Consider the following 56,300-nt stretch of genomic DNA (forward strand, 5'->3'; position numbering starts at 1 on the left):
TTGGGCGGCAACATCGGCGGCAGCAGTGTCATGTCGGCCTCAGAAGTTCTTGCGCAGGTCCATGCCCGCGTACAGCGGCGCGACCTGCTCGTAGCCGTTGAACATCAGCGTCTTGCGCTTGGGCGCGAACAGGCCGCCGAAGCCGCCTTTGTCCTCGCCGATGCGGCGTTCAGTGGCTTGGCTCCAGCGCGGGTGATCCACGGTCGGGTTCACGTTGGAATAGAAGCCATATTCGTTCGCCGCAGCAAGGTTCCAGCTCGTCGGCGGCTGCTTGTCGACAAAGCGGATCTTGACGATGGACTTTGCGCTCTTGAAGCCGTACTTCCACGGCACGATCACGCGCACGGGCGCACCGTTCTGATTTGGCAGCACCTGGCCGTAGAGCCCGAAGGTGAGCAGTGCCAAAGGATGCATCGCCTCGTCCAGGCGCAGGCCTTCGCTATACGGCCACTCCAGGACGGGGCTGCTGATTCCAGGCATCTGCCGCTTGTCGGCCAGCGAGATGAACTGGATGTACTTGGCGCTACCCTGAGGCTCCACACGCTTGATCAACTCGGCCAGCGGAAAGCCCACCCAGGGAATCACCATCGACCAGCCCTCGACGCAACGCAAGCGATAGACGCGCTCTTCCATCGGCGCGAGCTTCATCAGGTCGTCCAGGTCGTAGGTTTTGGGTGTCTTCACCAAGCCCTCCACGCTGACTTGCCACGGATGCGGGCGCAGCGTGCTGGCATAGCGCGCCGGGTCGGCCTTGTCGGTGCCGAACTCGTAGAAGTTGTTGTACGTGGTGACTTGGTCGTACGGGGTGGCTTTCTCCACGGTCGTGTACGCGGGATTCGGCTTGCCGGCCAACTTGGCTAGCGACGGGTTGGCGGCAAAGGCCTCGCGCGACGCCCAGGGCGTCAGCGTTGCGCCGGCAGCGCCCAAGGCGGCAGCGGCCAAAAAGCGGCGGCGCTGCTCGAAGATGTGCTGCGGTGTGATCTCGCTGGCGGGAATGTCGTCGCCACGCAGCCAGCGGTCAGTCTTGATCAACATGATTCGTGGTCCTCGTTGTGCGGGAACGCTGTCCCATGTGCGTTGGTCGTGCCCGCGCCGCCAACCTGACAAAGCGCGGAAAAAAATATCGCGTTAATCCTTGCGGGACGCTGGCCCGGTGAATTCGCTGTACTGCCGATAGACCACCTGGGCCACTTCCAGCAACTGCGGGCGCGCCAGCGGGCCGGCGACGGCAAACCCGAGGCCGCGATCGGCCCAGTAGAACGCCATCGGTGGCGGGTGATCCACAGCAGGATGAATCGCCTGCAGCACGCGGTTGTCCGGGGCGAGCGTCTCCAGCCGGAAGCCCGTATCGCGGTTGTTCGGCATGCGCCGCAACTGCACGGAGATACGCGTGCCGCCCGGCCCCTCGTACATCAGCATGGCCGTAGGTGCATCAGCCACCACCGTCTGGCGCCCGCCGATGAGCCGGTAGCCGAGCGACGTCAGGTCGGGAACGCGCAACTGTGCATCGAGCCGCCGCGACAACCATGTGACGAGATGCGCCTCTTCATCAGCCGGCACTTCCACCATGTGTTTCGACTCGGGAGAAAAGACGACGTGCGATACGAGTGCATCGTTGGCGAAACGCTGCATGGGCATGGTGCGCTCGACGGCACCTCGGCTCAGCCAACCGGCACCCGAGCCAATGGCTAGGCACGCGACGCCCAGCGCCACCACGCTCCAGCCGCGCATCGCGCCAAAACCGGTGGCCATGGGGCGACGTGCGGCGGCGAGTATCTCCGCCGGAATACGACGCTGCGGCACCGGTTCGTTGAGCAGCGGGTCGAGCGCTTGGTGCAATTGAGCGTCCGCCTTGCGCCAGCCGGCGACCTCGGCGGCGGCACCCGGGTGCGCAGCAAGATAGGCCTCTACGGCAGCGCGGCGCGCCGCGGGCAACCGGCCGTCGGCATAGGCGTGAAGTTCGTCGATATGAATGGAATTGGAGGACATGGCGAGCCTCACTTCACGCGGTGCAGCGATGCGCTGCTGCCGTCGCCAGATGCCGCAGGTGCACGCGATGCTTCGGGCGAACCGTCGAGCGCCACACGCATCCGCTCACGCGCCCGCGACAGCCGCGACATCACCGTGCCCACCGGCACGCCCAGCACGTCGGCGGCTTCCTTGTAGGCAAACTGCTCCAAGCCCACCAGCAGCAGTACAGCGCGTTGATCTTCGGGAAGCGTCGCCAGCGCACGCAGCAGATCACGGCGCAAGCCGGGATCGTCGTCGACGGGAATCTCGGGGGGTGAGTCGCTCAGCTCGATCCGATCGGGCCGGCGCACGGCGTTCAGGTGCAGCCGATGCATGATGGTGAGCAGCCAGGCAAACAACCCGTCGCCCTCGCCCTTCGCCCCGATCTGCCCGATCGGACCAAGCCGGGGCCGCAGCTGGAAGCGCCAGCGGTAACGCCAGGCGCGTTCCAGCGTGTCCTGGACAAGATCGTCAGCACGACTGGCGTCACGCATCAGGCCGCGCGCGTGTCGGCGCAGGCGTGGTGTGAGCGCAATCAGCCGGCTGGCCAGGTCGGACATAGGGACGCGAACGACGGCGGCGCGCTTACGGCTTGGCGACGTGCCAAACGTTCATGAAGCCGTCTCCGGTCTGGTCGCCCGGCATCTTGTCCTTGCTCCAGAGGTAGAGCGGCTTGCCGCGATAGGCCCACTGTTTCTTGCCGTCGTCTCGCGTGATGATGGTGTAGTCGCCGGACGGCTTGTCAGCGTCATTGGCTGCCAGCGGCGGCCAGTTCTCGGCGCACTTGCCGTTGCAGGCGCTCTTGCCAGCCATAGCGTCACGGTCGAACGTGTAAAGCGCCATGCCGTGCTCATCTGTGAGCGTGCCATTGGTCACCTTGACGGCCGACGGTGCGGACGACGCGCCCATGCCCATGCCGCTGCAGCCTGCCAAACCGAATGCGGCAAGCAGCGCGGCGCCGGCCAACGCGGCGCGCGGGTTGAACAACTTCAGGGAAGCTGCAGACTGGCTCATCTTGTTCTCCTTGGATGGAGAGGCGCGCCGATCGCGCCCTCACTGAGCAGTAAACACGCTAGGCGCGTCTTTATTCCAGTCTGCCGAGAATTTTTTGTGACTTGCGGCTTACAGTTCGCCGTAGCTGTGCAGGCCCGAAAGGAACATGTTCACGCCCAGGAAGGCGAACGTCGTCACCAACAGGCCAATCAGCGCCCACCAGGCTGCCATGCGACCGCGCAGCCCTTTCATCAGGCGCATGTGCAGCCACGCGGCGTAGTTCAGCCAAACGATCAGCGCCCAGGTTTCCTTCGGGTCCCAGCTCCAGTAGCCGCCCCAGGCGTCAGCTGCCCACAGCGCACCGAGAATCGTGGCGATGGTGAAGAACGCAAAGCCCACGGTGATGGCCTTGTACATCACGTCGTCCAGCACTTCGAGCGACGGGAGGCGATCGGCCAGCACGCCGCGCTCCTTCAGCAGATAAGCCGCACCGACCATGGCCGACAACGCGAACGTGCCGTAACCGATGAAATTGGCCGGTACGTGGATTTTCATCCACCAGCTCTGCAGTGCCGGCACCAGCGGCTGGATCTCCTGCGCGCTGCGCGACACCGTGTACCACAGCAGAAAGCCCACCGCCGCCGACACCACCAGCATCACGAACGGCCCCAGCGCGCGCGTCTTGTAACGCTGCTCGTAGTACAGATAGAAGAGCGAGGTGATCAGCGTAAAGAGGATGAACACCTCATACAGATTCGAGATAGGGATGTGGCCAATGTCTGCGCCCACCAGATACGACTCGTACCACCGCACCAGCATGCCGGTCAGGCCGAGCACCACGGCTGCCCAGCACAGCTTGCTGCCGATCGATCCACCCGCCTCCCAGCGCAGCAGAAAACCCGTCCAGAAAAACAGCGTGGACAGGAAGATCAGCGCGCTCATCCACAGGATGGCCGACTGGCTGGCAAGGAAATACTTGAGGAAGAAGGCGTGCTCGGCCCGGGCGAGATCCGGGCCATTGGCGCCGGCGTATTGCGAGATACCGAACAGCGCCAACACGGCGATGCCAATCATCAACACGCGCACCGGCTTCCACGTCCAGCCCAGCCATGCGAAGGCGGGCACGGCGGCGACGAGAATGCCGCGCTCGTAGCCATCCATATAAGCGCCATAGCGGGAGAAGGCATAACCAGCCCCGGCCGCCAGCATTGCAGCAAACAGCCAGTCAAACCAGCCTAGGCGACGGAAATACGATGGGCGTTGCAGCGCGCCCAGATCGGCGCTCGCCATGGTCGTTTGGGGATTGCTCGCTTCCATCACCGGCTCACTTCGTTGGTTTGGGGTCGACGCTCGCTGCACCGGCGGCATCGGGGGCGCTCGGGGCTCCTGCCGCGGCGCGAATATCGTGCTTGAGGCGCTCGAACTCGCGGTCAAAGTCGAGCGTGCGGCGCATGGTCGACATGGCTGTGAGCACATGTGCGCCGGAGACGCTTTCGTTGGCCTGACCGGATTGCGGCCGGATCCACAGCCACCAGCGGCGCTCTCGCACGTAAAACATCGAGAACACGCCCAGCACCAGCAGCAACGACCCAAGATACACGATGTTTTTGCCCGGCGCACGTGTGAGCTGGAACACGCTGGCCTGCACTTGCTGGAAGTCGGTCAGCTGCAGATACACCGGTGCACCGTAGAAGGCATTGTCCGACAGCGCGTTGATGGCGCTCTGCAACCACTGACTGCTGGCGGCATCCACGATGGGGGCCGGTTGGCCGTCCTGCGCGCGGGCCAGTTGCCACAGCTCCCACATCGAGCTGTTGATGATCTTCATCAGCACATCGGCGGCCTTCTCGCGCTCGCCTTCGGGCACCGATTTCTGCAGGAAGGTGGCGACTGCGGCAAAGCCGCCCTGCGCACCCGCGGAGCCGTCCTTTACATCGGCAGCGCCAGCAAAGAGGTCGAGCGCGCGACGGGCGCTTTCCATCAACTGGTTGCGCAGTTCCGCACGCTGCTCGCCGGGCATGGAGAGCAGCGCAAACCGGCGCGCCGCTTCGCCCCGCATCGCCGGATTTTGCAGCGCAGCGCGCAGGCGCATCCAGTCGCGAACGGTGCCTTGTGCGTCCGCAGGAATGCGCAGGTAGCGGAACGGCTCGTCGGGCTGTGAACGCATGCCGGCCAGGAACACCGATTGCCCGTCCAGCGTGACGGGCAGCATGTAGTTGCTGAATTCGTGCGCCTGCCCGTTGGCGTCGCGCAGCTTGTACTGGACCGAGGGGCCGACGTTGCGCAGGTCGCGGTCGCGCGTCATCTTGGTCACGTTGCCAAGCTCCGCGCGCAGACCACTTTCCGCACCGCCCTTCTTGCCGACGCCGCGAGCGTCCTGCTTGCCCGAGGCGTCTGTCACCGTTTCGACATTCATCAGGCGGAAGTCGGAGAACTCGACCGTGTAATCGCCGCCTTTGCCGGTGAGCTTGGAGCTTTCGCCCACGACGCCCGACATGTCGAACGTCTTGGCGTTATCACCTTGCATCGGGAAGCCGGTCAGCTTGAGTTTCGAGCCGCCATCTTCAAAGCTCGACTGGTAGATCGCCACGCCGTCATACACGAACGGTTTGTTCACCTCCACGCGCGCAGCGGTCTGCTTGCCGGTACGACGGTCGGTCACGACGATGTCGCTTGCGAACAGCTTTGGCATGCCGGTCGAATAATGCTCAACGGTGAACTTCTTGAGCGTGATCATGAACGGCAAGTCCTGGATCAGCGCGCCGTCGGCGATGTTCAGGATCGCCGTGCTGACCGTCGACCCTTCCGGCACGAATGCATTACCGCGGAAGCCCGGATTCGATGTCGAGAGCCGATGCTCCGACCCAATGTCGCTGATGACCGCATTGCCCTTGATGGGCGATTTGCCGCCAAACCACATCTGCGCGCGGATCATCATGTCGCCGTCCAGCAGCCCGCCAATGCAGATCACGACGATGGCCGTGTGCGCCAGGATGTAGCCGATCTTGTTACCCGCCCCCGCCTTTGCTGTGATGAGCGTCGAACCACCATCGCGCGCGAACGCCTTGATCTGGAAACCGCGGTTCTGGGCGAGTGCGGCCAGGCGTGCGGTCACGGTTGCGGTGTCGACGGTGGAATCAAATTCGTCGCGGTGGTGGAACGCGCGCAGGCTGCCTTCGCGCACGTTCTCGCGCCAGGCGCGCATGTCGGCCAGCATCTTGGGCGCATTGCGCACGATGCACAGCGAGGTCGACACCACCAGGAACGCCAAGATCAGCAAAAACCACCAGGCGCTATAGACCGTGGGCAGCGTCAGAGAACGGAACACATCGGCCCAGAACGGCCCGAACTGGTTGACGTAGTTCGGGTACGGATCGTTCTGCTTGAGCACCGTGCCGATCACGCTGGCAATCGCGATCACCGTCAGGAGGCTGATCGCAAAGCGCATCGACGACAGCAACTCGACCGCCTCGCGCAGCGCGCGACGGCGGGAACGAATCTGGACGCCGGAAGTGGAGACCGAAGACATGCTGGGAGACAACCTGTTCAAAAACGAAAACAGGGTGGCGATGCCAGGCGCATTGCCACCCTGTTCTTCTTGTTGATTGTGCGACCGTCACATGACGGCCGGGTGCGGCAGATTAGCGCAGGCCAGCAATGTAGTCGGCCACCGCCTTGATCTGCTGGGCCGTCATGCGACCGGCCAGGTCGTGCATCTGTACGCTGTTCTTGCGAGTGCCGCTTTGGAAGGCAACCAATTGCGCTTCAGTGTATTCAGAGAACTGACCAGCGATACGCGGATATTGCGCCGGGATGCCAGCACCCGTCGGGCCGTGACAACCTGCGCATGCTGCGATACCGCGCTTGGCGTCACCGCCGCGATACAGCTTCTGGCCCAGCTCGATGGTGTCCTTGCTCTTGGCCGAGCCCGGCTTCCAAGCCGCTTGCTTGCCCAGGTAGGCGCCAATGTCCTTCATGTCCTGATCCGACAGGGCGCCGGCGTACAGCGACATGACCGGCTGGTTACGGTCGGTCTTGGCCTTGAAATCCTTGAGCTGCTTTTCGATGTATTCGGCGTGCTGGCCAGCCAGCTTCGGGTTGACGTTCATGGCGCTGTTGCCGCCAGCGCCGTGACAACTGGTACACGCGGGCACGCCATTGGCGGGCACACCGGTGTTGAAGATCGTTTCGCCGCGCGCGGCGTCGGCCTTGGCGACTTTTTGCTCTTCGGCATGGGCCATGGAGAAGACCGATGCCAGGGACAGCGCTGCGACAGCAAAAACGTTCGCGATGCGGTTCATTCGCACACCTTGTTTAGATTGTTTTCGAATGCTGCGTGCGCCGCCCATGCGGGACCCTGCGGCGCCGGGCGCCCCCTTCTCCTCGTGCCGGATCAGCGCATGAAAACGGACCGGCCCGGGTCTCGGGGCGGTCCTGCGACGGATCTGGTGGGGACGTCCGTAAACCGGCGTATTGTACAATAACACCTCTGCAATGCGACCTCGCGGCGCAGCAACCACGCAGTTCTGAACTGCAGTTTACAGGTACTGCCGCGCATGTCGCTCCTGCATCAAGCCCGTTTCTTCATCACCGTCAATCATCTGCGTGATTTACCGGCGACCGCCGTGCCGGAAGTCGCGTTTGCGGGCCGCTCCAACGCAGGCAAGTCCACCGCAATCAACATTCTGTGCAATCAGAAGCGGCTGGCGTTTTCCAGCAAGACGCCCGGCCGCACCCAGCACATCAACTATTTCTCGGTGATGCCCGCCAAGGCGGAAGACCCGCTCGGCTTCCTGGTCGACCTGCCTGGTTACGGCTATGCCGAAGCCCCGGGCGAGACTAAATCGCACTGGGTTCACCTGCTGGGCGACTACGTCAAGGCGCGCCAGCAACTCGCGGGGCTCGTCATCATGATGGATGCGCGCCGTCCGTTTACCGACCTCGATTGCCAGATGGTCGAGTGGTTCCTGCCGACGGGCAAGCCTATCCATGTGCTGCTCACGAAAGCAGACAAGCTGACCAACAACGATGCCTCGCGCGCGCTCATGGCGGCACGCAAGGTGCTGGCCGATTACCGCGCGCAGATCGACGGCGATGTGTCGCTCACGGTGCAGTTGTTCTCCAGCCTGAAGCGTCGCGGCATCGAAGAGGCGCAGCGAATTGTCGCAGGCTGGCTGTGCCTGCCGGAGGCGCTGGAGCCCGAGCCGCAACCCGAGCAGGCAAAAAAAACCCCGTCGCCAAACGCGCAACGGGGGTAACGACCCCATCGAGCCATCGATGGGAACCCGCGTCAGGGAGGAGCCGCGGGGGACGCTGCATCAGCGTCGCTGGCGCATTGTCCGTGCATAGGATGGATAATCGCGACAAAGGTTTCGAAACTTCACAGTGTGTTCTTAGGGTCTGCTGAAATGATCGCGAGCTTCCCCGACCATCGTCCGCGCCGCATGCGCCGCGACGATTTCTCCCGCCGCATGATGCGCGAATCGCGCCTCACTCCCGACGACCTGATCTATCCCGTCTTCATCCTCGAAGGCACCAATGTGCGCCAGGCTGTGCCGTCGATGCCCGGTGTCGAGCGTGTGTCGATCGATGTATTGCTGAGCGTGGCCGAGCAGTGCGTGCAGCTTGGCGTTCCGGTGCTGGCACTGTTTCCCGTTATCGAACCCTCGCTCAAAACGCCGGATGGTATTGAGGCGACCAATGCCGAGGGCTTGATCCCGCGTGCGGTAAAGGCGCTCAAGGCGCGCTTCCCGGAATTGGGCATCCTGACCGATGTGGCGCTCGATCCGTATACGAGCCATGGCCAGGACGGTGTGCTCGACGCAAACGGCTACGTGCTCAACGAAGAGACGGTGGATATCCTGATGCGCCAGGCCCTGGTGCAAGCCGAGGCTGGCGTGGACATCGTCGCACCGTCGGACATGATGGACGGCCGCATCGGTGCGATCCGCCTGGCGCTGGAGAATGACGACCACATCCACACGCGCATCATGGCCTACGCGGCGAAATATGCTTCGGCGTTCTACGGCCCGTTCCGTGATGCAGTGGGCTCGGCAGCCAATCTGGGCAAAGGCAACAAGATGACTTACCAGATGGACCCGGCCAACTCGGACGAAGCGCTGCGCGAAGTGGCGCTCGACATCGCCGAGGGCGCCGACATGGTGATGGTCAAGCCCGGCATGCCGTATCTCGACATCGTTCGCCGCGTGAAGGACGAGTTTCGCTTTCCGACCTACGTCTATCAGGTCAGTGGGGAATACGCGATGCTGAAAGCCGCCGCGCAGAACGGCTGGCTGGATCACGACAAGGTCGTGCTGGAATCGCTGCTGGCATTCAAGCGCGCCGGCGCGAACGGCATCCTGACGTATTTCGCGCTGGACGCCGCTCGCCTGCTGCGCGCGTAATCAGGCCGTCGGCTTGACTGCCTGCGTCGTGCCGATCGCGCGGCGCAGGCTTTCCAGGAAGGTGTCGGCGCGCTCAAAACCAATCACACGCGCTTTCAGTTCGCGACCCTGCGTATCGAAGAAGATCGTGCCGGGCGGGCCGAACAAACCAAAGCGCTTAAGCAGCGCTTGGTCATCCGCGTTGTTGGCCGTCACGTCGGCCTGCAGCAACACCACATCCGCCAGCGCTTTCCGCACCCGTGCATCGGTAAAGGTCAGGCGCTCCATCTCTTTGCAGCTGACGCACCAGTCGGCGTAGAAATCGAGCATCACCGCACGACCCGAAGCGCTCGCGTTGCGCACCTCGGTATCGAGTTCGGCGATGCTCTTCACGCGCTTGAATGTCACGCCGTGTGCCTCGGCTTGCACGGACGTGCCCGCCGATGCGCGAATCAGTCCGCCCAGCGGTTGCAGCGGATCGCGTCCCCCAGCGGCGACGCCAACCAGTTGCGCCGCACCCGCCAGCGCGAACAACACACCGGCGGCCTTGCCCAAACGCTGCACGTTGCCAGCGCCATCCGGCAGCGAATCGAATGTCCGCAGAAACACCGCCGCACCGATCAGCAACCCACCCCAAGCGACCATTACCGCCCACACTGGCAACACCGGCTGCACGATCCAAAGCGCCACAGCCAGCAGGATGAAACCGAACACCGCCTTGGTGACGATCAGCCAGTGACCAGCGCGCGGCAGCAGGTTGCCCGCCCCCACACCCACAAGCACGAGCGGCACGCCCATGCCGATCGACATCGCAAACAACGCCATGCCGCCGATCGCGGCGTTGCCGGTCTGCGCGATATAGGCCAGCGCGCCCGCCAATGCCGGCGTCACACACGGCGACACAATCAACGCCGACAGCGCACCCATCAGGACGGCTCCCACAATCTCGCCGCCGCCATGCTTGCTGGAAGCTTTTGTGAGGTGATCGCGCCAAGCTGCTGGTAACTGGAGTTCGTACAGGCCGAACATCGACAGCGACAGCGCCACCATCAATACAGCAAACGCGCCCAGCACCCATGCGTTCTGCAACGCGGCTTGCAAGCCTTGCCCCGCCAAGCCGGCTGCCACACCCACGGCGGTATAGACGACTGCCATACCGAGCACGTATGCGCCCGACACGATGGCTGCGCGCGAACGCGTCGCGTGCTCGCCAACCACGATCGCCGACAGGATCGGCAGCATCGGAAGCACGCACGGCGTGAAGGTCAGCAGCAGCCCGAGGCCAAAGAACAACGCCGCAATCGCTCCCAGATTGCCGCTGCCGAGCGTGCTGGCGATACGGCCGAGGGCGTCGCCGGAGCTGGCGTCGTTACCGCCTGAGGTCGGCTCGCCGGGCGACGCCGCAGCGGACTCCACCATAAACCGGCTCTTCATGGGCGGATAGCACAGGCCCTGATCAGCACACCCTTGGGAGGTGACGATCAGCGTGAATGGTGCCGCGGCGTTCTGCGCCTTTACACGGAATGTGACGTCATGCCGATAGGTCTCGACATCCTTATTGAAGGTTTCGTCGAACTTGACCTTGCCTGCCGGCATGTCAGGCGGCATGAGCTTGACGGTTGCCGGATCCGCTACCACCGCGAAGCGCTCGCGATACATGTAGTAGCCGTCGGCAATGGCGAACTTGACTTCGACAGTCTGGCCGTCGATTTGCGTGGCGGAGAAGCGGAATGCCTGCTCGGGTGGCAGGAAATCGTCAGCAGCACGCGTGAGCATGGGCAGCGTCGCCACTGCGACGAACAGCATCACCATCTGCACCACACGCCGCACTGACACAAACGAAGAGAAGGTCATATCAACGGCAATCGAACATCAATTGGAAGGCAAGCGCGTTTCGTCGGCTACCCAGGCAAGATACGCCGGCAAGCCCATGGCCACCGGCAGCGCGACGATCTCTGGGACCTCGTATGGATGCGCCTTGCGGAGCGCGGCTTCGAGCGCAGGGTAAGCAGCCCGCGTGGTCTTGATCAGCAACGGAATCTCGGCGGCATGCTCGATCGCGCCATTCCACCAATACGTCGATGCACAAGCCGGCAAACGATTGACGCACGCCGCTGCGCGAGATTCCAGCACGACCGTGGTTACGCGATCCGCGCTTTCTGCATCGGGTAGGTTGGTCAGTACCAGCAGCACTTCAGTTCCGGCGGACATAGAGACTCCAACGATGCGCGCTGACAGCCAGAACACCGAAAGCGGGCAACAAAAAAGCCAGGATGCGAATCCTGGCTTCATTGTAATGCGCGCGGCTGCACGCATTCTGGGGCTTGGCCAGCGCGACGCCATGTCGCACCGGCAAACCTGGGCTGACCTTACTCGGCAGCGCCGTCGACTTCCACAGCCTCGGCAACTTCCGGACGGTCGAGCAGTTCGACCAGTGCCATCGGCGCATTGTCGCCCTGGCGGAAGCCGAACTTCAGGATACGGGTGTAGCCGCCCGGACGGGTCGCGAAACGCGGGCCCAGTTCGTTGAAGAGCTTGGTAACCATATCGCGGTCGCGCAGGCGGGCAAAGGCCAGACGGCGGTTGGCAACGGTGTCCTTCTTGGCCAGCGTGATCAGCGGCTCAACAACCTTGCGCAGTTCCTTGGCCTTCGGCAGGGTGGTCTTGATCAGCTCGTGCTGCAGCAGCGAGTTGGACATGTTGCGCAGCATCGCGAGACGGTGCGACGAGGTGCGGTTCAGTTTCCGCAAACCATGACGGTGACGCATGATGATTCCTTCTTAAGAGTGTTTGACCAGCTCTTCTATCGCCGCTGCGTAAACAACGCAGCTTGGCGCGGGCCGGTAGCCTTAACAATAAGCCACCCAAACAGCGATGGCGGGAAAACCGGCCGATGCGCGGGCACCGGCCGACAATTGCAACTTACTTCTCGAGACCTGCCGGCGGCCAGTTCTCGAGCTTCATGCCGAGCGTCAGGCCACGCGATGCGAGGACTTCTTTGATCTCGTTGAGCGACTTGCGACCCAGGTTCGGGGTCTTGAGCAGTTCGTTCTCTGTACGCTGGATCAGGTCGCCGATGTAATAGATGTTTTCGGCCTTCAGGCAGTTGGCCGAACGCACCGTCAGCTCCAGATCGTCGACCGGGCGCAGCAGGATCGGATCGATCTGCGGTGCGCGGGCGGCAGCGGCCTCAGCGGCGCTCTCGGTACCTTCCAGCGCGGCGAACACCGACAGCTGATCAACCAGGATGCGAGCCGACTGGCGGATCGCTTCTTCCGGCGAGATCACACCGTTGGTCTCGATGTTCATCACCAGCTTGTCGAGGTCGGTACGCTGTTCCACACGCGCAGACTCAACCGCATACGACACACGGCGCACCGGTGCGAAAGAGGCGTCCAGCACGATGCGGCCGATGACCTTGCTCGACTCATCGCCAAACTTGCGCACGTTACCCGGCACATAGCCGCGGCCTTGCTCGACCTTCAACTGCAGATCCAGCTTGCCACCAGCCGACAGGTTAGCGATCACGTGACCCGGATTGATGATCTCGACATCGTGCGGCAGCTCGATATCAGCGGCGGTCACCACACCCTCGCCTTCCTTGCGCAGCGACACCGTGACTTCATCACGGTTGTGCAGCTTGAACACCACGCCCTTCAGGTTCAGCAGCAGGTTGACGACGTCTTCCTGCACGCCGTCGATGGTGGAATATTCGTGGACGACCCCAGCGATCGTGACTTCGGTCGGGGCATAGCCGACCATCGACGACAGCAGCACGCGGCGCAGCGCGTTACCGAGCGTGTGGCCGTAGCCGCGCTCGAACGGTTCCATGACGACCTTCGCGTGATGATCGCCAAGCGGCTCAACCGCAATAATTTTGGGCTTCAGGAGTGCTGTTTGCATTAGGTTGTCCTATTTCAATACCCTCGGCTCGTTACACCGATAAGGCTGACGGATTGGACTGGAAAGGTTCCATCGCGAACATTGCGACGGAAGACGCACATGCCGCAACCATGTTGCGGCACGTAACGATTCGGATTGGCTCTGCGCCTGAGTACTGCAGGCGAGCGAACACAATGTCGTTGACGATGAGCGTCCCCAGAAGGCGCACGAGCCCGCACCTTGCAGTACGGGCGTCGTCATTAACGCGAATACAGTTCGACGATCAGGCTTTCGTTGATGTCGCCGGCGATATCCGCGCGATCCGGGGCTTGCTTGAAGGTGCCTTCCATCTTCTTGGCATCGACCGCAACCCAGATCGGGAAACCGGTCTGCTCAGCCAGCGACAGCGATTCGGCAATACGCACTTGCTTCTTCGACTTTTCGCGGATGGCAATCACGTCGCCCGACTTCACCTGAGCCGAGGGCACGTTCAGAGCTTGACCGTTCACCAGGATCGCCTTGTGCGACACCAGCTGACGCGCTTCTGCGCGGGTCGAGCCGAAGCCCATGCGGTAGACGACGTTGTCCAGGCGCGATTCCAGCAGTTGCAGCAGGGTTTCACCCGTGTTGCCCTTGCGGCGGTCGGCTTCAGCGAAGTAACGGCGGAATTGACGCTCCAGCACGCCGTAGATGCGCTTGACCTTCTGCTTTTCACGCAGCTGGTTGCCGTAGTCGGAGGTGCGAGCGCCGGAAGTGCGGCCATGCTGACCAGGCTTGCTGTCCAGCTTGCACTTGTCGGCGAGCGAGCGGCGTGCGCTCTTCAGGAAAAGGTCAGTACCTTCGCGGCGAGACAGTTTCGCCTTGGGACCGGTATAGCGTGCCACGTTATGTTCCTTCGTTATCAGTCATCCGTGGCGCGCGGCCTCGGATGGTCCGCCTGCTCAGTCCCATCAACAGGACTGCGGCGAACAGTGGGCTTATGAAAAGACGAAACCCGCCTTCCGGGAAATCCGGAAGACAGGCAAGCGGGCAAGTATAGCACCCGCAGACCGACCTCGCCAGCAACTGGCGCGGTCGGTCGAATCACTTAGATACGACGACGCTTCGGCGGACGGCAACCGTTGTGCGGCACCGGCGTCACGTCTTCGATCAACTGGATCTTGATACCCAGGTTGTTCAGAGCACGCACAGCCGATTCACGACCCGGGCCCGGGCCCTTGATGCGCACTTCCAGGTTCTTGATGCCTTGGTCCTGCGCCACGCGGCCGGCACTCTCAGCAGCTACCTGAGCGGCGAACGGGGTCGACTTACGCGAGCCCTTGAAGCCTTGGCCACCCGACGTCGCCCACGACAGAGCATTGCCCTGACGGTCGGTGATCGTGATGATCGTGTTGTTGAACGACGCGTGAACGTGCGCGATGCCGTCGGCGACGTTCTTGCGAACCTTCTTGCGCGCGCGCTGGGCGGCGGTATTCGCTGCTTTTGCCATAGTTCCTATCCTTTACCCGACGGATTACTTCTTGAGCGCGACGCCGGCCTTACGCGGACCCTTCCGGGTACGAGCATTGGTGCGGGTACGCTGACCACGCATCGGCAGGCCCTTGCGATGGCGCACGCCACGGTAGCAGCCCAAATCCATCAGGCGCTTGATGTTCATCGTCGTTTCACGGCGCAGATCGCCTTCGACGAGGAACTTCTCGATTTCCTTACGCAGCGCGTCCTGGTCCGGATCCGTCAGGTCCTTGACCTTCTTGTCGGTCGGGATGCCAGTAGCCTCGCAAATCTTTTGAGCGCGCGAGCGGCCGATACCGTAGATCGCCGTCAGGCCAATCACGGTATGTTTGTGGTTGGGGATGTTGACCCCTGCGATACGTGCCATTCGTCAATCCTCTTTGCGAAATTAGCCTTGGCGCTGCTTATGACGCGGGTCCGACGAGCAGATCACACGCACCACGCCCTTGCGCTTGATGATTTTGCAGTTGCGGCAAATGCGCTTAACAGAAGCCAGCACTTTCATGATTTTCCTCTTCCTTCAATTCCAGTCCGCTCACTTCGCCCGGAATACGATGCGCGCGCGGGACAGATCATACGGGGTCAATTCGACCGTCACCTTGTCCCCGGGCAAGATACGGATGTAATGCATACGCATCTTGCCGGAAATATGGCCTAACACTACGTGGCCGTTCTCTAGCTTGACGCGAAACGTTGCGTTGGGGAGGTTTTCCAGCACCTCGCCCTGCATCTGGATCACGTCATCTTTAGCCATGTCCCTTCAGGTTCGTGCGATCACTCCTAGCGGAGCGTCAGGTTTCCCTTGAAATTCGCCTTCTTCATCAAAGACTCGTACTGCTGAGACATCACGTAGGACTGCACTTGCGCCATGAAGTCCATCGTGACAACCACGATGATCAACAGGGATGTCCCACCGAAGTAGAACGGCACATTCCAGCGCAGCACCAAGAACTCCGGCAACAGACACACCAGCGTGATGTAGATCGCACCCGCCAGGGTCAAACGCACCAGAATCTTGTCGATATACCGCGTGGTTTGCTCGCCCGGACGGATGCCCGGAATGAACGCCCCACTCTTCTTCAGGTTATCCGCCACTTCGCGGCTGTTATAGACCAGCGCGGTGTAGAAGAAACAGAAGAAGATGATCGCCGCCGCATACAGCAGGATGTACACCGGCTGACCAGGCGACAGCGTCGCTGCCAGATCCTTGACGACCCGTGCGACCGGATTCGTCGAGTTACCGGCTGTAAACCAGCCCGCGATCGTGGCCGGGAACAGAATGATCGACGATGCAAAGATCGGCGGAATCACCCCAGCCATATTCAACTTCAGCGGCAGATGCGACGACTGCCCACCATAAATCTTGTTACCAACTTGCCGCTTGGCGTAGTTGACGAGGATCTTGCGCTGGCCGCGTTCAATGAACACAACCACAAACGTCACCGCACCGATAATCGCCACCACCAGGATCGCTGAGAAGATTCCCATCGAACCCGTACGCACCAGCTCGAACAACCCGCCGATCGCGTTGGGGAGTCCTGCTGCAATCCCGCCAAAAATGATGATCGAGATCCCGTTGCCCAGACCACGCTCGGTGATCTGCTCACCCAGCCACATCAGGAACATCGTGCCCGTCACCAGCGTAATCACTGCGGTGGCCCGAAACATCAGACCCGGGTCCAACACCAGACCCGGCTGTGCTTCGAGCGCCACTGCAATCCCCAGCGCCTGAAACGTTGCCAGGACGACCGTACCGTAGCGCGTGTACTGCGTAATCTTGCGCTGGCCGGCTTGGCCTTCCTTCTTCAACGATTCCAGCTGCGGCAGCACGATCGTCAGCAGTTGCATGATGATCGACGCCGAGATGTACGGCATGATCCCCAGCGCAAACACCGTGAAACGCGACAGCGCGCCGCCGGAGAACAGGTTGAACATCCCGAGGATGCCGCCCGACTGCCGTTGGAAAAGCTGCGCCAGTTGATCCGGATCGATACCGGGCACAGGAATGTGCGCGCCGATCCGGTACACCAGCAATGCCAGAACCAGGAACACCAGCCGACGGCGAAGATCGCCGTACTTGGCCGTGTTCTTGGCCTGGGCCATCACATTAGGTTTCGCCGTGGCCAAACGGATGCTCCGTCAGTGTGAAACAGCAGGCTATTAGGCCAGCGAGCCACCAGCTGCTTCGATTGCAGCTTTCGCTCCAGCCGTCGCGCCGATGCCTTTCAGGGTCACCTTCTTGTCGATTTCGCCCGACAGGATCACCTTGGCGCTCTTGACCATCTCGCCAACGAGGCCGGCTTGCTTGAGGGACAGCAGATCGATTTCCTCGATCGGCAGGCCCGCCAGGTCGCCCAGACGCACTTCAGCGGTGAATTCCTTGGTCAGCGAGGTGAAACCACGCTTGGGCAGTCGACGATGCAGGGGCATCTGGCCGCCTTCGAAGCCGACCTTGTGGAAACCACCCGAACGCGACTTCTGACCCTTGTGACCACGACCAGCCGTCTTGCCCAGGCCCGAACCAATACCGCGACCAACGCGGCGCTTGGCGTGCTTGGAGCCGGCTGCCGGCTTCAGGTTATTCAGTTGCATGTTCTTCTCCGTCTTGCCTTAGCCGATGACCTTGACCAGGTAGGACACCTTGTTGATCATGCCGCGCACTGCGGGCGTGTCCTGCAATTCGGACACCGAGTTCATGCGGCGCAGGCCCAGGCCGCGCACCGTGGCGCGGTGGTCTTCGCGCGTACCGATCAGGCTGCGCACGAGTTGGACTTTCACGGTTTTCTGCGACATATCGTTCACCTATCCCTTCGGCTTAGCCGAGGATCTCTTCGACCGACTTGCCACGCTTGGCGGCAACTTCGGCCGGGGTGCTCATCTTGCGCAGGCCATCCAGCGTTGCGCGCACCATGTTGTAAGGATTGGTCGAACCGTGCGACTTGGTCACGATGTTCGTCACGCCCATCACTTCGAAGATGGCGCGCATCGGGCCACCGGCGATCACGCCAGTACCGTCCTTTGCGGGCATCATTTGCACCTTTGCGGCGCCATGCTTGCCAACCACTTCGTGCTGCAGCGTACCGTTCTTCAGCGGGACCTTGACCATCTTGCGACGGGCTTCGTCCATTGCCTTCTGCACGGCCACGGGGACTTCCTTAGCCTTACCCTTGCCCATGCCGATACGGCCGTCGCCGTCGCCGACCACAGTCAGAGCAGCGAAACCGAGAATCCGGCCGCCCTTGACCACCTTGGTCACACGGTTGACCGCGATCATCTTCTCGCGAAGACCGTCGTCGCGTTCGTCCCCTTGGACCTTAGGTTGAATTTTTGCCATGACGATATCCTCTATGCCGGCTTAGAACTTCAGGCCAGCTTCGCGTGCCGCGTCGGCCAGAGCCTTCACGCGACCGTGATAACGGAAACCCGAGCGATCGAACGCCACGGCTTCGATGCCGGCAGCCTTCGCCTTCTCAGCGATACGCTTACCCACCAGGGTGGCAGCAGCGGTGTTGCCACCGTTGCCGTTCAGTTCCTTGCGGACTTCGGCTTCCGCCGTCGAGGCCGAAGCCAGGACCTTGGTGCCATCTTCCGAGAAGACCTGCGCATAAATGTGCAGGTTCGTACGGTGCACAGCCAGACGGGCGACGCTCAGTTCCGCAATTTTCAGGCGGGTCTGACGTGCACGGCGCAGACGCGAGTCATTTTTGTTCATGATGTGCACCCTTACTTCTTCTTGGTTTCCTTCAGGATCACACGCTCATCGGCGTAGCGCACACCCTTGCCCTTGTAGGGCTCCGGCGGACGATAACCACGCACTTCAGCGGCGACCTGACCAACTTTTTGCTTGTCCGAACCCTTGATGATGATCTCGGTTTGCGTCGGCGTTTCCGCCTTCACGCCTTCCGGCATCTCATGGATCACGTCGTGCGAGAAACCGAGTTGCAGCTTCAGAGCGGTGCCCTGAACCGATGCACGGTAACCCACGCCGACCAGGTTCAGCTTGCGCTCGAAGCCCGTCGTCACACCCTTGACCATGTTGGCCGTCAGGGCGCGCATCGTACCTTGCAGCGCATTGGCTTCACGCGACTCATCTGCCGGCGCGAACGTGATCGTGCCGTTGTCGGTGTTGACCTTGACAAGCGAGTGAATCGGCTGCGTCAGGGTGCCCAACGGGCCCTTAACGGTCAGCAGACCACCTGCGAAATTGACTTCAGCGCCCTTGGGCAGCGCGATGGGAGCCTTACCTACGCGAGACATGGTTCCCCTCCCTTAGGCGACGTAGCAAATGACTTCGCCACCGACACCGGTTGCGCGGGCGCGGCGGTCCGTCATCAGACCCTGCGGGGTCGAGATGATGGCGACACCCAGGCCGTTCATCACTTGCGGGATTTCATTACGGCCCTTGTACACACGCAGACCAGGCTTCGAGACGCGCTCCAGGCGCTCGATGACCGGACGGCCAGCGTAGTACTTCAGACCAATCGTCAGCGTGGACTTGCCACCCTGCTCGGTCACGGCGAATTCGTCGATGTAGCCTTCGTCCTTCAGGACTTTGGCGATTGCCACCTTCAGCTTCGACGACGGCATGACCACCGACGCTTTTTCCACCGCTTGCGCGTTGCGGATACGCGTCAGCATATCGGCGATCGGATCGCTCATGCTCATACTGTTTCTCCTGTAGCCTGTGCGTGATTACCAGCTGGCTTTCGTCAGACCCGGGATCTCGCCCTTGAAGGCGATCTCGCGGAGCTTGTTACGCGCCAGGCCGAACTTACGGAACGTACCGCGGGGACGACCGGTGATCGAGCAGCGGTTGCGCTGACGAGTCGGATTTGCGTTGCGCGGCAGCGCTTGCAATTTCAGACGCGCTTCGTAGCGCTCTTCTTCCGACTTGCTTTGGTCGGCCACGATGGCTTCGAGAGCGGCGCGCTTCTCAGCGTACTTGGCCACGAGCTTGGCACGCTTCTTCTCGCGTTCGATCAGAGACAATTTAGCCACGGTAACCCCTTAATTACGGAACGGGAACTTGAACGCGTTGAGGAGCGCCTTCGCTTCCTCATCGTTCTTCGCAGTCGTCGTGATGCTGATGTTCAGACCACGGAGTGCGTCGATCTTGTCGTATTCGATCTCGGGGAAAATGATCTGCTCTTTCACACCGATGTTGTAGTTGCCACGACCGTCGAACGCCTTGCCGGACACGCCACGGAAGTCGCGCACGCGGGGCAGCGACACAGTGATGAAGCGATCCAGGAATTCGTACATACGTTGGCCACGCAGCGTGACCATCGTGCCGATCGGGTAACCCTGGCGAATCTTGAAGCCGGCGATAGCCTTGCGGGCCTTCGTCACGATCGGCTTCTGGCCAGCGATCTTGATCAGGTCGCCCGTGGCGTGCTCAATGACTTTCTTGTCATTGATGGCTTCGCCAAGACCCATGTTCAGAGTGATCTTGGTGATGCGCGGCACTTCCATCACGGACTTGTAGCCAAACTGCTTGATCAGTTCGGGCACAACCTTCTCTTTGTAAAACTCTTGCAGACGTGCAGTCATGCTCAACTCCTCTCTATTGCCCAGAATCAAGCGCCGACGGCAGCACCAGTGGTCTTCAGCACGCGCGTCTTCACGCCGCCTTCAACCTTGATGCCGACGCGCGACGGCTTGCCATTGGCATCCACGAGCGCAACGTTCGAAATATGGATGGGCATGACCTTGTCGACCACACCACCCGTGGTACCCAGCATCGGGTTCGGGCGCACGTGCTTCTTGGCAACGTTCACGCCTTCAACCGTCACATGCTCGGGGAGCACGGCCAGCACAGTACCTTGCTTGCCCTTGTCTTTACCGGTGCGGACGATGACGCGATCGCCCTTGCGAATCTTGTTCATGCGGCCTCCGATTACAGCACTTCCGGCGCGAGCGACACGATCTTCATGAAGCGCTCGGTACGGAGTTCGCGAGTGACCGGCCCGAAGATACGGGTGCCGATCGGCTCAAGCTTGGTGTTCAGCAGCACGGCGGCATTGCCGTCGAACTTGATGAGCGAGCCGTCGGGACGACGTACGCCCTTGGCGGTACGCACAACCACGGCGTTATAGATATCGCCCTTCTTCACGCGACCACGCGGGGCAGCATCCTTGACGCTGACCTTGATGATGTCGCCGACGCTGGCGTAGCGGCGCTTCGAACCGCCCAGCACCTTGATGCACATGACTTCACGCGCACCCGTGTTATCGGCCACTTCGAGCCGGCTTTCTGTCTGAATCATGGTGTTCTCGTCCCAACTTAATTCGCCAAACGCACAATGCGCAGAGGCGATCAGTCTTGGTCCCGCCGGCTGCTGGCATTGCGCCAACTGCGATTGGGTTGATCAACTTGAAGTCGGTAGCTGCCCGACGGCGATTGCCGCCTGGCCCATTCGCTTTTCCCCCTCACCCGAGTCACCAGCAACTTTGCCAGCCACCCTCTTAAAGGGAAAGACCGAGACTATATCACATAATCCCGGTCTTGCAACAGCAAACTGTCCGCTGTTGTTTTAGATCACGCGTGCAGCTTCAAGCAGACGCGACACCACCCACGACTTGGTGCGGGAGAGCGGACGCGATTCCGTGATCTCAACCTTGTCGCCTTCGTTGTACTGGTTGGCTTCGTCGTGCGCGTGATACTTCTTCGAGCGCACCACGTACTTGCCGTACAACGGATGCTTGACGCGGTTTTCGATCAGGACCGTGACGGTCTTGTCCATCTTGTTGCTGACAACGCGACCGACGAGCGTGCGCTTCAGGGACGTTGCGGCTTCAGTCATTTCTGGTTCCCCTTCTGGCCCAGCACGGTGCGGACACGCGCGATGTCACGACGCACCTTCTTCAGCTGGCTGGTGTTCTGCAGCTGTTGCGTCGCTTTTTGCATGCGCAGGCCAAATTGGGCCTTCAGCAGCTCGGAGAGCTCCTGGTTCAGCCCGGCGACATCTTTGTCGCGCAGTTCGGATGCTTTCATGGTGTGTGCTCCTTACGTTCCGACCTGACGCACCACGAAGCTGGTCGCGATCGGCAGCTTGGCAGCGGCCAGGCGGAATGCCTCGCGTGCCAGTTCTTCGCCAACGCCGTCCATTTCGTACAGCATCTTGCCCGGCTGAATTTCAGCCACGTAGTATTCCGGGTTGCCCTTACCGTTACCCATACGGACTTCGGCAGGCTTCTTCGAGATCGGCTTGTCCGGGAAAATCCGGATCCAAATGCGGCCGCCACGCTTGATGTGACGGGTCATCGCACGACGCGCCGACTCAATCTGACGCGCGGTCAGACGGCCACGGCCCATCGCCTTCAGACCGAATTCGCCGAACGAGACTGCGTTGCCGCGCGTCGCGATACCGGTGTTACGGCCCTTCTGCTCCTTGCGGTACTTCCTGCGCTTAGGTTGCAGCATGTTTATTCTCCAGTCTTGGCGTCGGCGCCACGACGGGCACCTGCACCAGCACCGCGGCGCTGACCGGCCGGGCGACCTTCGCCCTCACGGCGACGACCTTCCGGGCGACCCGGACGCTTGCGACGCTCTTCTTGCGGCTCTTCCACGACGGGTGCGTCGTTGCGACCGAGATGGTCACCCTTGTACACCCACACCTTGACACCGATGATGCCGTAGGTGGTTTCCGCTTCGGAGAAGCCGTAGTCGATATCGGCGCGCAGCGTGTGCAGGGGCACACGGCCTTCGCGGTACCATTCGGTACGGGCGATTTCGATGCCGTTCAGACGGCCCGAGCTCATGATCTTGATGCCTTGGGCACCCAGACGCATCGCGTTCTGCATCGCGCGCTTCATTGCGCGACGGAACATGATGCGGCGCTCGAGCTGCTGCGTGATCGAATCGGCAATCAGCTGTGCATCGACTTCCGGCTTGCGGATTTCTTCGATGTTCACGTGCACGGGCACGCCCATGCGGCGCTGCAGCTCAGCCTTCAGCAGTTCGATGTCCTCGCCTTTCTTGCCGATCACCACGCCCGGACGCGAGCTGTAAATGGTGATACGAGCATTCTTGGCCGGACGCTCGATGACCACGCGGCCCACCGATGCGTTCTTCAGCTTCTTCTTCAGAAACTCGCGAACCTCGATGTCTTCCTTGAGCATGCCGGCAAACTGGGTGTTGCTCGCGTACCAGCGCGATGCCCAGTTACGGCTGACAGCCAGACGGAAGCCAGTCGGATGAATCTTCTGTCCCATCGTGACCCCTTAGTTGCCCAGCGTCACAGTGATGTGACAGGTTTGTTTCTCGATGCGGTTGCCACGGCCCTTCGCACGCGCCGTGAAGCGCTTGAGCGACGTGGCCTTGTCGATGTAGATCGACTTGACCTTCAGCTCGTCGATATCGGCGCCTTCATTGTGCTCGGCGTTCGCGATAGCGGACTCAACCACCTTCTTCACGATGCCTGCCGCCTTCTTCGGGCTGAACGTCAGCACGTTGAGCGCGCGCTCGATCGACAGGCCGCGAATCTGGTCAGCAACCAGGCGCGTCTTCTGTGCGGAGATACGGGCGCCGCGATGAATCGCTTTAACTTCCATGATTGCCCCTTATCGCTTCGCTTTCTTGTCGGCAGCGTGGCCCTTGAACGTACGCGTGAGCGCAAATTCGCCGAGCTTGTGGCCAACCATGTTTTCCGTGACATACACGGGCACGTGCTGACGACCGTTGTGAACGGCAATCGTCAGGCCGATGAAGTCCGGCAGAATGGTCGAACGACGCGACCAAGTCTTGATGGGCTTCTTGTCCTTCGTCTGCACCGCCGCCTCAACCTTCTTCAGCAGGTGGGCGTCAATGAAAGGACCCTTTTTTACGGAACGAGTCATATCTAAGCTCCTACCTACCGATTAACGCTTGTGACGGCGCTGAACGATCATGCTGTCAGTGCGCTTGTTACGACGGGTGCGGTAGCCCTTGGTCGGCGTGCCCCACGGGGACACCGGATCACGGCCAGCAGCAGTCTTACCTTCACCACCACCATGCGGGTGATCGACCGGGTTCATCACCACACCGCGAACGGTCGGGCGAATACCGCGCCAACGGGTTGCACCGGCCTTGCCGATCTGGCGCAGGCTGTGCTCTTCGTTGCCGACTTCACCGATGGTCGCGCGGCACTCGATGTGCACGCGGCGCACTTCACCCGAGCGCAGGCGCACTTGAGCGTAGATGCCTTCGCGAGCCAGCAGCACGGCGGACGTACCGGCCGAACGGGCAACTTGAGCACCCTTGCCCGGCAGGATTTCCACGCAGTGGATCGTCGTACCGACCGGAATGTTGCGGATCGGCAGGTTGTTACCGGCCTTGATCGGCGCTTCCGAGCCGTTAGCGATGGCTTGGCCAACCACAGCGCCCTTCGGGGCGATGATGTAGCGGCGCTCGCCGTCAGCGAACAGCACGAGCGCGATGTTGGCGCTACGGTTCGGGTCGTATTCCAGGCGTTCGATCTTGGCCGGGATACCGTCCTTATCGTTACGCTTGAAGTCGACGACGCGATAGTGATGCTTGTGACCACCGCCCTTGTGACGGGTGGTGATGTGGCCGTTGTTGTTACGACCCGACTTCTGGATTTGCTTTTCCAGCAGCGGAGCGTGCGGCGCGCCCTTGTGAAGGTCGGGGTTAACGACCTTCACCATCGAGCGGCGGCCCGGCGATGTCGGCTTGGTTTTGACGAGTGCCATGATTACTTGGCCTCCGCTTCAAAATTGATTTCCTGGCCCGGCTTCAGCGAAACATAGGCCTTCTTCACGTGGTCACGACGACCCATGAAGCGACCGAAGCGCTTTTGCTTGCCCTTCTGGTTCAGGATCTGGACGGACTCGACCTCGACCTTGAACAGCAGTTCGACAGCAGCCTTCACTTCGCCCTTGTTGGCGTCGCGAGCCACTTCGAACACGACCTGTTCGTTCTTCTCGGCCACCAGGGTTGCCTTTTCAGACACCACAGGCGCCAGCAGCACCTGCATCAGGCGATGGTCGTTCTTGGCAACTTGCGTCATTTCAGCAACTCCTCGATCTGCGCGACGGCTGCCTTGGTCACGAGCACCTTCTTGTAGTGCACGAGCGACAGCGGGTCGGCGTGACGCGGCTCAACCACGAGCACGTGCGCCAGGTTGCGCGATGCCAGGAAGAGGTTTTCGTCCAGGTTATCGGTAATCACGAGCACCGAATCCAGGCCCATGGCGCGGAACTTGTCGGCCAGCAGCTTGGTTTTGGGCGCGTCGACGGACAGGCTGTCAACGACGTTGATGCGACCTTCACGGGCAAGCTGCGAGTAAATCGAGCGCATGCCGGCGCGGTACATCTTCTTGTTGACCTTCTGCGAGAAGTTTTCTTCCGGGCTGTTCGGGAAGATACGACCACCCCCGCGCCACAGCGGGGAGGAGCTCATACCTGCACGGGCGCGGCCCGTACCCTTTTGACGCCACGGCTTCTTGGTCGTGTGCTTGACCTCTTCACGGTCCTTCTGCTTACGGTTACCGCTGCGAGCGTTGGCCTGGTAAGCGACGACGACTTGGTGAACGAGGGCTTCGTTGTAGTCACGGCCGAACACTTCCGGCGAGGCTGCAACGCCGGCGCCGAGTTGACCGTTGTCCTGGAGCAGCTTCAGTTCCATGCGTTTGCTCCTTATGCCTTCTTGGCGCGGGCCTTCACGGCCGGCGTGACGATGACTTGACCGCCCTTGGCGCCCGGAATCGCACCCTTGACCAGCAGCAGCTTGCGCTCTGCGTCGATCTTGGCGATTTCCAGATTCTGAACGGTACGGGTGACGTCACCCATGTGACCGGTCATGCGCTTACCCGGGAACACGCGGCCCGGATCCTGCGCCATACCGATCGAGCCCGGCACGTTGTGCGAGCGCGAGTTACCGTGCGAGGCGCGGCCCGACGAGAAGTGGTAACGCTTGATGGTACCGGCGTAGCCCTTACCAATCGTCACACCCTGGACGTCGATCTTCTGACCGACTTCAAACAGGTCGACGCTGATGTTCGCACCAGGCTGGAATTCAGCGGCACGAGCGGCATCCACTCGGAATTCTTTGATGACTTCGCCCGCTTCCACGCCGGCTTTGGCGAGATGACCCGCCAGCGGCTTGGTGACGCGGCTGGCGCGTCGGGTGCCGAAGGTGACTTGAACCGCGGTATAACCGTCGGTCTCGTCCGTCTTGATTTGCGTCACGCGGTTGTCGCCGACCTCGAGCACGGTGACGGGAATCGAATCGCCGTCGTCCGTGAAAATACGGGTCATGCCAACCTTGCGACCTACAAGGCCAAGGCTCATGGTTTGCTCCATTCCCAGCTGCGATTGGCCGGGGCTGATTGATACTACGAATCTTGAACTGGACTGCGCCTAAAGAGACAGCGCGAGGCCAAATGGCCAGCCCACTCCCCTGACTAAAGGGGTAGCCCTACAATATATCCGGGTTACGAACAATATGCAAGAGCGATTGCCAGATGTGGGCCGGGGCATCGTGTGCAATGCAACATTCGGCGCGAAAAGCAAAACGGCGAGCACTTGGCTCGCCGCTTGCCCGTTACCGGAGTGATCCGGCAGCGTTGTATTGCTTACTGCAGCTTGATCTCGACGTCCACGCCAGCCGGCAGGTCCAGCTTCATCAGCGCATCGACGGTCTTGTCCGTCGGATCGACGATGTCCATCAGGCGCTGGTGGGTACGGATCTCGAACTGATCGCGACTGGTCTTGTTAACGTGCGGCGAACGCAGAACGTCGAAACGCTGGATGCGGGTCGGCAGGGGCACCGGGCCCTTGACGATCGCGCCGGTGCGCTTGGCGGTTTCAACGATTTCAGCGGCCGACTGGTCGATCAGGCGATAGTCGAAAGCCTTCAGGCGGATACGGATCTTCTGGTTCTGCATGATGTTTCCTTAAAGAGCATGGCGGCCGGGCCGCCGGTAGATTGAAAGAGCGATGCAACAAGCGATGCGCCGCACTCCTTACGAGGAACAGCGCATCGATCCGCCTTTTACTTCAGGATCTTGGCAACGACGCCAGCACCCACGGTACGGCCGCCTTCACGGATTGCGAAGCGCAGGCCTTCTTCCATGGCGATCGGGGCGATCAGCTTGACAGTGATCGACACGTTGTCGCCCGGCATAACCATTTCCTTGCCTTCCGGCAGGGCGATCGAGCCAGTCACGTCCGTCGTACGGAAGTAGAACTGCGGGCGGTAGTTGTTGAAGAACGGCGTGTGACGGCCACCTTCGTCCTTCGACAGGATGTAGACCTCGCCCGTGAATTCCGTGTGCGGCTTGATCGAGCCCGGCTTGGCCAGCACTTGGCCGCGCTGGACGTCTTCGCGCTTCGTACCGCGCAGCAGAATACCGACGTTGTCGCCTGCCTGACCTTGGTCCAGCAGCTTGCGGAACATTTCCACGCCCGTGCAAGTCGTCTTGTCGATCTTCGGCTTGTCGCCGTCCATGGCGATACCGACGATTTCGATTTCTTCGCCGACCTTCACGACGCCGCGCTCGATACGGCCGGTCACCACGGTGCCGCGACCCGAGATCGAGAACACGTCTTCCACCGGCATCAGGAACGTGCCGTCAACAGCGCGCTCCGGCGTCGGGATGTAGGTGTCCAGTGCGTCGGCCAGATTCATGATGGCCACTTCGCCCAGCTCGCCCTTGTCGCCTTCCAGCGCCAGCTTGGCCGAACCCTTGATGATCGGGGTGTCGTCGCCCGGGAAGTCGTACTTCGACAGAAGTTCGCGCACTTCCATCTCGACCAGCTCCAGCAGCTCAGCGTCGTCCACCATGTCGCACTTGTTCAGGAAGACGATGATGTACGGCACGCCGACCTGACGGGCCAGCAGGATGTGCTCACGCGTTTGCGGCATCGGGCCGTCAGCGGCCGAGCAAACCAGGATGGCGCCGTCCATCTGGGCGGCACCGGTAATCATGTTCTTGACGTAGTCGGCGTGGCCCGGGCAGTCAACGTGCGCGTAGTGGCGGTTGGCCGTTTCGTACTCGATGTGCGCGGTGTTGATCGTGATGCCGCGTGCCTTTTCTTCCGGCGCTGCGTCAATTTCGTCGTACTTCTTCGCGGTACCACCGAACTTGCTCGACAGCACGGTTGCGATCGCTGCGGTCAGCGTCGTCTTGCCATGGTCAACGTGACCAATCGTACCAACGTTCACGTGCGGCTTGGTCCGCTCGAACTTTTCCTTTGCCATGTCAGCTCCTCAATTCGGAATCGGCTAATTACTAGATTTGGATGCGGGCAGCACGCACACGAGCGCCGCCCAAAACACGTTGATTACTTCGTACCCTTGGCAGCCATCACAGCTTCGGCAATGTTCTTCGGTGCCTCGCTGTATTGCTTGAATTCCATGGTGTACGTGGCGCGGCCTTGCGTGGCCGAGCGCAGCGACGTCGAATAACCGAACATTTCCGACAGCGGGACTTCGGCCTTGATGACCTTGCCGCCGCCCACCATGTCGTCCATGCCCTGCACGATGCCGCGGCGGGACGACAAGTCGCCCATCACGGTACCCGTGTAGTCTTCCGGCGTTTCCACTTCCACAGCCATCATCGGCTCGAGCAGAACCGGAGTGGCCTTGCGCATCGCTTCCTTGAAGGCCATCGAGCCGGCCATACGGAACGCGTTTTCGTTCGAGTCCACGTCGTGGTACGAACCGAACGTCAGCGTGACCTTCACGTCCACCACCGGGAAGCCAGCCAGAATACCGGCCGGCAGCGTGTCGACGATACCCTTTTCGACCGCCGGGATGTATTCGCGAGGAATCACGCCGCCCTTGATGGCGTCGACGAAGACGAAACCATTGGCAGCAGCAGCTGCTGCTGCCGACGTGGTCGCCGCAGCCTTCGCTGCCACCTTGCCTTCTTCGTCCAGCGGTTCCAGCGTGATCACAGCGTGACCATACTGACCGCGGCCGCCCGACTGCTTGACGAACTTGCCTTCGACGTCTTCAACCTTCTTGCGGATGGTTTCGCGGTACGCAACTTGCGGAGCGCCGATGTTGGCTTCCACGCCGAATTCACGCTTCATGCGGTCAACCAGAATTTCGAGGTGGAGCTCGCCCATGCCCGAAATGATGGTCTGGCCCGATTCTTCATCGGTACGCACGCGGAACGACGGATCTTCAGCGGCCAGGCGGTTCAGGGCGATACCCATCTTTTCCTGGTCCGCCTTGGTCTTCGGCTCGACAGCCTGCGAAATCACCGGCTCCGGGAACACCATGCGCTCGAGAATGATCGGCGCCGCCGGGTCGCACAGCGTGTCACCCGTGGTGGCGTCCTTCAGGCCCACAGCAGCGGCGATGTCGCCGGCCAGCACTTCCTTGATTTCTTCGCGCTGGTTGGCGTGCATCTGCAGAATACGGCCCAGACGCTCCTTCTTCTGCTTCACCGGGTTGTACACGGTGTCGCCCGAATTGATCTTGCCCGAGTAGACGCGGAAGAAGATCAGCTGACCAACGAACGGGTCGGTCATGATCTTGAACGCCAGTGCCGAGAACTTTTCGCTGTCGTCAGCCTTGCGCTCGAGCTTCTTCGTTTCGTCGCTTTCGTCGATACCCTGGACTGGCGGAATGTCGACCGGCGACGGCAGGAAGTCGATCACGGCGTCGAGCATGCGCTGCACGCCCTTGTTCTTGAACGCGGTGCCGCACAGCATCGGCTGGATTTCGCAGGCGATGGTCCGGTCGCGCAGCGCCTTGACGATCTCAGCACGGGTCAGCTCTTCGCCGCCCAGGTACTTTTCCATCAGCGCTTCGCTGGCTTCAGCGGCGGACTCGACCATCTTCTCGCGCCACTCATTGCACGTGTCAACGAGTTCAGCCGGGATGTCGGTGTATTCGAACTTCACGCCTTGGCTGGCTTCGTCCCAAATGATCGCCTTCATTTCCAGCAGATCGACGACGCCTTGGAAGCCTTCTTCAGCGCCGATCGGCACCACCACTGGCACCGGGTTGGCCTTCAGGCGAGTCTTCAGCTGGTCGTAGACCTTGAAGAAGTTCGCGCCGGTACGGTCCATCTTGTTGACGAACGCCAGACGGGGCACCTTGTACTTGTTGGCCTGACGCCAGACGGTTTCCGACTGCGGCTGCACGCCACCCACTGCGCAGTACACCATGCACGCGCCGTCCAGCACACGCATGGAACGCTCCACCTCGATGGTGAAGTCCACGTGGCCCGGGGTGTCGATGATGTTGAAGCGGTGCTCGGGGTAGTTGCCGCCCATGCCCTTCCAGAAGGCGGTGGTAGCGGCCGAGGTGATGGTGATGCCGCGCTCCTGCTCCTGCTCCATCCAGTCCATGGTGGCAGCGCCATCATGCACTTCACCGATCTTGTGGTTCACACCGGTGTAGAACAGGATCCGCTCGGTCGTGGTGGTCTTGCCGGCGTCGATGTGAGCGGAAATACCGATGTTACGGTAGCGCTCAATGGGGGTCTTACGAGCCACGGTTAATCCTCAGATTCGTCAACGGGGCGCCGGCCATCGGCCAAGCGCCCCTACTAATACAAATGGGCGAGATGTGCGCACACAGCCCGCCCAGCAACCAACAACGTGCGTGAGTCGCTTAGAAGCGGAAGTGCGAGAACGCCTTGTTGGCTTCCGCCATACGGTGCACTTCGTCGCGCTTCTTCATGGCGCCGCCGCGGCCTTCCGAGGCCTCGAGCAGTTCACCAGCCAGACGCAGGGCCATCGACTTCTCGCTGCGCTTCTTCGCAGCTTCCCGCAGCCAACGCATCGCCAATGCCAGACGACGCGACGGCCGGACTTCGACCGGCACCTGATAGTTAGCACCACCAACACGACGGCTCTTCACTTCGACCACCGGCTTGATGTTGCCGATTGCCAGCGTGAACACCTCGATGGGCGCCTTGCCTGCTTTCTTTTCGATCTGGTCGAACGCACCGTAGACGATACGTTCAGCCACCGACTTCTTGCCGTCCAGCATCAGGACGTTCATGAACTTGGCGACTTCCACATTGCCGAACTTCGGGTCCGGCAGAATTTCCCGCTTGGGGACTTCACGACGACGTGGCATCTTCTTTCCTTCTCTGTTCAGTTGAGAACCGCTTCGGTTCTCCGGCCACCAACTAGCTTGTTTTTTTCAACAATCTGAGCCGGGTGACCACTTACTCGACGGTGCCAGTGCGGTCAAAAAACGCACCGTTGTACCGCCTGCTCATGACAAGACCGTGACCCCGCATCCATACAAAACGCGCGGACCGATCTCACTGACAACTTAGGCCTTCTTCGGGCGCTTTGCGCCGTACTTCGAACGCGCTTGCTTACGGTCCTTGACGCCTTGCAGGTCAAGGGAGCCGCGCACGATGTGGTAACGCACACCCGGCAAATCCTTCACACGACCGCCGCGGATCAGCACGACGCTGTGTTCTTGCAGGTTGTGGCCTTCACCGCCGATGTACGAAATGACTTCGAAACCGTTGGTCAGGCGCACCTTGGCGACCTTACGCAGTGCCGAGTTCGGCTTCTTCGGCGTCGTGGTGTACACGCGGGTGCACACGCCGCGACGCTGCGGGCAGTTCTCAAGTGCCGGGCTCTTGCTCTTCAGCTTTTCCGAGACGCGGGGCTTGCGAACCAGTTGATTGATGGTTGGCATTGTTCAATCCAGCTTGGTTTTTGAAAAAATCGCCGGTTCACATAACGTGAACGCCTCATTTGTGAGGCGGACGGCGCAATCGGGTTTTATGGAAGTGGCGAGCAGAACGCTCTAGAGGCAGGACCTGCGGGAACAGATCAAGACCAAAGAGCGCGAGCCCGTCTGGTTTAGATGTCTTGCACAGCGCTTTGCCGGGCACGGACGTGCGAAACCAGAAGCCAAAAACTCGAATCTGGCACTATAGCGGGCTGACTTGCAAGCGTCAAGCGCGCCACCAGTCTGGCGACGCGGAGGGGGTCAGCAACGGCGGGGTGTGGCGCCAATGGCACGCGGCGCGCTCGCTGGCCACAAAAAAACGAGTGCGGCCATCGCCACAAACCCAAGCGCCAGAACGGATACGCCGATCCAGCCCGCGCTCGCCCAAGCCACGCCGGCCAGTCCACCGCCTGCAGCTGCACCAAAGAAGAACGCGCCGGTGTACAGACCATTCACGCGCCCGCGAATCTCCGGTGACAGGGTGTTCACCATGTAGCGGCCGAGCGCTTGGTCGCCGATGGCACCGAAGTCGAGCAGTAGCGCCGCAGCCACCAGCATTGTCAACATGGCGGAAACGCTCAGGCCAGGCAGCAGCGCCGAAGCGAGCGCTAACAGCAAACCTGTCGCCGCACTGCCGTGTGCGAGCAGCGTACCAACGCGCACCAAGCCGCGGTCTGCCAGCCGCCCAGCAATCGGCGCGGCCACAACACCAGCCGCGCCGCACAGCGCAAAGATGCCGATGCCGTTCTGGGAAAGGTGGAACGGCGCTGCTGCCAACCGCAGTGCCACAGCCGTCCAGAACAGCGTGAACGCCGCCATCAGCAGGGCCTGCGTGGCCGCACGGCGGCGCAACAGCGGCTCGCGACGCAGCAGACTGCCGTACGAGTGCAGCAACGCACCGTACGACAACGTGCGCGGCGGTACGAAGGTCGGCATCACGCGCGGCAGGAAGACGGCCAGCACGGCAATCGCCACCGCCGATGCGCCATAAAACGCTCGCCAGCCCCACTGCGCCGCGATCATGCTAGCCGCCGGGCGCGACAGCAGGATGCCCAGGTTCAGGCCGATCATGATGTCGCCGAGCACGCGCCCGCGCCGGTGGTCGGCGGCCAGGCGGCCCGCCAGCGCAATCAGCATCTGAATGACCGTGGACGTGAGGCCGATGGCGAAGGCCGCGAGCATCAACACCTGGCCGCTGTGCACGACGGTAGTCAGCGCCAGCGACGCCACCGCGCCCCATAGCGTGCGCGAGGCGAGCGCGCGATTGTCCTGCAGGTCGGTTAGCGGCATCAGCAGCAACAGGCCGATGCCATAGCCGATGAGCGTGGCGGTGACGAGCAAGCCGGTAGTGGCCGTGGTCCAGCCGATGCTCGCAGCGATCTCGGCAACGAGCGGCTGGATGCCGAACAGGTTGATGACGATGAGCCCGACAGCGGCGGCAAACAGCGGCGTGGCACCGTGGGGCAGCCGGTCGGCGGCTGGCGGGTTGGAAACGGTAACGGCAGGAGCTTCGGTAGTCATGATGAACAGGACGAAGGATCGGAGCGCCCATCGTAGCCAGCCCATTCGCGCAGATTAAGGTAGCCTTTGGCGCAATATTGTCTCCGCAAGCGCGCAAATATGGATCGACTCTCTGACGTGATGATCTTCGTGCAGGTGGTGGAGCGCGGTAGCTTGTCGGCGGCGGCGGATGCGATGGGCATGTCGCGCGGTGTGATCAGCAAGGCGCTGGCGCGGCTGGAGGCTCGGTTGCAGACGCGCCTGCTGCAACGGACAACGCGGCGCCTGTCGCTCACCGAAGCGGGCGCGGCGTTCTTCGAGAAAAGCCGCGAGGGTCTGGCGCTCGTCGATGCTGCGGAGCAGGCCGTGAGCGCCTTACGCGATGAGGCGCGCGGCACGTTGCGGGTGTCGGCGCCGGCCTCGTTTGCGGTGACATTGCTGGCACCGCTGCTGGGCGCATTCCAGGCGCGCTACCCCGCCGTGCAGATCGATCTGGACATGAACGATCGTTACGCCGATCTTGTCGCAGGTCGCATCGACGTGGCGATCCGCATCGGCATGCTGGAGGATTCTTCTCTGGTGGCGCGGCGGCTGGCGAGTTGCGCGCACGCCATCTACGGGGCGCCGTCGTATTTTCGCGAGCGGGGGATTCCACAATCGCCGGAGGATTTGCGCAATCACAACTGCCTCGTCTACGCCAATTACGACGGATCGCACGACTGGGTGCTGACGGACGCCGCCGGCCAGCGCCACATCGCCCATGTGAATGGCTCGATGCTGGCCAACAATAGCCTTGTGCTGCGAGAGGCGGCGCGTTCAGGGTTGGGGGTATCGCTCGGGCCGGCGTATCTGGTGCGCGACGATATTGCGGCCGGCCGCTTGCAGGCGGTGCTGACGAACTACGCGGCGCGCGAGGTGCCGTTGCACGCCGTCTTCACCCAGCGTGTGCATCTACTGCCGAAGGTACGGGCGTTTGTTGATTTTCTGGGTGAGCACATCCGCAGCAGCGGCGTGATGGGTCCATTGCCGCCGTCCGCTTAAGCCTGCTCGCGGCATTTCTCCAGCACGTCGAGCAGCGCCTGGCCGTAGCGGTCCAGCTTTGCCATGCCAATGCCCGGCAGCTCGCCGAGCGCCTCGCGCGAATCCGGATCGGTCTCGGCGATGCGCGCGAGTGTGGTGTCGTGAAAGATCACATATGCGGGCACGCTGTGCTCACGCGCGGCCTGCGTACGCCAGGCACGCAACGCCTGCCAGCGCACCTGTGCCTCGGCGGAAAGCTCGGCGGCGGGATCGGCGCGACGCTCCTTCTTGGTCGACGATGACGACGAGCCACGCACCTTCTCGGCCTGACGGCGCAGGATCACCGACTGCGCGCCCTTGAGCACGGGGCGCGCCGCGTCGGTCAGGATCAGCGCGCCGTGGCCGCCGTGATCCACCGCAAACAAGCCCTGCGCGACCAACTGTCGGAACACGCCGCGCCACGCGGCTTCTGACAAATCGCTGCCGATACCGAAGGTGGAGAGCGTCTCGTGGTGCCACTGTTTGATGCGCTCGGTCGCGTTGCCGCGCAGGATATCGATGAGCTGACCGGCGCCAAAGCTCACGCGACTGGCCTGCTGCACGCGGTATGCGCAGGACAGCGCCATCTGTGCCTCGCGCGTGGCGTCCCAGGTTTGCGGCGGCGTCAGGCACGTATCGCAGTTGCCGCACGGCTGGCTGCTTTCACCAAAGTACGCGAGCAGCGCCACACGGCGGCAGCTTGCCGCTTCGCACAGGCCGAGCAGCGCTTCGAGCTTGGCGGTTGATACGCGCTTGTGCACGTCGTCCGCGTCGGACTCGTCGATCATGCGGCGCTGCTGCACCACGTCGGACAGCCCATACGCCATCCACGCGTTGGCCGGCATGCCGTCGCGGCCAGCGCGACCGGTTTCCTGGTAATAGCCTTCCAGGCTCTTGGGCAAATCCAGATGCGCAACGAAACGCACGTCGGGCTTGTCGATGCCCATGCCAAAGGCGATGGTCGCCACCATCACGACGCCCTCCTCCTTTCGGAAGATCGCCTGATGGCGGGCGCGCACTTCAGAGTCCATCCCGGCGTGATACGGCAGCGCGCGGATGCCCTGCTCGGCCAGCCACTGCGCGGTCTCCTCCACCTTCTTGCGCGACAGGCAGTAGACGATCCCCGCGTCGCAGGTGTCGCCGTCCATGTGTTCGGCGCGGATGAAACGCAGCAGCTGCTGACGCGCGCTGTCCTTCTCAACGATGGTGTAGCGGATGTTCGGGCGGTCGAAGCTGGAGAGGAAGACGCGCGCGTCCGTCAACGCCAGCCGTTCAACGATCTCGTCACGCGTGACGGCGTCGGCCGTGGCGGTGAGCGCGATGCGCGGCACGTGCGGAAAACGCTCGTGCAGCACGGAAAGCTGGATGTACTCCGGCCTGAAATCGTGCCCCCATTGCGACACGCAGTGCGCTTCGTCGATAGCGAACAGGCCGATGCGCGATCGCTCAAGCAAGTCGAGGAAGCGCGGCGTCATCAACCGCTCGGGCGCCACGTAGACGAGATCCAGCCGCCCTGCCGCCAGATCGCGCTCGACCTGGGCGGCCTCGGCGCCCGTCAGTGCGGAGTTGAGATACGCGGCGCGCACGCCGGCTTCTTCCAGCGCGGCCACCTGATCCTGCATCAGCGCGATCAGCGGCGACACGACGATGCCGGCGCCCTGCCCGCGCCGGTGCCGCACGAGCGCCGGAATCTGGTAGCAGAGGGATTTGCCGCCGCCGGTGGGCATCAGCACGAGACAATCGCCGCCGTCCGCCACGTGGGTGACGATCTCCGCCTGCGGGCCGCGGAAGGCGCTGTAGCCGAACACATCGTGCAGCACCGCATGCGTGGCGGCGGCGGTGTCTTCGGGCAGCGCCTGCAGCGCGTGGTCTATGGCGGGGGAGTCGTACATCGGGACGGGCGGGTGCGCGCGATGTCACGCGCGGGCTGGGCGAAACCGCTATTGTGACAAACCCCGCCGAGGGGTGGTCAATCAGGACACTCGGATTGTGGGCAACGCTGTGGTCAAACCTTGCGCGCAACGATGCGATGGATCGTCCGCCCCGACGACTGGCTAACGGCCGCCTCGTCAAAGACCAGTTCGGTGCCGGCCAGCGCCTGGCGCACAGGTGCCGCATCGAACGACGCGAACAGCCGGCCGCGCCCATCGCGCTGGTCGGCCTCAGGCGTGACGCGCCAGCTCAGGTACAGCGTGCCCTCCGGGCGCAGCAACGACACCAGGCGCTCCACCGACGCACCAATCTGCTCGGGCGGCAAATGCATGATGACGGTCTCGCAGAGGACGTTGTCGAACGCGCCTTCGGCAATACCGACCAACTCCGGTAACAGTGCCTGCCGGAAGGACAGCCCTGGATACTGCTCGCGCGCCGCTTCCAGCAACCCTGCCGAGGCGTCGTAGCCGACAGCCGGATACCCGTTGGCGTTGAGCCACGCCACCTCGCGGCCCGCGCCGCAGCCGATGTCGGCGGTGGCGCCGCCCGCCTTGAACTCGCGGCGCAGCAACGCGTACAGGTCTTCAGGCGCGGGCTGCTCGCGCCACTCCTGCGCGAAAGCCTCAGCAAGGGTGTCGTACGCGGCAACGGTCTGCGTATCCATGGCGGCTCCGAAAGCGTGTGGCTACTTCATCGTGAAACTGCGTAACAGCGTCAGATCGCCAGCCTTGCGCATCGGCACGACAAACGTCTGCTGGCGCTCGGACGGCGTGTTCTCGTCGGTGATGATGTTGACAGTGGCCGTGGTGATGATGCTGTTGTCGTTGCCGCTGCCGTAGTAGTTCACGTAGACGAGATACGTGCCGGGCACGGGGGCCGGGTTCGAATAGATCTCAGGACCATAGCCGGTCGTGACGTCCACGTCGAGCGCGCCGCCGTTCTGGACCACACGGTTGCCGTACCAGGCATGCTGGCCATCGGGCGAAATGACGTGCAAGTCGAGATCGGTGCCGTCGGTGTCCCACGACAGGACCACGCGCAGACGCGGACGCCGCTTGCCGGCGTAGCTGTCGTAGAACTGCACGCGCTTGGCATCACCGCGCGCGCTGCGCACCTCGACGCTGTTGCTGCCCGCGCCAAATGCATATGGGCGCGAGAACGTACCGTCGGCCTCGATGCGCTGCGGCATGGCCACGCCGTTGACGATCAGCGTGCCCACCGACGAGCCATCGGCACCACGGCGGCGGCGCGGCTTGTTTTCGTCCGTTGCTGCGGCAGCCTTCGGCTGGTTGCGGATGCGCCCGGCGATCATCGACGCGATGCCCTGCCCTTGCGGCGTCGACACCGACACCGCCGGGTAGTGCACGTCCTGCGTGTAGCGAGAGTCGTCGCCTGCCGAATTGCGCCAGCCGTTGAGCGGCGCGGTGATCTCGACATTGCCGGCGTCGGTTTGCGCAAGCACGCTGCCAGCGGCCGCAGACGTGGCAAGTGCGATGGCAGCAGCGAGACGGAAAGTGGAAGGCATCATGTGCGTCACGTCAGAAGCGGATCGATTTCATCAGCGCCAGCTCGCCGATCTTGCGCAGCGGCACGCTGACGAACTCGCGCCGCTCGTTGGGCGTGTTCTCGTTATAGATCAGCGTCAGTTGCGCGGTGATGAGATCGCGGTCGTGCGCCTTTTCGTCGAAGTTGTAGCCGCCAGCGTTGAAGTTGCCCCAGTAGTTCACGTAGAACAGCCAGACGCCGGGGCGCGGCGCTGCGGTCGAGAAAATCTCAGGGCCGGCGCCGTCGACGCTGTCCACGTCGAGCCCGCCGCCGTCGGACAGCAGCGGCTGCGCCCAGAAGGCGTGATCGCCAATCGGCGAAATGACGTGCATGTCGACCTCGGCGCGCGGGTCGTCCCACGTGAGGACGGCGCGCAGCTTGGCCGACGTCTTGGTTGTGTCGGCCTCGTAGAACTGCAGACGTTGGCGCGACTGGCCGTCAGGGCTCACGATTTCGACACTGTTCGAGCCGGGGCCGAATGCCCACGGGCGCGCGAAGCGGCCTTCGGCATCGCCATACAGCGGCATGGCGTTGCCGTTGACCACAAGCACCGGCGGGCGGCGCTGCTTGCCAGCTGCGCGGATGCGTCCGGCGATGAGCGTGCGGTACTTTTGCGCGCCGCGGTCCACGGGCGGTTTTGGATACGCCGCGGTGTATTGCTCCAGCTCGTTGGTCAGCTTGCTGTTGCGCCAGCCGCCGATCGGCCCCTCCAGATCGGCCACCGGCTCAGCCAGCGCCGAAGCGGCCAGCAGCAGCGCAACGGTGCCCAGCGCCAAGCGCGTCATCCCACTCTTCACAGCAAACCCTCCCCTCGGATCAGGCGACGCGCCATCGCCTCGACAAACTGTTCGTCCTGCCCGCGCGGGTGGCGCGCAAAGGCGAGGTGCAGATATTCGTGCGTCAGCGCGATGCGGTCTTCCTCGGTGGCAAGCCGGTGCACGTAGAGCCGGTTGCGGCGCGCGTCTGCGTAGGGCCGACCTTCGTGCACGACGCACACGGCGGGCAGCGGCGGTGCCTCGTAGCCGGGCTCGGCAGCTAGGCGCGCCGACCAACCCGGCGCGCGCGCCTGCAGCCACTGCTGCGCACCCGCCACGGGAGAGCAATCCCCCGCCACCGGGCTCTGGAACGACGTAAGCGTCGCCTGCGGCCACCATTGCGCGAGAATGGCGTCGAACCCCTGGCCACGTTGAGCAGCGGCACGCGCGGCGGTCCAGCTCATCTGGCCGCGCGCGCTGATGGTGCCGTGGTACTGCACGGACTGGCCGGTCAGCACCAGCGTGTCCGTAAACTCGGCCGCGTTGCGCGCGGCGGGCTGCGGCGGGCGCGGCAGCACGCGCTGCGTGCGCGAGCTGTCGGCGATGCGGTAGCAGCCCTTGTCGCGCGAGGCGTGCTGTACAAGGTAGCTGCGCGCCGCCACGGCCAACGCACGCGCGGCCTGCGGCTCAGCGAGTTCGCCTTCGCGCTCGACCACGCGCGCCACGTAGTCGTTCATGCCCAGGCGGCCGGTGATGACAGGCACGTTGTTCGGGCGCGCGAGCGTCAGCTCGCCCCGGCTCTCGATCGGTAGCGTGTTGCCGTTGACGAAGCGCACGGCGTAGCGGCCTTCCAGGCGACTGGCGGTGACCGGCTTGCCGCTGACGTCGCGCACCTCACGAATCGGATAACGCGCAAAGAAATCCACCACGACACAGGCATCGTCGTCGGGCACAGGCGTCTGCTCGATCAACGGCGTAAGGCGCGGTGCGGCGGCGGCCAGCACCTGGTTGCTCGACCCGGCACCGCCCAGCCACACGGGCGTGCCGTCGGCCAGCCAGCCGGCGGCACCACCGATCGACGCGCCGGGGCGCTGCGGGTCGGGCATCGTCCACGTCTTGGCGCGCAGCAGGCCGCCGAAGTCCGACACCGTGCCCTCGCCACGCCCGACGGTCAGCACGGAAACGAGCGTTTGCGCCGCGGTCTCGCGCCCATCGGCCGGGACGGTGCGCAACGCGGTGAGCAGATCGGCGACCGGCACGCGATGCGTCGGTTGCATGGTGCGCAGGTCGCGCAGCCACGTGGGCGATCCGGCTTGCTGCCAGAAGCGGCGCCAGTCCGCGCGGTCCAGCCCGAGACGCGCCGGTTCGAAATAGCGTCCGCACGACTGGATGAGCGCGCGCTCGCGGTCGACGCTGTTGCCGGCGGTGCAGCAGTAGACCTCTTCGGCGTCGTTGCCGTGGCACGTGTAGTCGGGCGTGCTGATGCGGCGCGAGACGAGGTAGCTGTAGACGAAGAGTTTCCAGACGCTGCCGAGCGGTGTTTCGGCGTCGCGCGGCAAGGCGGTGGCTTGCGGCATACCGCCGGCCGGGTCAGCGCCGAATTGCCAGAGCTTGGCTTCGTCGCCTTGCAAAGCGGCATATCGCAGCTGCGGAACGGGCTGGCCAACCGGCGCGGCGATGGCGTGCACAGCCTGCCCGGCAAGCACGCAGGCGCCGGCAGCCCAGAACAGGCCGGTCAGCACACCACGCGCGAGCAGGCGGGAACGCATCGCCAGATCACTCCACCTTGAACGGATAGCTGGCCGTCTTACCGTCGCCCTGGAACGCCTTGGCTTCCGGCTGGTACATGCGGAAGTAGCGCACCGGCGGCAACGCAAAGCGGCCCGGTAGCGAGAAGCGCACCAGCTGGCGCAGCACGGTCGGGCGCTCCAGCGCGGGCACCGGCTGGTTGTACGAGAGCTGGCCCATTTCGTACGTGGCCTTGCGCTCGAATGCCTGCGCGCCGTTGCCTTCGTTCGGCTCGCCCTTCAGGCCGTCGATCTGGATGCCCCACGTGGTGGCTTCCACTTCGGCGCCCGGCGGCAGTGGCACTTCGACCAGGCCGTAGCGGTACGTGCCCTGGCGCGGCGTCAGCACCACCTCGTCGACGTAGAGTGCATTGCTGTCGAGCGTGTCGCCCGGCTTGACCGGCTTGGCGGTAAAGGCGATGCCGCTGCTGCTGTCGGCCGCCGGCTGCTTGGGCGCTTTCGGGTCCGGCTTGGCCGGCGCCGAATCGATCGGCTCCAGACGGTACAGCTTGCGCTCCACCGTGATCGGCAGCTTGGAGGCCTCTGCCGCGCGGCTGCGGTACGACACGATGGCCGATTGCGTGGTCACGTCGGTCGGAGCCGCCGTCAGGTCCAGCGCGGCGGGCACTTGCGCGCCAGTCCAGCGCCACGTCGGCACACCGACCGGAGAGCGCGTCGCCTGCCAGCCACCAGCCGCAACAGCCGGTTGGATGGCGGCAACGCTCGCGCCTTGCAGACCGCCCAGACCCTTCTGCAGCCAGACCAGCGCGACAGCGCGATCCATCGTCGGCATGGCAGCGCTGGCGCGGGCCAGCAGCGGGCCCGGATCGGCAGCCGAGCGCCCGCCGCCCATCAGCAGGAGGCTTTGCACCAGCGGCGAGGTGTCGGCGGCCAGCGCATTGCGGGCAGCAATGTCAGCAGAGACAAGCGCTTCCGGCACCGGCTGGCCGACTTGGCGCATCAGTTGTGCCGTCAGCACCGTCGCCACCTGGCGGCCGCGCGGCGAATCCGGCGCCACGAAGATCAGGCTGTCACCCGCTGCAGGATCGGCATCGGCTGGGGCCTTGGCCGCCTTGCCGCCACTGGGCGCAAGCTCGTTCGCCACGCCCGACAGCGGTGTTGCCACCGGCAGGCCCATCTCGTTGGCAAACCACAGCGCCAGCGCGCGGTGCAGCAGCGGCTCGTTCTGGCTGGTGCGCTTGTAGGCTTCGAGCACCTGCTTCCAGTTGTCTGCCGGCAGGCTGATGCCGACCGAGCGGCTGGCGAGCCAATCCGCGTAATACGCATACGACGTGATCAGCGCGCTGCTGGTGGTCAGCTCGCCCCACCAGCCGAAGGTGCCGTTGGTGCCGGCCAGCAGTGCCAGACGCTGGCGTTGCGTGCGCAGCAGCGCGTCGACGCCTTGCGTGCCGGCCGGGCCGCCGTCGCCCAGTCGCGTGCCGGTGGCCGCGAGACTTTGCTGAGCGATTGCCAGCGGGATCAGGCGGCTGGCGGTCTGTTCGGCGCAACCGTACGGATATTCGATCAGGTCATCCGCCACGCGGGCGAACTGGCTGGCTGTGTTGCCGACCACGCGCAGGCGCACGTCGCGCGCATCGGCCGGCAGGCCAAGCGGCAGGCGCGTGCCCTGCAACTGCGTGAGCGGGACGACGTTTTCACGGTCGGCCAGCCAGCCCGTTGCATCCAGCTTGAGCGTGGTCTGCAGACGGTCCGAAACCTTATCGTCCTGCTTCAGCTCGGCATTCACGACACCCGCCTGCAGCGCGGTGACGGGCGCGCGCAGGTAGTTGGCGCCGCGCTTGAGCGTCACACGCTGGTTGATGTTCAGGCCGGCGCCCGAGACGATCCAGTCGGCGGTGATGTCCTTGTCGGTCTGGTTGAAGGCGACCATGTCCAGGCGGGGCTGATCGCTTTCGCGGAAGCGCTGCGGGCCCGTCCATTTCAGGTACAGCGGCTTGTCGGAGCGGATGCTCGCCGTGCGCTGGCCAACGATGCCGTCCGATGCACCGGTGGTCGACACGGCGCGCACGGTGATGCGCCAGCGCGCCAGCGAATCCGGCATCTTGAAGGTCATGCGCGCACGGCCGTCGGCGCCGGTCTGCAGATTGGCGACCCAGGCTGCGGTGTCCTTCTCGTCGCGGCGCGGGCGTTCGAGCACCTTCACGCCGCGCTCGTTGTGACGGCCATACGTGCCGCCTGGCTTGCCCGGCAGCGAGGCGAGCGCCAGGTCGTAGCTGATGAAACTCTGGCTCGACGTGGTGCGCACGCTGTTGCGGCGCGGGTGATAGAAGAAGTCGACGATGCTCGGCGCCACTTCAGGCTGCAGCACGTAGATCATTTCGTCGACCACCGACACGGTCAGGTTGGCCGGCACGGGCTTGCCCGCCAGCGCGCTGGTCAGGTCCAGCGTGACGGTCTCGCCCGGCGCGTAGACGGCCTTGTCCGCATGCACGCCCAAGTCCAGCGTCGGTTGCGTGACGACGATGCCGGCGTTCTGGAACACCATGTCGCCGTCGCGCACGTACAGCACCGAGAACGTCATGTTGGGGGCGAACTCCGCGCCGATCTTGATGCGCGCGCGGTATTGCGACGGCGTGACCTTCTGCAGGCTCAGCCATTCGCCGCCGCGCGTGAGCAGCGCGTGGCGCTCGACCTTGTCGCGCTCCAGCGTGAGCAACGCATCGTCCACCGGCAGCGGGAATGTGATCAGCGCTTCGGCCGTGTCGCCAATCTGATAGCGGTCGCGGTCGAACACCATTTCGATATTGCCCGGCACGGTCTGCACGCCGTCGCCGGCCACCCAGTGGCTCGATGCGGCGAGCAGGTTGCCGGCCGCATCGCGCACCGACAGCGTGTACGAACCCGGCTGGTCAAACTTGACCGGGAACGTGGCATTGCCCTTGGCATCCGGCGCCAGCGTGCCTTCGGTGCGCGTGCGCGTTTCCAGGCGCACCAGATCCCACTTGGCGGGCGGCGCGCTGGCACCGCTTGCGCCACCGACAACCGGCATCGGCGTGAGCGTGAACGACACGTTCTGCCCCGGCGTCGTGAAGTTCGACGTGGTCGACAGCTTGTACGGCGTGGCGCCACGTGCGATCAGCAATTCGCGCGTGACCTTCACGCGGTACGCTGCGCCGTCGTTGGCAAACACGGTCACCACGTAGCGGCTCGGTTCCTTGGCGGCGGGCAGTTCCAGCTTGGCGTTGCCGTCCCCATCGGTGGTCAGCTCTTGCTGCTCCAGCTTGACGGGGAACAGGCCCGCGTAACGCAGTTCGCCTTCCACCATCGTCACCTGTTGCGCGCGCAGGCTGACCGATACCTTGCCGTTCTTGACCGGCTTGCCATCCGGATAGCGCAGGCTGATCTTGCCCTTGACCGCTTCGCCCGTGCCGTAGCTCACCTTGTCCAGCGACAGGTTCACGTCAAAGTGCGGCTTGATGTATTCGGCTACGCGGAAGGCGCCGCCATAGGTGCCGCCGTTGTAATCAAAGCGCAGCGAGTAGCCGCCGGCCGGTGCGTTGGACGGCAGCGTAAAGCGCGCGTCGGCACCGGTCTCGCCCGTCAGGCGCGTGGTCGACGTGGCCACCGGCGCACCATTCGGGTCGAGCACTTGCAGCTTGATGTCGCCGGCCGCCGGCACGGTCGATTCGGTCGCGTTCTTGAAGTTGCGGCCGATGAACTTGACGCTCACCTCGTCGCCGGGGCGATACAGCGGACGATCGGTAAAGGCATACAGCTTGGTGTTGTAGATCTCGCTGTCGTAATAGAAATTCTCGGAGATGAACACGCCGCCTGCGCGGTCGCTGCCGATCACGTAGCTGCGTTCGGGCGACACGTGGCGCAGGTCGGCCGTGCCGTCGGCTTCGGTGGTGCCCGAAGCGAGCACGCCCACACCGTCGGTCCAGCTCACCGATGCGCCCGCAACAGGCTTGCCGCTCTTGCGCTCGGCCGTCCACACCATCATCCCTTGCGAAGTGCCCTTGGTGACGGCCACGGTGTCCGACACGAACAGCAGCGTGTGCGCACGGTACGCGCCAATCACGGCTTCAACGATGTACAAACCGGCGGGCAGTTTGCCAACCGGGATCATCACGTTGCCGGCGTTCTGCGGCATCCATTCGCTGCTGCTGCCCTCGAGCTTCACATCCTTGGGCGGTGCGATGGGCTTGGCATCCCAGATCGGGTAGCGGAAGCGGCCCAGCAGTTCGTAGCCCTTGAGCGGCGCGTACTGCGGGTTGTTCGAGAAGCGCGTGGGCGCGGTCATCTGATCGCCCATGCTGAACTGCGGCGCGGTCTCCACGGCCTTGCTGCGCGTGGCGAACGACAGCACGCGCTGCCAGGCGCGGCGGGCCTGGCGCGTCCAGTTGTCCCACAGATAGGCGAGCGTGTTGGCCAGACCTTCGCCCGTGTAGTTGGCCTTGACGTCGATGCGGTGCAGATTCTTCTGCGCCCTCAGAAATTCCAGCGGCTGCGGCACGCGGTAGACGAGGATGTCCGCGCCGCCGTAGCGGGAAAGCTCGTCCTTGTATTCGCGGCCCGGGGCTTCAAGGCGGACCAGCGCTTCCTGATCGGTGCCGTAGCTCGCATCCGAGAGCAGGAAGAACGGCTGCCCTTTGATTGGCTCGTAGCCGCTGCCCGGCACGTCGAACAGCGTGGGATTCGGCGCTTCCGGCGCATCGGCCGCATGCGCTGTCGGCACCGAAGCGACCAACGCCAGCACCGTCACGCAGACGGCGGCAACGAGATTGAACGACAGCCAACGGTTGCGCATGAGTTTTTCTACCGTGTCAAAAAGGCCAGACGAAACACGCCGATGAAGTTGGGGTTGCCGCTCTGCGGCTGCCAGCGCGAGTCTTTCCATTGCATCAGTTCAGAAACCGGGACCGCGCGCAGGCCGTTGTCGGTGCGGGTGACGGTGCCGGTGTGGTAAGCGATGTAGCGATCCATCCAGATCATCAGATGCTGGTCGTCGCCTTGATCGAAGAAGAGCAGATCGCCCGGGAGTGCCTGATTGACATCCTTGGCGACGAAGCGGCTGTTCTGCTGGATGAGGCCGAGCGCCGACACATATGCGCCGGTACTGCCATCGAAGCGTGCCCACCGCTGCGTGAGCGTGCGCTGGGCAGGCGTGAGATTCAGCTCGGGCGGCAGGTGTCGCGCGGATTCCGCATCGCGCATGCCGTTGGCGCGCAGCCACCGCGCGTCGTGCGTGCGTAGCGCCTCGCCGGCGGCAAAGCGCACGAGGCCGGCACAGTCGCGGTGCGTCCAGCGCGGCGTCGGGCCTTGGCGGAGCTGCTCGTTGACGATGCGGACGAACCACGCACGGAACACGCTGGATTGGTCCGCCGTCAGGGCATCGGCATCCGCGGGAGCCGTGTCGGCCCAGCCCGACAGCGCGTGTACAGAGGGAGCGAGCAGGCAGGCGCCCGCCGCCGTCAACCAACGGCGGCGGTTCAACGCGGCGGCCTGGGCGCGCAACGTCATTGCGTACTTATGTTGTCTTCGGAAGCAGGAGCCGCAGCCGCTGCGGTCGGCCCATCGGCCGACGGGGCTGGCGCTGCAGCGGCGTCAGCCGGCGGCGGCGTGCCATCGCCACCGGCAGGCAGGCCGCGTCCGCTCGACAGCCACGTCACCGGCACCCAGCCGCGCGACGACGGCACACCGCCATCCAGCGCCAGCGACACAGGCGCATACCGCGACAACGCCTTGAGCTTCGGGAACAGATGCGTCTGCGCGGCGTTCAGGAACACCGCTTCCTGATCGGCGGGCAGCGCGGCACCGGCTTCGCGGCGAACCAGCGGCGCGAGCGATGCGGGCGTCATCGTCAGGACAACGCGATCGGTCTTGTCCTTCGGCAGGCTATCGGCCACGGCGGGGAAGCGTTTGGCGAGCACCGCCAAGGCGTCTTCGACGAGACGCGCGTCCGGCGAAAACACCACCACGTCTCCAGCAATCGCCAACGTGACCGGGAAGTAGCGGTCCGCCGACAGCTGCGCCGCAAAGGGAGCACCCGCCGATTGCGCGGTACCGTAGCGCGCGCTGACCGGGCGCTGCCACAGCGTGGCGTTGGCGGGCCCCTGCTTTGTCGTCACCGGCAAGCGCTTGTACGGGCCGGACTTGTCGTCTGCCTGCGCCTTGGCTTCGTATGACCCAACGATCTGGCCGAACAGCGCGCCGAGCGCCGGCTTGACCGCCTCGGCCTGCAACGCCGATGACAGCTTCGCCACGAACAACGGCGCGACCAGCGACGACTTGCCGTACCAGCACGCTGCCGCCGGCCCCGCAAATGCATCGCCGACGTGCGCGGCGGCTTCGCTAATCTCCTTGGCGTCGCCGGCCACGGACTTCAGCAGCGCACCGGCGGCCTTCCAGTCGACCGGCAGCGTCGCGCATGCGGCAGGATCAGACGGCAGCGCACGCCACAGGCCTGCGTTGTCCCACTTGGCCGAAAGCCGGGCCGGATCGATGAGCGCGGCGCTCTGCCAGCCGTTGCCCCCGCCGTCCTTGCCCGAACCGAAGTCGAAACGCAGCGCTTCAATACCAGGGAAATACTGCTGATAACCGAACGACAGATAGTTCGCGCTCACCACAACGTGATGGCCCGTCGGCTCCTGCGCGGGCAGCGCGTATGCCGTGCCTTGCACGTTGCGCTTGCCGGTATCGTCCGACAGCAGCGCCGCCAGCGCGCTCGCCTGCTTGGAAATCGGCTTGCCGTCCTTGTCCAGCAGGATGCCCGGCTCGGACAGCGCGATCAGCCGATCGCCCTTGCTGGCAATCAGGATCGAACGCGTGGCCGAGAGCCTGAGCGCGTACACCGGCGCGCCGGAATCGCCGAGCCCATCGGCGACCTTGCTGAGCTGCGCGTCGCTCGTAGCCACAGTGGCCACGGTTTCGAGCGCCTTGGCCAAGCCGTTGCGCTGCATCGAGAGCACCCAGTAGCGCAGCTTGTCGTCCGGGCCACGCCACAGCATCACGCGGGCGGGCTCGTCAAACACGTGCTTGAGCACCGTCTCAGCCAGGTCGAGCTTCTGCTCGTACGCAAGGCGGCGCAGCGCACCAGCCACCGAGAGGCGGTCTTCGTTGCCTTCGTAATAGGCGACGAAATCTTCGGTCAGCACATCGCGCAGCAGCGGCACGCGCAGTACGTCGCGCGGCAGTTGCGACAGGCTTTGGCTGTCGATCAGGGCATCGGGATAGGTCAGGTCGAGCTGGACCTGGCGGGCGTGCAGCGCGCGTGTGCGGCCAAACGGGTGCCAGACCATCTGCACCACCGCCGCACCGGCAACGACCAGGGCGACCGCACCAACGGCGATCTGCTTGCGTGTGAGCTTCATGGAGGAATCGTCGGCAAGACTGGAGGGGCCGGCGACTTGCTGGAACCTGCTTCGCTGGAGGGCGCGCAGATTGTAAAAAGTGCCGGTCTATAACCGCGAAATCATAGCGGTTGGCATGTTAAGGCGGGTTAACGTTTCAAGAAAATCCGAATCGGGCAATGCCGGTGTTGTTTCGTGTCTGCACAGGGCGCGTGGCCAAAATGCGGGCAAAAAAAAGCCCGGCACATGGCCGGGCTTTGATGGTGTTGCGAACGATCGCTTACGCGTCGCCTTCTTGCTGAACAGCAGGCGTTTCGAAGATCGAAGCGGCTTCTTCTTCGGCAATCGCTGCAGCGCGGTCGCGGTCGGCCACTTCCTTCGCCTTGCGGGCGCGGTGGTAGGCCAAGCCGGTACCGGCCGGGATCAGACGGCCGACGATGACGTTTTCCTTCAGACCACGCAGGTCGTCGACCTTGCCCATGATGGCGGCTTCGGTCAGCACGCGCGTGGTTTCCTGGAACGACGCCGCCGAGATGAAGCTGTCGGTCGACAACGATGCCTTCGTAATACCCAGCAGCAGGTTCTCGTAGGTCGCCGGACGCTTGCCCAGCGCGATCACCTTGTCGTTCTCGTCGAGCAGGTCCGAACGCTCCACCTGTTCACCCGGGATGAAGCGGGTGTCGCCGGTATCGACGATCTGTACGCGGCGCAGCATCTGACGAACAATCACTTCGATGTGCTTGTCGTTGATCTTCACGCCTTGCAGACGGTACACGTCCTGCACTTCGTCGACGATGTAGGTCGCCAGCTCTTCCACGCCCTTCAGACGCAGGATGTCGTGCGGGTCGGCCGGGCCTTCAACGATCATTTCGCCCTTGTTGACCACTTGGCCGTCGTGCACCAGCACCTGCTTTTCCTTGGCGATCAGGAACTCGTGGGCGTTGCCGTCGAGATCCGTAATCACCAGGCGCTGCTTGCCCTTGGTGTCCTTACCGAACGAAGTCGTACCGGTGACTTCCGCCAGCACGGCGGCGTCCTTCGGCGAACGGGCTTCGAACAGCTCGGCCACACGCGGCAGACCACCGGTAATGTCACGCGTCTTCTGCGATTCGGTCGGGATACGTGCCAGCACTTCACCCACGTGCACTTGCTGACCGTCCTTCACGGTGATCAGCGCGCCCACCTGGAAGCCGATGGTCACGGAGTGGTCCGTGCCCGGGATCTTCACTTCGGCGCCCGACGAGTCGAGCAGCTTCACCTGCGGACGGATGCCCTTCGTGGCAGCGGTACGACGCTTCGCATCGATGACCACCAGCGTCGACAGACCGGTCACTTCGTCCATCTGCTTGGCGACGGTCACGCCTTCTTCGACGTTCTCGAACTTGATGGTGCCCGAGTACTCCGAAATGATCGGACGCGTCAGCGGATCCCACGTGGCGAGTTGCGTGCCGGCCTTGATGGACTGACCATCCTTGACCAGCAGCGTCGCGCCGTACACGATCTTGTGGCGCTCACGCTCACGGCCGTGGTCGTCGGTGATCAGCGCTTCGCCCGAACGCGAGATGACGATCTGCTCGCCCTTCGCGTTGGTGACGTAACGCATGGTCGCCGTGAAACGCACGGTACCGGTTGCCTTCGCTTCCACGCTCGATGCCACTGCCGCACGCGATGCCGCACCACCGATGTGGAACGTACGCATCGTCAGCTGCGTGCCCGGCTCACCGATCGACTGCGCAGCGATCACGCCCACGGCTTCGCCCGAGTTCACCAGCACACCGCGGCCGAGGTCACGGCCGTAGCACTTGGCGCACAGGCCGTAACGCGTGTCGCAAGACAGCGGCGTGCGAACCTTCACTTCGTCCACGCCCAGCGCGTCGATCAGGTCCACCATGTCTTCGTCGAGCAGCGTGCCGGCTTCGATCGCGGTTTCCTGCGTTTCCGGGTTCACCACGTCGTTGACGACCACGCGGCCCAGGATACGGTCGCGCAGGGCTTCGATCACTTCACCGCCTTCGACCAGGGCCTTCATGGCCACGCCGTTGGAGGTGCCGCAATCGTCTTCCACCACCACCAGATCCTGCGTCACGTCGACCAGACGACGGGTCAGGTAACCCGAGTTCGCGGTCTTCAGTGCCGTATCAGCCAGACCCTTACGTGCACCGTGGGTCGAGATGAAGTACTGCAGAACGTTCAGGCCTTCGCGGAAGTTCGCGGTAATCGGCGTCTCAATAATCGAGCCGTCCGGCTTGGCCATCAGGCCACGCATACCTGCCAGCTGACGGATCTGCGCCGCGGAACCCCGTGCGCCCGAGTCGGCCATCATGTAGATGGAGTTGAACGACTCTTGCTTGACGGTCTTGCCGTTGCGGTCGATCACGTCTTCGGTCTGGAGCTGCTCCATCATCGCCTTGCCCACCTGGTCACCAGCGGCACCCCAGATGTCCACGACGTTGTTGTAACGCTCCTGGTCCGTCACCAGACCCGACATGTACTGCTTGTCGTATTCCTTCACCTTGGCGGCAGCCTCGGAGATGATCTTCTCCTTGGCCGGCGGCACCAGCATGTCGTCGATGGCGATCGAGATACCGGCGCGCGTTGCCAGGCGGAAGCCCGACTGCAGCAGCTTGTCTGCGAAGATCACGGTTTCGCGCAGACCACACTTGCGGAACGCCGTGTTGATCAGGCGCGAGATTTCCTTCTTCTTCAGCGGCTTGTTCAGCACCGAGAACGGCAGACCCTTCGGCAGGATCTCCGACAGGATCGCGCGACCGACCGTGGTGGCCTGCAGCGTGATCTTCGGCGCGAAGCGGGCGTCGCCGTCAGCTTCCGGGTTCACCAGGTCGTACTCGGTGATCCGCACGTTCACACGCGAAGCCAGTTCGACTTCCTTGTTCTCGTAGGCGCGGATCACTTCCGAGATGTCGGCGAACGTCATGCCTTCACCGCGGCCGTTGATCTTGTCGCGGGTCGTGTAGTACAGACCCAGCACCACGTCTTGCGACGGCACGATCGACGGATCGCCGTTGGCCGGGAACAGCACGTTGTTCGACGCCAGCATCAGCGTGCGCGCTTCCATCTGCGCTTCGAGCGACAGCGGAACGTGAACAGCCATCTGGTCACCGTCGAAGTCGGCGTTGAACGCCGCGCAAACCAGCGGGTGCAGCTGGATCGCCTTGCCTTCGATCAGCACCGGCTCGAACGCCTGGATACCCAGACGGTGCAGCGTCGGCGCACGGTTCAGCATCACCGGGTGCTCGCGGATCACCTCTTCGAGGATGTCCCACACCACCGGCGTCTGGCTTTCCACTTCCTTCTTCGCCGCCTTGATCGTGGTGGCGATGCCCATCGTTTCCAGCTTGTGGAAGATGAACGGCTTGAACAGCTCGAGCGCCATCAGCTTGGGCAGGCCGCACTGGTGCAGCTTCAGCGTCGGGCCCACCACGATGACCGAACGGCCCGAGTAGTCCACGCGCTTGCCCAGCAGGTTCTGACGGAAACGGCCGCCCTTACCCTTGATCATTTCAGCCAGCGACTTCAGCGGACGCTTGTTGGCGCCGGTCATCGCCTTGCCGCGACGGCCGTTATCCAGCAGCGAGTCCACGGCTTCCTGCAGCATGCGCTTTTCGTTGCGCACGATGATCTCCGGCGCCTTCAGCTCCAGCAGTCGCTTCAGACGGTTGTTCCGGTTGATCACGCGGCGATACAGGTCGTTCAGGTCCGACGTGGCGAAACGGCCGCCGTCCAGCGGCACCAGCGGACGCAGCTCGGGCGGCAGCACCGGCAGCACTTCGAGGATCATCCAGTCCGGCTTGATGCCCGAACGCTGGAATGCCTCGAGCACCTTCAGGCGCTTGGCGAACTTCTTGATCTTGGCTTCCGAGCCCGTGGCCTGCAGCTCAGCGCGGATCGTCTCGATCTGCTTCTCGATGTCGATACCGCGCAGCAGCTCGCGAATGCCTTCGGCGCCCATCATGGCGACGAATTCGCCTTCGCCGTACTCGTCGCACTTGGCCAGGTAGTCGTCTTCCGACATGATCTGGCTCTTCTTGAGCGCGGTCATGCCCGGCTCAACCACGACGAATGCTTCGAAGTACAGCACGCGCTCGATGTCGCGCAGCGTCATGTCGAGCACCATGCCCAGACGCGACGGCAGCGACTTCAGGAACCAGATGTGCGCGGTCGGCGCAGCCAGTTCGATGTGGCCCATGCGCTCGCGGCGCACCTTGGCCAGCGTCACCTCAACGCCGCACTTCTCGCAGATCACGCCACGGTGCTTCAGGCGCTTGTACTTGCCGCACAGGCACTCGTAGTCCTTGATCGGGCCGAAGATCTTGGCGCAGAACAGACCGTCACGCTCGGGCTTGAACGTACGGTAGTTGATGGTCTCGGGCTTCTTGACTTCGCCGAACGACCACGAACGGATTTTCTCAGGCGACGCGAGGCCGATCTTGATCGCGTCAAACTGCTCTTCTTGCTGTACCTGACGGAATAGGTCGAGCAATGCTTTCATTCCAAACTCCTTGAGTTTGAGGCTGGCGTCTTGGTGTGACCCAAAGGCGCCGACCCTAAATCTTCGTCAATGGCTGCTGTTACCAGGGCATGGCGATGTGCTGCCACGCCCTCACCGCATCGGCGCTTAGTTGCGCTCGAGGTCGATGTCGATACCCAGCGAGCGGATTTCCTTCACCAGCACGTTGAACGATTCCGGCATGCCGGCATCGATCGAGTGCTCGCCCTTGACGATGTTCTCGTACACCTTGGTCCGGCCGTTCACGTCATCCGACTTCACGGTCAGCATTTCCTGCAGCACGTAGGACGCGCCGTACGCTTCGAGTGCCCACACTTCCATTTCACCGAAACGCTGGCCACCGAACTGGGCCTTACCGCCCAGCGGCTGCTGCGTCACCAGCGAGTACGGACCGGTCGAACGCGCGTGCATCTTGTCGTCGACCAAGTGGTGCAGCTTCAGCATGTGCATCACGCCCAGCGTGACCGGACGCTCGAAGGCTTCCCCGGTGCGGCCGTCGAACAGCGTGACCTGCTGCTTGGAAGCGGTCAGGCCCTTCTCCTTCGCGATGTCTTCCGGATAGGCGAGGTCCAGCATGCGGCGGATTTCATCCTCATGCGCACCATCGAACACCGGCGTCGCGAACGGCACGCCCTTCTTCAGGTTCTCGGCCAGTTCGAGCACTTCAGCGTCCGACAGGCTGTCCAGATCTTCAACCTTGCCGCTCTCGTTGTAGATCTGACCCAGCAGCTTGCGGATCTCGGCAGCCTTGGCTTGCGCCTTGAGCATGTTGCCGATGCGCTCGCCCAGACCGCGTGCGGCCCAGCCCAGGTGGGTTTCGAGAATCTGACCCACGTTCATCCGCGAAGGCACGCCCAGCGGGTTCAGCACGATGTCGGCAGGTGTGCCGTCGGCCATGTAGGGCATGTCTTCGATCGGGGTGATCTTCGACACAACACCCTTGTTACCGTGACGGCCTGCCATCTTGTCGCCAGGCTGCAGGCGACGCTTCACGGCCAGGTAAACCTTGACCATCTTGATCACGCCCGGCGGCAGTTCGTCGCCTTGCGTGAGCTTCTTGCGCTTCTCTTCGAACGCGAGATCGAAGTCGTGGCGCTTCTGCTCGATGGCGACCTTCACGGCCTCCAGTTGCAACGCGACTTCGTCTTCGGCCGGGCGGATGTCGAACCAGTGCCACTTGTCCAGATCGGCCAGGTATTCCTTCGTGAGCGCGGTGCCCTTGGCCAGCTTCTTCGGGCCGCCGTTGGCAACCTTGCCCACCAGCAGACGCTCCAGACGCTGGAAGGCATCGCCTTCCACGATACGCAGCTGGTCGTTTAGGTCCAGGCGGTAGCGCTTCAGTTCTTCGTCGATGATCGACTGGGCGCGCTTGTCACGCACCACGCCTTCACGCGTGAAGACCTGCACGTCGATCACGGTACCGCTCATGCCCGAAGGCACGCGCAGCGAAGTGTCCTTCACGTCGGACGCCTTCTCACCGAAGATCGCACGCAGCAGCTTCTCTTCCGGCGTCAGCTGGGTCTCGCCCTTGGGCGTGACCTTGCCGACCATCACGTCGCCCGCTTCCACTTCTGCGCCGATGTACGTGATGCCCGACTCGTCCAGGCGAGCCAGTTGGGCTTCGGCCAGGTTCGAGATATCGCGCGTGATTTCTTCCGGTCCGAGCTTGGTGTCGCGAGCAACGACCGACAGCTCCTCGATGTGGATCGAGGTGTAGCGGTCTTCAGCCACGACGCGCTCCGAGATCAGGATCGAATCCTCGAAGTTGTAGCCGTTCCAGGGCATGAACGCGACCAGCATGTTCTGGCCGAGCGCCAGCTCGCCCATGTCGGTCGAGGCGCCGTCAGCGATCACGTCGCCGCGGGCAACGACGTCGCCCACCTTGACCATCGGACGCTGGTTGATGTTCGTGTTCTGGTTCGAACGCGTGTACTTGATCAGGTTGTAGATATCGACGCCGACTTCACCAGCGACGGCTTCGGCATCGTTCACGCGGATCACCACGCGGTTCGCGTCAACGTAGTCGACCACGCCGCCACGGGTTGCCTGCACGGCGGTACCCGAGTCCACTGCCACGGTGCGCTCGACGCCGGTACCCACCAGCGGCTTGTCTGCGCGCAGGCAAGGCACGGCCTGACGCTGCATGTTTGCGCCCATCAGTGCACGGTTTGCATCATCGTGCTCGAGGAACGGCACCAGCGAAGCTGCAGCCGACACGATCTGCGACGGTGCCACGTCGATGTACTGCACGCGGTCCGGCGTGACCATACGGGTTTCACGCTCGCTGCCTTCACGCGCGGAGACCAGTTCGTCGATCAGGTTGCCATCCTTGTCCAGCGTCGCGTTGGCCTGCGCCACCACGTACTTGCCTTCCTCGATGGCCGACAGGTAATCCACCTGGTCGGTCAGCTTGCCGTTTTCAACCTTGCGGTACGGCGTTTCGAGGAAGCCGTAGTCGTTCAGTTGTGCGTACAGCGCCAGCGAGTTGATCAGACCGATGTTCGGGCCTTCCGGCGTTTCGATCGGGCACACGCGGCCGTAGTGGGTCGGGTGCACGTCACGGACTTCAAAGCCCGCACGCTCGCGCGTCAGACCGCCCGGACCCAGTGCCGAGATACGACGCTTGTGCGTGACTTCCGACAGCGGGTTGGTCTGGTCCATGAACTGCGACAGCTGCGACGAACCGAAGAACTCGCGAATCGCCGACGAAATCGGCTTCGAGTTGATCAGGTCGTGCGGCATCAGGTTTTCCGTCTCGGCCTGGCCCAGACGTTCCTTCACGGCACGCTCAACACGCGACAGACCGGCACGGAACTGGTTTTCCGCCAGTTCGCCGACGCAACGCACGCGACGGTTGCCGAGGTGGTCGATATCGTCCACTTCGCCCTTGCCGTTACGCAGGTTCACCAGCAGCTTGATCGTGTCGAGGATGTCCTCGTCCGTCAGCACCATCGGGCCGGTACCGGCCGAACGGTTCAGGCGGCTGTTGACCTTCATGCGACCAACACGCGACAGGTCGTACGAGTCTTCGCTGTAGAACAGACGTTGGAACAGCGCTTCAACGGCGTCTTCGGTCGGCGGCTCGCCGGGGCGCATCATGCGGTAGATGGCGATACGCGCGGCGGTCTGGTCGGCCGTATCATCCGTGCGCAGCGTGGCTGACATGTACGGACCTTGATCCAAGTCGTTCGTGTACAGCGTCTGGATTTCCTTCACGCCGGCGTCGCGCAGCTTCTCGAGCACGCCTTCGGTCAGTTCGTCGTTGGCGTTGGCCAGGACTTCACCGGTATCCGGATCGACGATGTTCTTCGCCAGCACGCGGCCCAGCAGGTAGTCTTCCGGCACGCTGATCAGCTTGGTGCCCGCGGAATCCAGGTCGCGGATGTGCTTGGCGTTGATGCGCTTGTCCTTCTCGACGACGACCTTGCCGTTCTTGTCGGAAATGTCGAAGCGAGCGACTTCACCGCGCAGACGCTCGGGCACGAACTCCATCAGTGCGCCTTCGGTCTTCAGCGTGAAGTTATCGAACACGAAGAAGTGCGCCAGGATCTGCTCCGGCGTCAGACCGATCGACTTCAGCAGGATCGTCACCGGCATCTTGCGGCGGCGGTCAACGCGGAAGTACAGGATATCCTTCGGGTCGAATTCGAAATCGAGCCACGAGCCGCGGTACGGAATGATCCGCGCCGAGAACAGCAGCTTGCCCGAGCTGTGCGTCTTGCCCTTGTCGTGCTCGAAGAACACGCCCGGCGAGCGGTGCAGCTGGGACACGATCACACGTTCCGTCCCGTTGATCACGAACGAACCGGTGGAGGTCATGAGCGGAATTTCGCCCATGTAGACTTCCTGCTCCTTGATCTCCTTGACCTTGGTGGGATTCTCGCGGTCGTTGATGATCAAGCGCACTTTTGCGCGCAGCGCCGAGTGGAAGGTCAGACCACGCTGCTGACATTCCTTGACGTCAAACGGCGGGTTGGACAGGTGGTACGACACGAACTCCATGCGTGCCAGACCATTGTGCGACACGATGGGGAAAATGGCGTTGAACGCCGCTTGCAGACCTTCGCTCTTGCGTTGTGCAACAGGAGCGTTCTCCTGCAAGAACTGGGCATACGATTGAATCTGGGTGGCAAGCAGGAAGGGAACCTGATGAACCGTTGCGCGTTTCGCGAAACTCTTGCGAATACGCTTCTTCTCGGTAAAGCTGTACGCCATGGGATCTCCGAATCATCGCAAGTGCGCGCGACGGACTTAAGGCGATAAGGCACGCCTGACACTTGAGGTGTTCAGCGACTGGTGACGGGATTTGGCGGTTGGCCGCTACCAACCTCTGGCTGACGGTACTGCGCGCGCCACCCGCACATGGACCCATGGAGTCCATGCTACGGACGGGGGAGTACCCGACCAAACTTGCCTTCTGCAGTCGGTTCAGAAGACAAACATCA

The 56,300-nt window shown here is 63.1% G+C and carries 57 protein-coding genes (1 of these 57 cut by a window edge); 3 read left to right on the plus strand and 54 right to left on the minus strand.

The features are described from left to right. From msrQ to NG898_RS25460, 8 genes are all read right to left on the minus strand, one after another. A protein-coding gene (msrQ, locus tag NG898_RS25425) for a protein-methionine-sulfoxide reductase heme-binding subunit MsrQ (protein ID WP_252695024.1) crosses the window boundary here: on the minus strand, positions 1–32 show its start. The gene continues 625 nt to the left of window position 1, outside the view; only the first 32 of its 657 coding nucleotides appear in the window; it begins with the start codon at positions 30–32; its stop codon lies off the left edge, out of view. A 7-nt stretch (positions 33–39) separates the two neighbouring features. After that, positions 40–1,035 carry a protein-methionine-sulfoxide reductase catalytic subunit MsrP gene (gene msrP / locus NG898_RS25430; protein WP_252695025.1) on the minus strand — a complete coding sequence of 332 codons (996 nt, stop codon included), beginning with the start codon at positions 1,033–1,035 and terminating at the stop codon, positions 40–42. A gap of 93 nt (positions 1,036–1,128) precedes the next feature. After that, the gene (locus NG898_RS25435) at positions 1,129–1,989 is read right to left on the minus strand and encodes an anti-sigma factor family protein (RefSeq protein WP_252695026.1); all 861 of its coding nucleotides are present in this window, start codon (positions 1,987–1,989) and stop codon (positions 1,129–1,131) included. Positions 1,990–1,997: 8 nt separating this feature from the next. Beyond that, complete coding sequence (locus NG898_RS25440) at positions 1,998–2,570, minus strand: RNA polymerase sigma factor (RefSeq protein ID WP_252695027.1); 573 nt, start codon at positions 2,568–2,570, stop codon at positions 1,998–2,000. A 25-nt stretch (positions 2,571–2,595) separates the two neighbouring features. Further along, on the minus strand, positions 2,596–3,024 hold the full coding sequence (locus NG898_RS25445) for a COG4315 family predicted lipoprotein (RefSeq protein WP_252695028.1): 429 nt from the start codon (positions 3,022–3,024) through the stop codon (positions 2,596–2,598). A gap of 108 nt (positions 3,025–3,132) precedes the next feature. Continuing rightward, the gene (gene ccsB, locus NG898_RS25450; protein ID WP_092975806.1) at positions 3,133–4,320 is read right to left on the minus strand and encodes a c-type cytochrome biogenesis protein CcsB; all 1,188 of its coding nucleotides are present in this window, start codon (positions 4,318–4,320) and stop codon (positions 3,133–3,135) included. Positions 4,321–4,327: 7 nt separating this feature from the next. After that, positions 4,328–6,532: a cytochrome c biogenesis protein ResB gene (locus tag NG898_RS25455; protein WP_252695029.1), complete on the minus strand. Its 2,205-nt coding sequence runs from the start codon at positions 6,530–6,532 to the stop codon at positions 4,328–4,330. 112 nt (positions 6,533–6,644) lie between these two features. Next, entirely contained in the window at positions 6,645–7,304 is a 660-nt protein-coding gene (locus NG898_RS25460; protein WP_252695030.1) for a c-type cytochrome, read from the minus strand. 255 nt (positions 7,305–7,559) lie between these two features. Here NG898_RS25460 and yihA point away from each other — a divergent pair, with 255 nt between their 5' ends. Continuing rightward, on the plus strand, positions 7,560–8,261 hold the full coding sequence (yihA, locus tag NG898_RS25465; protein WP_252695031.1) for a ribosome biogenesis GTP-binding protein YihA/YsxC: 702 nt from the start codon (positions 7,560–7,562) through the stop codon (positions 8,259–8,261). Between the two features lie 150 nt (positions 8,262–8,411). Then, positions 8,412–9,407 carry a porphobilinogen synthase gene (hemB, locus tag NG898_RS25470; RefSeq protein ID WP_252695032.1) on the plus strand — a complete coding sequence of 332 codons (996 nt, stop codon included), beginning with the start codon at positions 8,412–8,414 and terminating at the stop codon, positions 9,405–9,407. On the opposite strand, the gene dsbD is transcribed toward hemB, so the two are convergent. From dsbD to NG898_RS25650, 36 genes are all read right to left on the minus strand, one after another. Then, positions 9,408–11,240 carry a protein-disulfide reductase DsbD gene (gene dsbD / locus NG898_RS25475; protein ID WP_252695033.1) on the minus strand — a complete coding sequence of 611 codons (1,833 nt, stop codon included), beginning with the start codon at positions 11,238–11,240 and terminating at the stop codon, positions 9,408–9,410. 18 nt (positions 11,241–11,258) lie between these two features. Then, positions 11,259–11,597, minus strand: a complete 339-nt coding sequence (gene cutA, locus NG898_RS25480; RefSeq protein ID WP_252695034.1) for a divalent-cation tolerance protein CutA — start codon at positions 11,595–11,597, stop codon at positions 11,259–11,261. A gap of 158 nt (positions 11,598–11,755) precedes the next feature. Continuing rightward, complete coding sequence (rplQ, locus tag NG898_RS25485; protein WP_024977878.1) at positions 11,756–12,154, minus strand: 50S ribosomal protein L17; 399 nt, start codon at positions 12,152–12,154, stop codon at positions 11,756–11,758. A 154-nt stretch (positions 12,155–12,308) separates the two neighbouring features. Next, positions 12,309–13,289, minus strand: a complete 981-nt coding sequence (locus tag NG898_RS25490; protein ID WP_004634508.1) for a DNA-directed RNA polymerase subunit alpha — start codon at positions 13,287–13,289, stop codon at positions 12,309–12,311. Between the two features lie 239 nt (positions 13,290–13,528). Further along, positions 13,529–14,152 carry a 30S ribosomal protein S4 gene (rpsD, locus tag NG898_RS25495; RefSeq protein ID WP_092975823.1) on the minus strand — a complete coding sequence of 208 codons (624 nt, stop codon included), beginning with the start codon at positions 14,150–14,152 and terminating at the stop codon, positions 13,529–13,531. Between the two features lie 203 nt (positions 14,153–14,355). Then, complete coding sequence (gene rpsK, locus NG898_RS25500) at positions 14,356–14,757, minus strand: 30S ribosomal protein S11 (RefSeq protein ID WP_003264143.1); 402 nt, start codon at positions 14,755–14,757, stop codon at positions 14,356–14,358. Between the two features lie 24 nt (positions 14,758–14,781). Then, positions 14,782–15,147 carry a 30S ribosomal protein S13 gene (gene rpsM, locus NG898_RS25505; RefSeq protein ID WP_004634501.1) on the minus strand — a complete coding sequence of 122 codons (366 nt, stop codon included), beginning with the start codon at positions 15,145–15,147 and terminating at the stop codon, positions 14,782–14,784. Between the two features lie 21 nt (positions 15,148–15,168). Beyond that, positions 15,169–15,285 carry a 50S ribosomal protein L36 gene (gene rpmJ / locus NG898_RS25510; RefSeq protein WP_003264141.1) on the minus strand — a complete coding sequence of 39 codons (117 nt, stop codon included), beginning with the start codon at positions 15,283–15,285 and terminating at the stop codon, positions 15,169–15,171. A gap of 30 nt (positions 15,286–15,315) precedes the next feature. Continuing rightward, a complete protein-coding gene (gene infA, locus NG898_RS25515) occupies positions 15,316–15,534 on the minus strand; it encodes a translation initiation factor IF-1 (protein WP_003264140.1) in 219 nt (72 codons plus the stop codon). A 26-nt stretch (positions 15,535–15,560) separates the two neighbouring features. Next, entirely contained in the window at positions 15,561–16,883 is a 1,323-nt protein-coding gene (gene secY / locus NG898_RS25520; protein WP_009277656.1) for a preprotein translocase subunit SecY, read from the minus strand. Positions 16,884–16,940: 57 nt separating this feature from the next. Then, positions 16,941–17,372, minus strand: a complete 432-nt coding sequence (gene rplO / locus NG898_RS25525) for a 50S ribosomal protein L15 (RefSeq protein WP_024977880.1) — start codon at positions 17,370–17,372, stop codon at positions 16,941–16,943. An 18-nt stretch (positions 17,373–17,390) separates the two neighbouring features. Beyond that, positions 17,391–17,573 (minus strand): 50S ribosomal protein L30, encoded by a 183-nt coding sequence (gene rpmD / locus NG898_RS25530; protein WP_003264137.1) that lies wholly within the window; start codon positions 17,571–17,573, stop codon positions 17,391–17,393. A gap of 22 nt (positions 17,574–17,595) precedes the next feature. Beyond that, positions 17,596–18,114, minus strand: coding sequence for a 30S ribosomal protein S5 (rpsE, locus tag NG898_RS25535; protein ID WP_004634493.1), 519 nt, complete (start codon positions 18,112–18,114; stop codon positions 17,596–17,598). Positions 18,115–18,135: 21 nt separating this feature from the next. Next, positions 18,136–18,492 carry a 50S ribosomal protein L18 gene (rplR, locus tag NG898_RS25540; protein WP_004634492.1) on the minus strand — a complete coding sequence of 119 codons (357 nt, stop codon included), beginning with the start codon at positions 18,490–18,492 and terminating at the stop codon, positions 18,136–18,138. 11 nt (positions 18,493–18,503) lie between these two features. Continuing rightward, a complete protein-coding gene (rplF, locus tag NG898_RS25545) occupies positions 18,504–19,037 on the minus strand; it encodes a 50S ribosomal protein L6 (RefSeq protein WP_004634491.1) in 534 nt (177 codons plus the stop codon). Positions 19,038–19,049: 12 nt separating this feature from the next. Then, a complete protein-coding gene (gene rpsH, locus NG898_RS25550) occupies positions 19,050–19,445 on the minus strand; it encodes a 30S ribosomal protein S8 (protein ID WP_004634489.1) in 396 nt (131 codons plus the stop codon). A gap of 27 nt (positions 19,446–19,472) precedes the next feature. Continuing rightward, positions 19,473–19,778: a 30S ribosomal protein S14 gene (gene rpsN / locus NG898_RS25555; protein WP_004634486.1), complete on the minus strand. Its 306-nt coding sequence runs from the start codon at positions 19,776–19,778 to the stop codon at positions 19,473–19,475. 9 nt (positions 19,779–19,787) lie between these two features. Next, a complete protein-coding gene (gene rplE, locus NG898_RS25560; protein ID WP_009241894.1) occupies positions 19,788–20,330 on the minus strand; it encodes a 50S ribosomal protein L5 in 543 nt (180 codons plus the stop codon). 26 nt (positions 20,331–20,356) lie between these two features. After that, the gene (rplX, locus tag NG898_RS25565; RefSeq protein ID WP_092975826.1) at positions 20,357–20,665 is read right to left on the minus strand and encodes a 50S ribosomal protein L24; all 309 of its coding nucleotides are present in this window, start codon (positions 20,663–20,665) and stop codon (positions 20,357–20,359) included. 11 nt (positions 20,666–20,676) lie between these two features. Continuing rightward, positions 20,677–21,045, minus strand: a complete 369-nt coding sequence (gene rplN, locus NG898_RS25570; RefSeq protein ID WP_003264129.1) for a 50S ribosomal protein L14 — start codon at positions 21,043–21,045, stop codon at positions 20,677–20,679. 267 nt (positions 21,046–21,312) lie between these two features. Next, on the minus strand, positions 21,313–21,582 hold the full coding sequence (gene rpsQ, locus NG898_RS25575; protein WP_004634482.1) for a 30S ribosomal protein S17: 270 nt from the start codon (positions 21,580–21,582) through the stop codon (positions 21,313–21,315). After that, on the minus strand, positions 21,579–21,773 hold the full coding sequence (gene rpmC / locus NG898_RS25580; protein ID WP_004634481.1) for a 50S ribosomal protein L29: 195 nt from the start codon (positions 21,771–21,773) through the stop codon (positions 21,579–21,581). Before rpmC ends, rpsQ begins: the two co-directional genes overlap by 4 nt. Positions 21,774–21,785: 12 nt before the next feature. Then, positions 21,786–22,202: a 50S ribosomal protein L16 gene (gene rplP / locus NG898_RS25585; RefSeq protein ID WP_003264123.1), complete on the minus strand. Its 417-nt coding sequence runs from the start codon at positions 22,200–22,202 to the stop codon at positions 21,786–21,788. A gap of 2 nt (positions 22,203–22,204) precedes the next feature. Further along, complete coding sequence (gene rpsC / locus NG898_RS25590; RefSeq protein ID WP_009241892.1) at positions 22,205–22,993, minus strand: 30S ribosomal protein S3; 789 nt, start codon at positions 22,991–22,993, stop codon at positions 22,205–22,207. Positions 22,994–23,002: 9 nt separating this feature from the next. Next, positions 23,003–23,332, minus strand: coding sequence for a 50S ribosomal protein L22 (gene rplV / locus NG898_RS25595; protein ID WP_004634479.1), 330 nt, complete (start codon positions 23,330–23,332; stop codon positions 23,003–23,005). Between the two features lie 9 nt (positions 23,333–23,341). Then, positions 23,342–23,617 (minus strand): 30S ribosomal protein S19, encoded by a 276-nt coding sequence (gene rpsS, locus NG898_RS25600; protein ID WP_004634478.1) that lies wholly within the window; start codon positions 23,615–23,617, stop codon positions 23,342–23,344. A gap of 21 nt (positions 23,618–23,638) precedes the next feature. Next, entirely contained in the window at positions 23,639–24,469 is an 831-nt protein-coding gene (rplB, locus tag NG898_RS25605; RefSeq protein ID WP_004634477.1) for a 50S ribosomal protein L2, read from the minus strand. A 2-nt stretch (positions 24,470–24,471) separates the two neighbouring features. Further along, positions 24,472–24,786, minus strand: coding sequence for a 50S ribosomal protein L23 (gene rplW, locus NG898_RS25610; protein ID WP_004634476.1), 315 nt, complete (start codon positions 24,784–24,786; stop codon positions 24,472–24,474). Next, on the minus strand, positions 24,783–25,403 hold the full coding sequence (gene rplD / locus NG898_RS25615; RefSeq protein ID WP_004634475.1) for a 50S ribosomal protein L4: 621 nt from the start codon (positions 25,401–25,403) through the stop codon (positions 24,783–24,785). Before rplD ends, rplW begins: the two co-directional genes overlap by 4 nt. Before the next feature lie 11 nt (positions 25,404–25,414). Further along, positions 25,415–26,068: a 50S ribosomal protein L3 gene (gene rplC / locus NG898_RS25620; protein WP_024977883.1), complete on the minus strand. Its 654-nt coding sequence runs from the start codon at positions 26,066–26,068 to the stop codon at positions 25,415–25,417. A 284-nt stretch (positions 26,069–26,352) separates the two neighbouring features. Continuing rightward, a complete protein-coding gene (gene rpsJ, locus NG898_RS25625) occupies positions 26,353–26,664 on the minus strand; it encodes a 30S ribosomal protein S10 (protein ID WP_004634473.1) in 312 nt (103 codons plus the stop codon). Between the two features lie 107 nt (positions 26,665–26,771). After that, on the minus strand, positions 26,772–27,980 hold the full coding sequence (gene tuf / locus NG898_RS25630; protein ID WP_024977884.1) for an elongation factor Tu: 1,209 nt from the start codon (positions 27,978–27,980) through the stop codon (positions 26,772–26,774). Positions 27,981–28,063: 83 nt separating this feature from the next. After that, positions 28,064–30,232 carry an elongation factor G gene (gene fusA, locus NG898_RS25635; protein WP_252695035.1) on the minus strand — a complete coding sequence of 723 codons (2,169 nt, stop codon included), beginning with the start codon at positions 30,230–30,232 and terminating at the stop codon, positions 28,064–28,066. A gap of 118 nt (positions 30,233–30,350) precedes the next feature. Then, positions 30,351–30,821, minus strand: coding sequence for a 30S ribosomal protein S7 (gene rpsG / locus NG898_RS25640; RefSeq protein WP_004634470.1), 471 nt, complete (start codon positions 30,819–30,821; stop codon positions 30,351–30,353). A gap of 201 nt (positions 30,822–31,022) precedes the next feature. Next, positions 31,023–31,400 carry a 30S ribosomal protein S12 gene (gene rpsL, locus NG898_RS25645; RefSeq protein ID WP_021197587.1) on the minus strand — a complete coding sequence of 126 codons (378 nt, stop codon included), beginning with the start codon at positions 31,398–31,400 and terminating at the stop codon, positions 31,023–31,025. Positions 31,401–31,697: 297 nt separating this feature from the next. Continuing rightward, entirely contained in the window at positions 31,698–32,957 is a 1,260-nt protein-coding gene (locus NG898_RS25650; RefSeq protein ID WP_252695036.1) for an MFS transporter, read from the minus strand. Positions 32,958–33,056: 99 nt separating this feature from the next. Between NG898_RS25650 and NG898_RS25655 the strand changes: the two genes are divergently transcribed. Then, positions 33,057–33,977: a LysR family transcriptional regulator gene (locus NG898_RS25655; RefSeq protein ID WP_252695037.1), complete on the plus strand. Its 921-nt coding sequence runs from the start codon at positions 33,057–33,059 to the stop codon at positions 33,975–33,977. Here NG898_RS25655 and recQ read toward each other — a convergent pair. From recQ to rpoB, 10 genes are all read right to left on the minus strand, one after another. Next, on the minus strand, positions 33,974–35,887 hold the full coding sequence (recQ, locus tag NG898_RS25660; protein WP_252695038.1) for a DNA helicase RecQ: 1,914 nt from the start codon (positions 35,885–35,887) through the stop codon (positions 33,974–33,976). The two genes, NG898_RS25655 and recQ, sit on opposite strands and share 4 nt — an antisense overlap. 113 nt (positions 35,888–36,000) lie before the next feature. Continuing rightward, positions 36,001–36,591, minus strand: coding sequence for a class I SAM-dependent methyltransferase (locus NG898_RS25665; protein ID WP_252695039.1), 591 nt, complete (start codon positions 36,589–36,591; stop codon positions 36,001–36,003). Between the two features lie 21 nt (positions 36,592–36,612). Beyond that, a complete protein-coding gene (locus NG898_RS25670) occupies positions 36,613–37,455 on the minus strand; it encodes a YfaP family protein (protein WP_252695040.1) in 843 nt (280 codons plus the stop codon). Between the two features lie 10 nt (positions 37,456–37,465). After that, complete coding sequence (locus NG898_RS25675; RefSeq protein WP_252695041.1) at positions 37,466–38,257, minus strand: YfaP family protein; 792 nt, start codon at positions 38,255–38,257, stop codon at positions 37,466–37,468. 8 nt (positions 38,258–38,265) lie between these two features. Beyond that, positions 38,266–39,996: a DUF2300 domain-containing protein gene (locus NG898_RS25680; protein WP_252695042.1), complete on the minus strand. Its 1,731-nt coding sequence runs from the start codon at positions 39,994–39,996 to the stop codon at positions 38,266–38,268. 7 nt (positions 39,997–40,003) lie between these two features. Then, the gene (locus NG898_RS25685; protein ID WP_252695043.1) at positions 40,004–44,785 is read right to left on the minus strand and encodes an alpha-2-macroglobulin family protein; all 4,782 of its coding nucleotides are present in this window, start codon (positions 44,783–44,785) and stop codon (positions 40,004–40,006) included. Positions 44,786–44,793: 8 nt separating this feature from the next. Next, positions 44,794–45,498, minus strand: a complete 705-nt coding sequence (locus NG898_RS25690) for a DUF1175 domain-containing protein (RefSeq protein ID WP_232041204.1) — start codon at positions 45,496–45,498, stop codon at positions 44,794–44,796. After that, positions 45,495–47,348: a DUF2138 domain-containing protein gene (locus NG898_RS25695; RefSeq protein ID WP_252695044.1), complete on the minus strand. Its 1,854-nt coding sequence runs from the start codon at positions 47,346–47,348 to the stop codon at positions 45,495–45,497. Before NG898_RS25695 ends, NG898_RS25690 begins: the two co-directional genes overlap by 4 nt. 259 nt (positions 47,349–47,607) lie before the next feature. Then, complete coding sequence (rpoC, locus tag NG898_RS25700) at positions 47,608–51,837, minus strand: DNA-directed RNA polymerase subunit beta' (RefSeq protein ID WP_045202998.1); 4,230 nt, start codon at positions 51,835–51,837, stop codon at positions 47,608–47,610. 126 nt (positions 51,838–51,963) lie between these two features. Then, positions 51,964–56,070: a DNA-directed RNA polymerase subunit beta gene (rpoB, locus tag NG898_RS25705; protein ID WP_252695045.1), complete on the minus strand. Its 4,107-nt coding sequence runs from the start codon at positions 56,068–56,070 to the stop codon at positions 51,964–51,966. Positions 56,071–56,300: the final 230 nt, after the last annotated feature.

Source organism: Ralstonia mojiangensis (assembly GCF_023955645.1).
In the GTDB taxonomy this organism is placed as follows: domain Bacteria; phylum Pseudomonadota; class Gammaproteobacteria; order Burkholderiales; family Burkholderiaceae; genus Ralstonia; species Ralstonia mojiangensis.

Excerpts from the sequence above, each read along its gene's own strand:
- rpsC (WP_009241892.1), bottom strand. The coding sequence starts at position 22,993 with ATGGGACAGAAGATTCATCCGACTGGCTTCCGTCTGGCTGTCAGCCGT.
- rpsS (WP_004634478.1), bottom strand. The coding sequence starts at position 23,617 with ATGACTCGTTCCGTAAAAAAGGGTCCTTTCATTGACGCCCACCTGCTG.
- NG898_RS25455 (WP_252695029.1), bottom strand. The coding sequence starts at position 6,532 with ATGTCTTCGGTCTCCACTTCCGGCGTCCAGATTCGTTCCCGCCGTCGC.
- rplO (WP_024977880.1), bottom strand. The coding sequence starts at position 17,372 with ATGCAACTGAATAACCTGAAGCCGGCAGCCGGCTCCAAGCACGCCAAG.
- secY (WP_009277656.1), bottom strand. The coding sequence starts at position 16,883 with ATGGCCCAGGCCAAGAACACGGCCAAGTACGGCGATCTTCGCCGTCGG.
- tuf (WP_024977884.1), bottom strand. The coding sequence starts at position 27,980 with ATGGCAAAGGAAAAGTTCGAGCGGACCAAGCCGCACGTGAACGTTGGT.
- NG898_RS25435 (WP_252695026.1), bottom strand. The coding sequence starts at position 1,989 with ATGTCCTCCAATTCCATTCATATCGACGAACTTCACGCCTATGCCGAC.
- infA (WP_003264140.1), bottom strand. The coding sequence starts at position 15,534 with ATGGCTAAAGATGACGTGATCCAGATGCAGGGCGAGGTGCTGGAAAAC.
- rplF (WP_004634491.1), bottom strand. The coding sequence starts at position 19,037 with ATGTCTCGCGTAGGTAAGGCTCCCATCGCGCTGCCCAAGGGCGCTGAA.
- rplD (WP_004634475.1), bottom strand. The coding sequence starts at position 25,403 with ATGGAACTGAAGCTGCTCCAGGACAACGGTCAACTCGGCGCCGGCGTT.
- NG898_RS25460 (WP_252695030.1), bottom strand. The coding sequence starts at position 7,304 with ATGAACCGCATCGCGAACGTTTTTGCTGTCGCAGCGCTGTCCCTGGCA.
- NG898_RS25685 (WP_252695043.1), bottom strand. The coding sequence starts at position 44,785 with ATGCGCAACCGTTGGCTGTCGTTCAATCTCGTTGCCGCCGTCTGCGTG.
- rplW (WP_004634476.1), bottom strand. The coding sequence starts at position 24,786 with ATGACGCAAGTTGCCAAGAACGACCATCGCCTGATGCAGGTGCTGCTG.
- yihA (WP_252695031.1), top strand. The coding sequence starts at position 7,560 with ATGTCGCTCCTGCATCAAGCCCGTTTCTTCATCACCGTCAATCATCTG.
- NG898_RS25650 (WP_252695036.1), bottom strand. The coding sequence starts at position 32,957 with ATGACTACCGAAGCTCCTGCCGTTACCGTTTCCAACCCGCCAGCCGCC.
- rpsL (WP_021197587.1), bottom strand. The coding sequence starts at position 31,400 with ATGCCAACCATCAATCAACTGGTTCGCAAGCCCCGCGTCTCGGAAAAG.
- rpsQ (WP_004634482.1), bottom strand. The coding sequence starts at position 21,582 with ATGACTGAAGCCGCAACGTCCCTGAAGCGCACGCTCGTCGGTCGCGTT.
- rpmC (WP_004634481.1), bottom strand. The coding sequence starts at position 21,773 with ATGAAAGCATCCGAACTGCGCGACAAAGATGTCGCCGGGCTGAACCAG.
- rpsK (WP_003264143.1), bottom strand. The coding sequence starts at position 14,757 with ATGGCAAAAGCAGCGAATACCGCCGCCCAGCGCGCGCGCAAGAAGGTT.
- NG898_RS25670 (WP_252695040.1), bottom strand. The coding sequence starts at position 37,455 with ATGATGCCTTCCACTTTCCGTCTCGCTGCTGCCATCGCACTTGCCACG.
- NG898_RS25445 (WP_252695028.1), bottom strand. The coding sequence starts at position 3,024 with ATGAGCCAGTCTGCAGCTTCCCTGAAGTTGTTCAACCCGCGCGCCGCG.
- NG898_RS25440 (WP_252695027.1), bottom strand. The coding sequence starts at position 2,570 with ATGTCCGACCTGGCCAGCCGGCTGATTGCGCTCACACCACGCCTGCGC.
- rpsH (WP_004634489.1), bottom strand. The coding sequence starts at position 19,445 with ATGAGCATGAGCGATCCGATCGCCGATATGCTGACGCGTATCCGCAAC.
- rplB (WP_004634477.1), bottom strand. The coding sequence starts at position 24,469 with ATGGCACTCGTCAAAACCAAGCCGACATCGCCGGGCCGCCGCTCGATG.
- NG898_RS25680 (WP_252695042.1), bottom strand. The coding sequence starts at position 39,996 with ATGCGTTCCCGCCTGCTCGCGCGTGGTGTGCTGACCGGCCTGTTCTGG.
- dsbD (WP_252695033.1), bottom strand. The coding sequence starts at position 11,240 with ATGACCTTCTCTTCGTTTGTGTCAGTGCGGCGTGTGGTGCAGATGGTG.
- NG898_RS25490 (WP_004634508.1), bottom strand. The coding sequence starts at position 13,289 with ATGCAAACAGCACTCCTGAAGCCCAAAATTATTGCGGTTGAGCCGCTT.
- rplE (WP_009241894.1), bottom strand. The coding sequence starts at position 20,330 with ATGACTGCACGTCTGCAAGAGTTTTACAAAGAGAAGGTTGTGCCCGAA.
- rpoB (WP_252695045.1), bottom strand. The coding sequence starts at position 56,070 with ATGGCGTACAGCTTTACCGAGAAGAAGCGTATTCGCAAGAGTTTCGCG.
- rpoC (WP_045202998.1), bottom strand. The coding sequence starts at position 51,837 with ATGAAAGCATTGCTCGACCTATTCCGTCAGGTACAGCAAGAAGAGCAG.
- rplR (WP_004634492.1), bottom strand. The coding sequence starts at position 18,492 with ATGAACAAAAATGACTCGCGTCTGCGCCGTGCACGTCAGACCCGCCTG.
- hemB (WP_252695032.1), top strand. The coding sequence starts at position 8,412 with ATGATCGCGAGCTTCCCCGACCATCGTCCGCGCCGCATGCGCCGCGAC.
- cutA (WP_252695034.1), bottom strand. The coding sequence starts at position 11,597 with ATGTCCGCCGGAACTGAAGTGCTGCTGGTACTGACCAACCTACCCGAT.
- msrP (WP_252695025.1), bottom strand. The coding sequence starts at position 1,035 with ATGTTGATCAAGACTGACCGCTGGCTGCGTGGCGACGACATTCCCGCC.
- NG898_RS25675 (WP_252695041.1), bottom strand. The coding sequence starts at position 38,257 with ATGACGCGCTTGGCGCTGGGCACCGTTGCGCTGCTGCTGGCCGCTTCG.
- rpsE (WP_004634493.1), bottom strand. The coding sequence starts at position 18,114 with ATGGCAAAAATTCAACCTAAGGTCCAAGGGGACGAACGCGACGACGGT.
- rpmJ (WP_003264141.1), bottom strand. The coding sequence starts at position 15,285 with ATGAAAGTGCTGGCTTCTGTTAAGCGCATTTGCCGCAACTGCAAAATC.
- rpsJ (WP_004634473.1), bottom strand. The coding sequence starts at position 26,664 with ATGCAGAACCAGAAGATCCGTATCCGCCTGAAGGCTTTCGACTATCGC.
- rplP (WP_003264123.1), bottom strand. The coding sequence starts at position 22,202 with ATGCTGCAACCTAAGCGCAGGAAGTACCGCAAGGAGCAGAAGGGCCGT.
- rpsM (WP_004634501.1), bottom strand. The coding sequence starts at position 15,147 with ATGGCACGTATCGCAGGGGTCAACATCCCCAACCACAAACATACCGTG.
- NG898_RS25690 (WP_232041204.1), bottom strand. The coding sequence starts at position 45,498 with ATGACGTTGCGCGCCCAGGCCGCCGCGTTGAACCGCCGCCGTTGGTTG.
- NG898_RS25695 (WP_252695044.1), bottom strand. The coding sequence starts at position 47,348 with ATGAAGCTCACACGCAAGCAGATCGCCGTTGGTGCGGTCGCCCTGGTC.
- ccsB (WP_092975806.1), bottom strand. The coding sequence starts at position 4,320 with ATGGAAGCGAGCAATCCCCAAACGACCATGGCGAGCGCCGATCTGGGC.
- rplV (WP_004634479.1), bottom strand. The coding sequence starts at position 23,332 with ATGGAAGTTAAAGCGATTCATCGCGGCGCCCGTATCTCCGCACAGAAG.
- rplC (WP_024977883.1), bottom strand. The coding sequence starts at position 26,068 with ATGAGCCTTGGCCTTGTAGGTCGCAAGGTTGGCATGACCCGTATTTTC.
- NG898_RS25655 (WP_252695037.1), top strand. The coding sequence starts at position 33,057 with ATGGATCGACTCTCTGACGTGATGATCTTCGTGCAGGTGGTGGAGCGC.
- rplX (WP_092975826.1), bottom strand. The coding sequence starts at position 20,665 with ATGAACAAGATTCGCAAGGGCGATCGCGTCATCGTCCGCACCGGTAAA.
- rplN (WP_003264129.1), bottom strand. The coding sequence starts at position 21,045 with ATGATTCAGACAGAAAGCCGGCTCGAAGTGGCCGATAACACGGGTGCG.
- rpmD (WP_003264137.1), bottom strand. The coding sequence starts at position 17,573 with ATGTCGCAGAAAACCGTGAAAGTCCAACTCGTGCGCAGCCTGATCGGT.
- NG898_RS25665 (WP_252695039.1), bottom strand. The coding sequence starts at position 36,591 with ATGGATACGCAGACCGTTGCCGCGTACGACACCCTTGCTGAGGCTTTC.
- rplQ (WP_024977878.1), bottom strand. The coding sequence starts at position 12,154 with ATGCGTCACCGTCATGGTTTGCGGAAACTGAACCGCACCTCGTCGCAC.
- rpsG (WP_004634470.1), bottom strand. The coding sequence starts at position 30,821 with ATGCCACGTCGTCGTGAAGTCCCCAAGCGGGAAATTCTGCCGGACCCG.
- recQ (WP_252695038.1), bottom strand. The coding sequence starts at position 35,887 with ATGTACGACTCCCCCGCCATAGACCACGCGCTGCAGGCGCTGCCCGAA.